This window comes from Actinomycetota bacterium, from assembly GCA_030684515.1.
Classification (GTDB): Bacteria; Actinomycetota; Actinomycetes; order S36-B12; family S36-B12; genus UBA11398.
On sequence record JAUXVJ010000024.1, the window covers coordinates 171,567 to 226,884 of the forward strand.

61 protein-coding genes and 1 pseudogene (2 of these 62 only partly in view) are annotated in these 55,318 nt (G+C 60.1%); 31 read left to right on the plus strand and 31 right to left on the minus strand.

Annotated elements, in window-relative coordinates; translation table 11 throughout:
- Positions 1 to 1,135, minus strand: the 5' portion of a protein-coding gene (locus tag Q8M73_09610) for a thiolase family protein (GenBank protein MDP2288803.1). The gene continues 2 nt to the left of window position 1, outside the view; only the first 1,135 of its 1,137 coding nucleotides appear in the window; its start codon is at positions 1,133 to 1,135; its stop codon straddles the left edge of the window (only 1 of its three bases is visible, at position 1).
- A complete protein-coding gene (locus Q8M73_09615; GenBank protein ID MDP2288804.1) occupies positions 1,132 to 1,560 on the minus strand; it encodes a Zn-ribbon domain-containing OB-fold protein in 429 nt (142 codons plus the stop codon). The genes Q8M73_09610 and Q8M73_09615 overlap by 4 nt, the downstream gene beginning before the upstream one ends.
- Positions 1,561 to 1,698: 138 nt before the next feature.
- On the opposite strand from Q8M73_09615, the gene Q8M73_09620 reads away from it, so the two are divergent.
- Positions 1,699 to 2,412, plus strand: coding sequence for a lysophospholipid acyltransferase family protein (locus tag Q8M73_09620; protein MDP2288805.1), 714 nt, complete (start codon positions 1,699 to 1,701; stop codon positions 2,410 to 2,412).
- A gap of 362 nt (positions 2,413 to 2,774) precedes the next feature.
- Here the strand turns inward: Q8M73_09620 and Q8M73_09625 are convergent, their stop codons facing one another.
- Both Q8M73_09625 and ilvA read right to left on the minus strand, forming a co-directional pair.
- Positions 2,775 to 3,368, minus strand: a complete 594-nt coding sequence (locus Q8M73_09625; GenBank protein MDP2288806.1) for a copper resistance protein CopC — start codon at positions 3,366 to 3,368, stop codon at positions 2,775 to 2,777.
- A gap of 206 nt (positions 3,369 to 3,574) precedes the next feature.
- Positions 3,575 to 4,867 carry a threonine ammonia-lyase IlvA gene (ilvA, locus tag Q8M73_09630; GenBank protein ID MDP2288807.1) on the minus strand — a complete coding sequence of 431 codons (1,293 nt, stop codon included), beginning with the start codon at positions 4,865 to 4,867 and terminating at the stop codon, positions 3,575 to 3,577.
- Between the two features lie 123 nt (positions 4,868 to 4,990).
- Between ilvA and Q8M73_09635 the strand changes: the two genes are divergently transcribed.
- Positions 4,991 to 5,425: a hypothetical protein gene (locus Q8M73_09635; GenBank protein MDP2288808.1), complete on the plus strand. Its 435-nt coding sequence runs from the start codon at positions 4,991 to 4,993 to the stop codon at positions 5,423 to 5,425.
- 55 nt (positions 5,426 to 5,480) lie between these two features.
- On the opposite strand, the gene Q8M73_09640 is transcribed toward Q8M73_09635, so the two are convergent.
- The 4 genes from Q8M73_09640 to Q8M73_09655 form a co-directional block, all read right to left on the minus strand.
- The gene (locus Q8M73_09640) at positions 5,481 to 6,947 is read right to left on the minus strand and encodes an Ig-like domain-containing protein (protein ID MDP2288809.1); all 1,467 of its coding nucleotides are present in this window, start codon (positions 6,945 to 6,947) and stop codon (positions 5,481 to 5,483) included.
- Between the two features lie 278 nt (positions 6,948 to 7,225).
- The gene (locus Q8M73_09645) at positions 7,226 to 8,470 is read right to left on the minus strand and encodes an acyl-CoA dehydrogenase family protein (protein ID MDP2288810.1); all 1,245 of its coding nucleotides are present in this window, start codon (positions 8,468 to 8,470) and stop codon (positions 7,226 to 7,228) included.
- Between the two features lie 98 nt (positions 8,471 to 8,568).
- Positions 8,569 to 9,168: an HD domain-containing protein gene (locus Q8M73_09650; GenBank protein MDP2288811.1), complete on the minus strand. Its 600-nt coding sequence runs from the start codon at positions 9,166 to 9,168 to the stop codon at positions 8,569 to 8,571.
- Positions 9,169 to 9,261: 93 nt separating this feature from the next.
- Entirely contained in the window at positions 9,262 to 9,573 is a 312-nt protein-coding gene (locus Q8M73_09655) for an antibiotic biosynthesis monooxygenase (protein MDP2288812.1), read from the minus strand.
- 40 nt (positions 9,574 to 9,613) lie between these two features.
- Between Q8M73_09655 and Q8M73_09660 the strand changes: the two genes are divergently transcribed.
- The 5 genes from Q8M73_09660 to Q8M73_09680 all read left to right on the plus strand — a co-directional run bounded on the left by Q8M73_09660 (position 9,614) and on the right by Q8M73_09680 (position 13,669).
- Positions 9,614 to 10,396 carry a thioesterase family protein gene (locus Q8M73_09660; protein ID MDP2288813.1) on the plus strand — a complete coding sequence of 261 codons (783 nt, stop codon included), beginning with the start codon at positions 9,614 to 9,616 and terminating at the stop codon, positions 10,394 to 10,396.
- 134 nt (positions 10,397 to 10,530) lie between these two features.
- A complete protein-coding gene (locus Q8M73_09665; GenBank protein MDP2288814.1) occupies positions 10,531 to 11,358 on the plus strand; it encodes an enoyl-CoA hydratase/isomerase family protein in 828 nt (275 codons plus the stop codon).
- A 74-nt stretch (positions 11,359 to 11,432) separates the two neighbouring features.
- Positions 11,433 to 12,086 (plus strand): NAD(P)H-binding protein, encoded by a 654-nt coding sequence (locus Q8M73_09670; GenBank protein ID MDP2288815.1) that lies wholly within the window; start codon positions 11,433 to 11,435, stop codon positions 12,084 to 12,086.
- A 119-nt stretch (positions 12,087 to 12,205) separates the two neighbouring features.
- Positions 12,206 to 13,249 carry a M15 family metallopeptidase gene (locus Q8M73_09675; GenBank protein MDP2288816.1) on the plus strand — a complete coding sequence of 348 codons (1,044 nt, stop codon included), beginning with the start codon at positions 12,206 to 12,208 and terminating at the stop codon, positions 13,247 to 13,249.
- 9 nt (positions 13,250 to 13,258) lie between these two features.
- On the plus strand, positions 13,259 to 13,669 hold the full coding sequence (locus Q8M73_09680) for a hypothetical protein (GenBank protein MDP2288817.1): 411 nt from the start codon (positions 13,259 to 13,261) through the stop codon (positions 13,667 to 13,669).
- Here Q8M73_09680 and Q8M73_09685 read toward each other — a convergent pair.
- Genes Q8M73_09685 through Q8M73_09695 form a run of 3 tightly spaced genes read right to left on the minus strand, consistent with a single transcriptional unit; the run spans position 13,666 to position 15,758 of the window.
- Positions 13,666 to 14,631 carry a CoA ester lyase gene (locus Q8M73_09685; protein MDP2288818.1) on the minus strand — a complete coding sequence of 322 codons (966 nt, stop codon included), beginning with the start codon at positions 14,629 to 14,631 and terminating at the stop codon, positions 13,666 to 13,668. The genes Q8M73_09680 and Q8M73_09685 overlap by 4 nt on opposite strands.
- Before the next feature lie 27 nt (positions 14,632 to 14,658).
- A complete protein-coding gene (locus tag Q8M73_09690; protein MDP2288819.1) occupies positions 14,659 to 14,994 on the minus strand; it encodes a YbjQ family protein in 336 nt (111 codons plus the stop codon).
- A 50-nt stretch (positions 14,995 to 15,044) separates the two neighbouring features.
- Positions 15,045 to 15,758 (minus strand): SDR family NAD(P)-dependent oxidoreductase, encoded by a 714-nt coding sequence (locus Q8M73_09695; GenBank protein MDP2288820.1) that lies wholly within the window; start codon positions 15,756 to 15,758, stop codon positions 15,045 to 15,047.
- 67 nt (positions 15,759 to 15,825) lie between these two features.
- Between Q8M73_09695 and Q8M73_09700 the strand changes: the two genes are divergently transcribed.
- A complete protein-coding gene (locus Q8M73_09700; protein MDP2288821.1) occupies positions 15,826 to 16,908 on the plus strand; it encodes an ABC transporter substrate-binding protein in 1,083 nt (360 codons plus the stop codon).
- A gap of 192 nt (positions 16,909 to 17,100) precedes the next feature.
- On the opposite strand, the pseudogene Q8M73_09705 reads toward Q8M73_09700, so the two are convergent.
- From Q8M73_09705 to Q8M73_09720, 4 genes and pseudogenes are all read right to left on the minus strand, one after another.
- Positions 17,101 to 18,192, minus strand: a pseudogene (locus Q8M73_09705) (DEAD/DEAH box helicase).
- A 379-nt stretch (positions 18,193 to 18,571) separates the two neighbouring features.
- The gene (locus Q8M73_09710; protein ID MDP2288822.1) at positions 18,572 to 18,787 is read right to left on the minus strand and encodes a PLD nuclease N-terminal domain-containing protein; all 216 of its coding nucleotides are present in this window, start codon (positions 18,785 to 18,787) and stop codon (positions 18,572 to 18,574) included.
- The gene (locus Q8M73_09715) at positions 18,787 to 21,030 is read right to left on the minus strand and encodes a heavy metal translocating P-type ATPase (protein MDP2288823.1); all 2,244 of its coding nucleotides are present in this window, start codon (positions 21,028 to 21,030) and stop codon (positions 18,787 to 18,789) included. The genes Q8M73_09710 and Q8M73_09715 overlap by 1 nt, the downstream gene beginning before the upstream one ends.
- A complete protein-coding gene (locus tag Q8M73_09720) occupies positions 21,027 to 21,452 on the minus strand; it encodes a metalloregulator ArsR/SmtB family transcription factor (GenBank protein ID MDP2288824.1) in 426 nt (141 codons plus the stop codon). Before Q8M73_09720 ends, Q8M73_09715 begins: the two co-directional genes overlap by 4 nt.
- A gap of 295 nt (positions 21,453 to 21,747) precedes the next feature.
- On the opposite strand from Q8M73_09720, the gene Q8M73_09725 reads away from it, so the two are divergent.
- Positions 21,748 to 22,476 carry a gamma-glutamyl-gamma-aminobutyrate hydrolase family protein gene (locus Q8M73_09725; protein MDP2288825.1) on the plus strand — a complete coding sequence of 243 codons (729 nt, stop codon included), beginning with the start codon at positions 21,748 to 21,750 and terminating at the stop codon, positions 22,474 to 22,476.
- A gap of 8 nt (positions 22,477 to 22,484) precedes the next feature.
- Here the strand turns inward: Q8M73_09725 and Q8M73_09730 are convergent, their stop codons facing one another.
- The 4 genes from Q8M73_09730 to Q8M73_09745 form a co-directional block, all read right to left on the minus strand.
- The gene (locus Q8M73_09730) at positions 22,485 to 22,769 is read right to left on the minus strand and encodes a DUF1905 domain-containing protein (protein MDP2288826.1); all 285 of its coding nucleotides are present in this window, start codon (positions 22,767 to 22,769) and stop codon (positions 22,485 to 22,487) included.
- Positions 22,770 to 22,878: 109 nt separating this feature from the next.
- Positions 22,879 to 23,235, minus strand: a complete 357-nt coding sequence (locus Q8M73_09735; protein MDP2288827.1) for a YciI family protein — start codon at positions 23,233 to 23,235, stop codon at positions 22,879 to 22,881.
- A gap of 119 nt (positions 23,236 to 23,354) precedes the next feature.
- Positions 23,355 to 23,714 carry a YciI family protein gene (locus Q8M73_09740; GenBank protein ID MDP2288828.1) on the minus strand — a complete coding sequence of 120 codons (360 nt, stop codon included), beginning with the start codon at positions 23,712 to 23,714 and terminating at the stop codon, positions 23,355 to 23,357.
- A 79-nt stretch (positions 23,715 to 23,793) separates the two neighbouring features.
- Positions 23,794 to 24,210 (minus strand): VOC family protein, encoded by a 417-nt coding sequence (locus Q8M73_09745; protein ID MDP2288829.1) that lies wholly within the window; start codon positions 24,208 to 24,210, stop codon positions 23,794 to 23,796.
- A 169-nt stretch (positions 24,211 to 24,379) separates the two neighbouring features.
- On the opposite strand from Q8M73_09745, the gene Q8M73_09750 reads away from it, so the two are divergent.
- The 5 genes from Q8M73_09750 (at position 24,380) to Q8M73_09770 (ending at position 29,117) form a co-directional block, all read left to right on the plus strand.
- Complete coding sequence (locus tag Q8M73_09750) at positions 24,380 to 25,087, plus strand: PadR family transcriptional regulator (GenBank protein ID MDP2288830.1); 708 nt, start codon at positions 24,380 to 24,382, stop codon at positions 25,085 to 25,087.
- Between the two features lie 41 nt (positions 25,088 to 25,128).
- Complete coding sequence (locus Q8M73_09755; GenBank protein MDP2288831.1) at positions 25,129 to 25,866, plus strand: hypothetical protein; 738 nt, start codon at positions 25,129 to 25,131, stop codon at positions 25,864 to 25,866.
- A 36-nt stretch (positions 25,867 to 25,902) separates the two neighbouring features.
- The gene (locus Q8M73_09760; protein MDP2288832.1) at positions 25,903 to 26,154 is read left to right on the plus strand and encodes a DUF4031 domain-containing protein; all 252 of its coding nucleotides are present in this window, start codon (positions 25,903 to 25,905) and stop codon (positions 26,152 to 26,154) included.
- Positions 26,155 to 26,174: 20 nt separating this feature from the next.
- Entirely contained in the window at positions 26,175 to 26,939 is a 765-nt protein-coding gene (locus Q8M73_09765; GenBank protein MDP2288833.1) for a hypothetical protein, read from the plus strand.
- Between the two features lie 102 nt (positions 26,940 to 27,041).
- The gene (locus Q8M73_09770) at positions 27,042 to 29,117 is read left to right on the plus strand and encodes a hypothetical protein (GenBank protein ID MDP2288834.1); all 2,076 of its coding nucleotides are present in this window, start codon (positions 27,042 to 27,044) and stop codon (positions 29,115 to 29,117) included.
- A gap of 77 nt (positions 29,118 to 29,194) precedes the next feature.
- Here Q8M73_09770 and Q8M73_09775 read toward each other — a convergent pair whose 3' ends face one another.
- Positions 29,195 to 29,956: a crotonase/enoyl-CoA hydratase family protein gene (locus Q8M73_09775; GenBank protein ID MDP2288835.1), complete on the minus strand. Its 762-nt coding sequence runs from the start codon at positions 29,954 to 29,956 to the stop codon at positions 29,195 to 29,197.
- Between the two features lie 90 nt (positions 29,957 to 30,046).
- The gene (locus Q8M73_09780; GenBank protein MDP2288836.1) at positions 30,047 to 30,256 is read right to left on the minus strand and encodes a hypothetical protein; all 210 of its coding nucleotides are present in this window, start codon (positions 30,254 to 30,256) and stop codon (positions 30,047 to 30,049) included.
- A gap of 238 nt (positions 30,257 to 30,494) precedes the next feature.
- Between Q8M73_09780 and Q8M73_09785 the strand changes: the two genes are divergently transcribed.
- The 3 genes from Q8M73_09785 (at position 30,495) to Q8M73_09795 (ending at position 34,851) form a co-directional block, all read left to right on the plus strand.
- The gene (locus tag Q8M73_09785) at positions 30,495 to 32,669 is read left to right on the plus strand and encodes a glutamine synthetase III (GenBank protein ID MDP2288837.1); all 2,175 of its coding nucleotides are present in this window, start codon (positions 30,495 to 30,497) and stop codon (positions 32,667 to 32,669) included.
- Positions 32,670 to 32,854: 185 nt separating this feature from the next.
- Complete coding sequence (locus Q8M73_09790) at positions 32,855 to 33,487, plus strand: maleylpyruvate isomerase N-terminal domain-containing protein (GenBank protein ID MDP2288838.1); 633 nt, start codon at positions 32,855 to 32,857, stop codon at positions 33,485 to 33,487.
- Positions 33,488 to 33,645: 158 nt separating this feature from the next.
- Positions 33,646 to 34,851, plus strand: a complete 1,206-nt coding sequence (locus Q8M73_09795; GenBank protein MDP2288839.1) for an MFS transporter — start codon at positions 33,646 to 33,648, stop codon at positions 34,849 to 34,851.
- 105 nt (positions 34,852 to 34,956) lie between these two features.
- Here Q8M73_09795 and Q8M73_09800 read toward each other — a convergent pair whose 3' ends face one another.
- Together Q8M73_09800 and Q8M73_09805 are read right to left on the minus strand one after the other, a co-directional pair.
- On the minus strand, positions 34,957 to 35,883 hold the full coding sequence (locus Q8M73_09800; protein ID MDP2288840.1) for an alpha/beta hydrolase: 927 nt from the start codon (positions 35,881 to 35,883) through the stop codon (positions 34,957 to 34,959).
- Positions 35,884 to 35,961: 78 nt separating this feature from the next.
- Positions 35,962 to 36,849 (minus strand): hypothetical protein, encoded by an 888-nt coding sequence (locus Q8M73_09805; GenBank protein MDP2288841.1) that lies wholly within the window; start codon positions 36,847 to 36,849, stop codon positions 35,962 to 35,964.
- A gap of 107 nt (positions 36,850 to 36,956) precedes the next feature.
- On the opposite strand from Q8M73_09805, the gene Q8M73_09810 reads away from it, so the two are divergent.
- Positions 36,957 to 37,937, plus strand: coding sequence for an aldo/keto reductase (locus Q8M73_09810; GenBank protein ID MDP2288842.1), 981 nt, complete (start codon positions 36,957 to 36,959; stop codon positions 37,935 to 37,937).
- 80 nt (positions 37,938 to 38,017) lie between these two features.
- On the opposite strand, the gene Q8M73_09815 is transcribed toward Q8M73_09810, so the two are convergent.
- A complete protein-coding gene (locus Q8M73_09815; GenBank protein ID MDP2288843.1) occupies positions 38,018 to 38,494 on the minus strand; it encodes a polyketide cyclase in 477 nt (158 codons plus the stop codon).
- Positions 38,495 to 38,894: 400 nt separating this feature from the next.
- A complete protein-coding gene (locus Q8M73_09820; GenBank protein MDP2288844.1) occupies positions 38,895 to 39,491 on the minus strand; it encodes a TetR/AcrR family transcriptional regulator in 597 nt (198 codons plus the stop codon).
- Between the two features lie 109 nt (positions 39,492 to 39,600).
- On the opposite strand from Q8M73_09820, the gene Q8M73_09825 reads away from it, so the two are divergent.
- Genes Q8M73_09825 through Q8M73_09835 form a run of 3 tightly spaced genes read left to right on the plus strand, consistent with a single transcriptional unit; the run spans position 39,601 to position 42,670 of the window.
- A complete protein-coding gene (locus Q8M73_09825; GenBank protein MDP2288845.1) occupies positions 39,601 to 40,572 on the plus strand; it encodes an aldo/keto reductase in 972 nt (323 codons plus the stop codon).
- 57 nt (positions 40,573 to 40,629) lie between these two features.
- Positions 40,630 to 41,664: an aldo/keto reductase gene (locus tag Q8M73_09830; GenBank protein MDP2288846.1), complete on the plus strand. Its 1,035-nt coding sequence runs from the start codon at positions 40,630 to 40,632 to the stop codon at positions 41,662 to 41,664.
- A 22-nt stretch (positions 41,665 to 41,686) separates the two neighbouring features.
- A complete protein-coding gene (locus Q8M73_09835; GenBank protein MDP2288847.1) occupies positions 41,687 to 42,670 on the plus strand; it encodes an aldo/keto reductase in 984 nt (327 codons plus the stop codon).
- Between the two features lie 2 nt (positions 42,671 to 42,672).
- Here Q8M73_09835 and Q8M73_09840 read toward each other — a convergent pair whose 3' ends face one another.
- On the minus strand, positions 42,673 to 43,935 hold the full coding sequence (locus Q8M73_09840; protein MDP2288848.1) for an MFS transporter: 1,263 nt from the start codon (positions 43,933 to 43,935) through the stop codon (positions 42,673 to 42,675).
- Between the two features lie 207 nt (positions 43,936 to 44,142).
- On the opposite strand from Q8M73_09840, the gene Q8M73_09845 reads away from it, so the two are divergent.
- The 5 genes from Q8M73_09845 (at position 44,143) to Q8M73_09865 (ending at position 47,709) form a co-directional block, all read left to right on the plus strand.
- Positions 44,143 to 45,360: a CoA transferase gene (locus Q8M73_09845; protein ID MDP2288849.1), complete on the plus strand. Its 1,218-nt coding sequence runs from the start codon at positions 44,143 to 44,145 to the stop codon at positions 45,358 to 45,360.
- 75 nt (positions 45,361 to 45,435) lie between these two features.
- Complete coding sequence (locus Q8M73_09850; protein ID MDP2288850.1) at positions 45,436 to 46,638, plus strand: Fic family protein; 1,203 nt, start codon at positions 45,436 to 45,438, stop codon at positions 46,636 to 46,638.
- Between the two features lie 9 nt (positions 46,639 to 46,647).
- Positions 46,648 to 46,854 carry a DUF2277 domain-containing protein gene (locus Q8M73_09855; protein MDP2288851.1) on the plus strand — a complete coding sequence of 69 codons (207 nt, stop codon included), beginning with the start codon at positions 46,648 to 46,650 and terminating at the stop codon, positions 46,852 to 46,854.
- Positions 46,855 to 46,910: 56 nt separating this feature from the next.
- Entirely contained in the window at positions 46,911 to 47,204 is a 294-nt protein-coding gene (locus Q8M73_09860; protein ID MDP2288852.1) for a hypothetical protein, read from the plus strand.
- A gap of 85 nt (positions 47,205 to 47,289) precedes the next feature.
- A complete protein-coding gene (locus tag Q8M73_09865) occupies positions 47,290 to 47,709 on the plus strand; it encodes a hypothetical protein (GenBank protein ID MDP2288853.1) in 420 nt (139 codons plus the stop codon).
- A 62-nt stretch (positions 47,710 to 47,771) separates the two neighbouring features.
- Here the strand turns inward: Q8M73_09865 and Q8M73_09870 are convergent, their stop codons facing one another.
- The 5 genes from Q8M73_09870 to Q8M73_09890 form a co-directional block, all read right to left on the minus strand.
- Positions 47,772 to 48,722: a fatty acid desaturase gene (locus Q8M73_09870; protein MDP2288854.1), complete on the minus strand. Its 951-nt coding sequence runs from the start codon at positions 48,720 to 48,722 to the stop codon at positions 47,772 to 47,774.
- Between the two features lie 277 nt (positions 48,723 to 48,999).
- Positions 49,000 to 50,301 carry an acyl-CoA dehydrogenase family protein gene (locus Q8M73_09875; GenBank protein ID MDP2288855.1) on the minus strand — a complete coding sequence of 434 codons (1,302 nt, stop codon included), beginning with the start codon at positions 50,299 to 50,301 and terminating at the stop codon, positions 49,000 to 49,002.
- Between the two features lie 48 nt (positions 50,302 to 50,349).
- Positions 50,350 to 51,114, minus strand: a complete 765-nt coding sequence (locus Q8M73_09880; GenBank protein MDP2288856.1) for an SDR family NAD(P)-dependent oxidoreductase — start codon at positions 51,112 to 51,114, stop codon at positions 50,350 to 50,352.
- Positions 51,111 to 51,260: a hypothetical protein gene (locus Q8M73_09885; protein MDP2288857.1), complete on the minus strand. Its 150-nt coding sequence runs from the start codon at positions 51,258 to 51,260 to the stop codon at positions 51,111 to 51,113. The genes Q8M73_09880 and Q8M73_09885 overlap by 4 nt, the downstream gene beginning before the upstream one ends.
- A 143-nt stretch (positions 51,261 to 51,403) precedes the next feature.
- Positions 51,404 to 52,045 carry a DUF4190 domain-containing protein gene (locus Q8M73_09890; protein ID MDP2288858.1) on the minus strand — a complete coding sequence of 214 codons (642 nt, stop codon included), beginning with the start codon at positions 52,043 to 52,045 and terminating at the stop codon, positions 51,404 to 51,406.
- 120 nt (positions 52,046 to 52,165) lie between these two features.
- On the opposite strand from Q8M73_09890, the gene Q8M73_09895 reads away from it, so the two are divergent.
- From Q8M73_09895 to Q8M73_09915, 5 genes are all read left to right on the plus strand, one after another.
- Complete coding sequence (locus Q8M73_09895) at positions 52,166 to 52,495, plus strand: hypothetical protein (GenBank protein MDP2288859.1); 330 nt, start codon at positions 52,166 to 52,168, stop codon at positions 52,493 to 52,495.
- A gap of 23 nt (positions 52,496 to 52,518) precedes the next feature.
- Positions 52,519 to 53,157, plus strand: coding sequence for a hypothetical protein (locus tag Q8M73_09900; GenBank protein ID MDP2288860.1), 639 nt, complete (start codon positions 52,519 to 52,521; stop codon positions 53,155 to 53,157).
- A 174-nt stretch (positions 53,158 to 53,331) separates the two neighbouring features.
- On the plus strand, positions 53,332 to 54,117 hold the full coding sequence (locus Q8M73_09905; protein MDP2288861.1) for a trypsin-like peptidase domain-containing protein: 786 nt from the start codon (positions 53,332 to 53,334) through the stop codon (positions 54,115 to 54,117).
- Positions 54,114 to 55,106, plus strand: a complete 993-nt coding sequence (locus tag Q8M73_09910) for a MoxR family ATPase (protein MDP2288862.1) — start codon at positions 54,114 to 54,116, stop codon at positions 55,104 to 55,106. Before Q8M73_09905 ends, Q8M73_09910 begins: the two co-directional genes overlap by 4 nt.
- A gap of 6 nt (positions 55,107 to 55,112) precedes the next feature.
- On the plus strand, positions 55,113 to 55,318 hold the start of the coding sequence (locus Q8M73_09915) for a DUF58 domain-containing protein (GenBank protein MDP2288863.1). The gene runs 703 nt beyond the window's last position; 206 of the gene's 909 nt are visible here — the first part of the coding sequence; the start codon lies at positions 55,113 to 55,115; its stop codon lies off the right edge, out of view.

A 55,318-nucleotide genomic window follows, 5' to 3' on the forward strand; every position in this document is an offset into this window, starting at 1 on the left:
AGTCGTGGAGCACGAGTGCAGACGAGTTCACTATGCCCCCGCCTCCGATCATGGAGGTGTGTACGTCCGGCAACTGCCGGGCGCCACTTCTGCCCTGCAATTGCAGGATCGCCTCGCACACATGGCCAAAGCCCCAACTGCGTCCCTCGCTGTTGTTGCCGCCATGCGGGTTCAGCGGAAGTGACCCAGATGCAAGGTGCTCCCCCGCTCCCAGAAACTCCCCCGCAGATCCTTTCGGCACGAAGCCGAAATCCTGAAGGCAGTACAGCACCAGCGGAGAGAAGCCGTCGTAGAGCATTGCAAAGTCCATGTCCTGTGGGCCAAAGCCAGCGTTAGCCCATAGTCGCTTCGCCGCCCACTTGTAGGGCATTTCGTCATAGTCGTGCCAGAAGATGGCGTTGGGCCGAGGGCGTTGGCCGGTGGTCGCCGCACTCACGTAGACAGGCTTCTGCTTCAGATCCTTGGCCCGTTCCGGTGTCGTGACAATCACTGCTCCGCAGACATCAACGGGCATGTCGCAGTCGAGCAGCCGCAATGGCTCGGCGACGTAGCGCGAGGCAAGGTAGTCATCCATTGTGATGGCTTCCTGCCATACGGCATTGGGATTTCGAGTGGCGTTATCCCGCATCCCTACTACGTAGGCACCCATCTGCTCATCGGTGACTCCATCAAGCAGGCGACGTCTATGGTACCAAGGTGCGAAGTGCTGCATGAAGATGCCATCGCCGTAAGGCAAGGTGAACGAATCATCGCCTCGAGCGCCACTGCCGCCCATGTAGTTGTAGACGACACCTGGCTTGGGCGCTTCCATGGTGACAAAGGCCAACGCTACTTCGCACAGTCCAGAGGCCACAGCCATCGCCGCGTTTGCAGCAACGCCACCGCCGACACCGCCGCCAAGTGGCCCGGCGTGGTAGGTCACGCCTTCAAGCCCCAGGTGCTGCAGCACTTCGAGTTCGTTGAGGGTGCCCACGGTCACGATTCCGTCGACTTCACTTCGCTCGATGCCAGCATCCTCGATGGCCTGCGTGCATGCATCAAGGGTGAACCTCATCGGCGACATACCCATGTTTCTCGAGCTCGGAGTGTGGCCCACACCGACAAAGACCGCACGGTCGCGCAGAGGATTGCTCACTTGACGTCTCCTTCAGCTCCGGCGATGCGCCACTGCGGCAGTGTTACCTCGTCGTTGATCTTTTCGTACACCACCTGCATGGGCGTCCCGATCGCCAGTTCAGTGGGCTGCGACCCAACTAGGTTTCCCACAATTCGCAGGTTCACCTGCTCAGCAAGTTCGACAATCAGCACGGCGTAGGGAAGTCGGTCCTCAAATCCAGGATTGCCACGCGAGTGCATGACTGACCAGCTATAGATCGAGCCTTTGCCGCTGACCTCGGTGGGCACGAGCTGCTCATTCCAGCAGTTGGTGCACATGGCTCGAGGTGGATGAATATAGGTCTGACAGTCGGGGCAGCGCTGGATGACCAACTTGCCCTGCTGGGCGCCATCCCAATACGCGCGATTGAGGTCATCTCGAATCGGCAGTGGCAGATCAGACATCAGCACCCCTCACTCTTTGCAGCAAATAGCACGCAATCGACAATGACCGTAGCGAGATGGAGAGCACTTCGGTCACGGAACGACGAATGATGCGATGACTTTCTCACCTTCATCTGGACCGCGTGCCACCATTCGACTGTGAATCTTCGATCGGTTCCGACATTCGCATTGGGTCTCGCAGCAACAGGCGCTGTCATGGCTGCCAGCGTGCGCACGCGAGCAGGCACACCAAGTGCGCGCCGAATTGAACCTCTCGTTCGCACCTGGGCCCGCGCATGGTTGATTCCCGCCGGAGTGCGCCTTGAGGTGGAGGGTCGGCACCATGTCACGCCTGGTCAGAGGTACGTGGTCGTGTCCAATCACCTCTCCAACCTCGACTCCATGGTGCTGCTTGCCGGTCTGGGGCTCCCCCTCAGATTCCTAGCAATGCGGGAGCTCTTCGATGTACCGCTGCTGGGCTCCGCGCTTCGCAGGCTCGGCATGATCGAGGTCGACCGCGACAATCCGCACAGCGCGATGATTGCGCAGGGAGTCAGTCAAGCGATGGCTGATGGCGCCAGCGTCATGGTGTTTCCGGAGGGGCAGACCTCGCACGACGGCAGTCTCAATCGCTTTCGCATCGGTGCCTTTTCCATTGCGATCGAGCAAGAAGTCCCCATCTTGCCCGTCACACTCATTGGTACGCGAGAGGTGTGGGCACCTGGTGACAACGCAATTCACCGCGGCGTTGTCCGATTCGTCATTCACAAAGCCATCGAGACTCAAGGTCTCACCCAGCAGGACGCTCCTGCTTTGCGAGAGCAGTCGCGTGCCTCCATCGCTTCAGCCCAATGCTCACCATTTCGAGGCTGAAGCCGGATCGGCGGACACCACACAGGCCCACGCATGTAGACGTATGGCGCTGTCTGTTCAGAATGTAAGCGCAAGTGAGAATGAGACTGAGGTACGACGTGCTTCTTGCGATAGGCGCCGGATTGCGACTTACGATTGAACAATTCCTCGCCCTGGACCCGGCGCTTTGTCCGTGATCAGAAATGCGCAGGGCTATGAAAGCAAATCGATTGATCCCACTTCTCGCTTCACTGTTGTGTGTGGCGGCACTGGCAGCATGCAGTTCCTCTGTCGGCTACGACGGTTTTGGAACAACTGGAAGAAATGGGTCAACAATCGAGATCTCAGACAGCACGCACTAATCCTGCCTTCCATACGGATCTTCATACTCCCTTTTCACGCCGAACGCGCGACAGACCCCCAGCCATGGCTGCCAGGATCAGAAATCCCAAGGACATGAGCACTGCTGTGAATACGCTGGCCGTTGAGCTCTGTGCCGCCATTGCCGAAACTCCAGCAGCAACCAAGGCGCCCTGCTCCGGCGCAATCACCATCGATGGCGACACCTTGGCACTTGCTGAGCCCTCGATCGTGAAGTTGATGGCACCGGCAACAGGGTGGCCATCGCCCGAGACTCCTCGATACCGGACTTGATATGCGCCAGTGTGCAGTTCAGCCGGCCACGCCATGGAGATCGTTTCGCCGTCTGGAGTCACTTTCTGCGACTCCAGGAGATTGTTGTGCGAGCCAAGGATGGCAATTGTTGCAGTGCCTTGCAGGAGCGGACTGTCAAAGGCAAAGGACACTTTTGCGGGTGGGCGATCCAGTCGAGCACTGTTTGAGGGCAAAGTCGAGATGAGATCAGAGTGGGCAAAGGCGCTGACGGTCATCGGACCAGCCGCAATCACGGTCATCCCTACGAGGGCAACTGCAACACTGGCCAATCTTCGCGCGCGTGGTCGGGGAGGTCGCGCCATGATCGTTCTCCTTGACTATCGAGACTGCAGGCACACTCAAGTTGAGTCGACGCGTGCATTTTCGAAAGCCAAAGCCCCGATCCTTTGCGCATCAACTGTGCACAACCGGGTCCGGGGCTACCTGTTCAAGGTAATCAATTGCTCACTGCAAAGCAACTGAGCAATGAAAGATGAACGCCTTGGTAGATCCTTCAATGCCTTGCAGATCACAGAAGGAAGCGGAAGAGCGGACTCGCTGCGTCGATCTTCTCAATGCGCGGCGGAGCTGCCTCCATGCGCGCAAGTAGACCTGGCAGGTCGCTTGCGCTTGCAAGTTCGATACCAACCAACGCAGGGCCAGTCTCACGGTTGCTGCGTTTGACGTACTCAAAGAGCGTGATGTCTTCATTGGGGCCGAGCACCTCATCCAGGAATCGGCGCAGCGCTCCCGGCTCCTGAGGGAAGTCGACCAGGAAGTAGTGCTTGCGCTCCTCGAAGATCAACGCACGCTCGACAATCTCGGCATATCTACTCACGTCATTGTTTCCGCCCGAGAGCACGCAGACGACCTTTGCGGACTTGGGAATGTTCACTGCCGCCATACCCAGGGCTGAACTTGCCAGTGCGCCCGCAGGCTCCGCGATGATGCCGTCCGTTTGATAGAGCGCAAGCATTTCGCTGCACACTCGCCCCTCGGGAACGGCAACCAGCTGCACCTTGGAGCGCGCGATGATCGGAAAGGTCACGTCGCCCACTCGGCGCACTGCTGCACCATCAACAAAAGTGTCGATCTGGCTCAAGGTCACAGGCGCTCCCGCGGCGATGGCTGCTGCGACACTGGCAGCGCCCGCAGGCTCCACACCGATGATGCGCGTATTCGGGTGGCGTTCAACAAGCCAAGCGATGGATCCAGCGAGCAGCCCGCCTCCCCCGACGGGAACGATGACAAAGTCTGGGGATACTCCCAATTGCTCCACGGCCTCACGGATCACCGTTCCTTGGCCCGCGATGGTTCGCACATCGTCAAAGGCCGGCACGATAGTGGCGCCCGTGGCAATGGCATCAGCTGCTGCTGAGGAGGCCACCTCGTCATAGTTGTCACCCCCCACGATGATCTCGATCATGCTGCCGCCCAATGCGGCTATTCGATCCTGCTTCTGGCGGGGAGTCGTTCGTGGAAGGTAGACCCTTCCTCGCACGCCAAGTGCAAGACAGGCGTAGGCAACTCCCTGCGCATGATTTCCGGCACTTGCCGCCACCACTCCGGCTGAACGTGCGGTCTTGTCCAGTTGGGCGATCAAGTTGTAGGCACCTCGCGCCTTGTAGGACCGCACCGTCTGCAGATCCTCGCGCTTGAGCCATACGTCTGCATCGGTCAGATCTGACAGTCGAGCGTTGCGCTCAAGTGGAGTTGTCGAGACGACGCCTACCAATCGCCCAGCAGCTTCATCAATAGCGGCTGCGTCGACCTGATCTCGACTCAATGGCAGGGCGGGCTCAGTTCCACGTTGTCCGATCATGGTCCAAGTAATAGCCGATCGCGTCGAAGGAGCCAACTCTTCGTCTGGCGTTCAACGGTTTTGCACCTGCTGACGGCTAACCTGAAGCAGTCCTCACGAATGTTTCTCACAAAGGAAGAACCCATGCGCTTCACCAGAACCGCAGTTCCAGCCATCGCACTTGGCCTGGCACTCACCGCATCACTTGCTGCTTGCTCATCAAATGAGCCCTCTGAGGCTACAAGCTCTGCATCGGCAACACCTTCGATGAGTGAGTCAGCAGAAGTGCTTGTCGGTGGCGACCCGAGCACATGGTCTCCCGTTCGCGTCACACCTGACGATGATGGATCCACGCAGGCTTTGGTCATTGGCCAGGCCGTGATCTTTGAGGGCTTCCAAGAGGGCGCAACATTCGAGTCAAGTGATCCCATGGTGTTCACCGCGTCTGATGCCCAAGGCGATGGCGAATCCACCACTGTTGCTGGCGGTCAGGCACTTGCAGCCGGCACGAGTGAAGTGATCGCCAGGGACGGCACGATGCAACTGGCAACGATCACCTTTGTGGTGACAGCCCAGTAACGAAACGAAGAAGCGGGGCGAAAGGAATTCCTTTCGCCCCGCTTCTTCGTTCAACTTATCTGACGCGGTAATTGCGCTTAGTCAGGAACGATGACCACTGTCCGGGAACTCCGGGAGCAAATGCCTGCACCCAGCACGATCCGCGGCTAGCAAGACGCAACTTCACCTGGCCGGCACTCTTCACGAGCTTGCACTTGGAAGCACCTGAAGTCACCCTCCAGACAATCGGCTTGTTCAGGTTTGTCACGGTGCCAATCTTGGCCAAGGTCAAGTAGCGGCCCCTCTTGTAGGTGCCCGACTTCGGAGCAGCGACCGTTGCGGTCTGCTTGCCAACTGCTGTAGAGATCGAGAAGGACAGGGTCGTTGGCGAATAGCCGTTGCCACCTGAGGTCGTGGTCACAACTGAGCAGTTGCCGCCAACACCTTGAACGGTGAAGGTCGTACCGTTCCAAGCGCACGGCCCAGTAACTGCAACCTTGACAGGCAAGCCTGACGCCGCCGTCACTGTTGCTGCGATTGAAGAACCATTCGGCAGAACGAATACCGCGTTGTGCAGAATGGGTCCTGGATCGCCAACTGGGTCAACGATGATCGCATCAGCCTTCAGGGCCTGAGTCACGGCAACGACCTTGCTGTCTGAGGAGGCGGCAACACCGTTGCCACCCGTGTAGGCAGCTTTGACTGTGGGATTGCCGAGTGCCGTTGGCACCCAGGTAACTCCAGCGGCTCCGTTGGAGACCGATGCTGTGCCAATAGTCCTGCCGTCAACGGTGAAGGTCACCGAACCGGTGCCTGATGAAGGAGTGATCTTGGCGGTCAGCGGGACCGAGGTGTTCTGGTAGTTGGTCTGAGGCACGCTGAGCGCAACCGTGGAGCCAACCGCTGACACCTTGATATTCGCCGCCGAACTGCGTCCCGATGAATTGGCATTGGAATCTCCACCGTAGGCCGCATATACATTCACTGAATTCACACCAGTGGGAATCGTGTAGTTGATCGTGGCCAGACCCTGGGCGTTCAAGCTGGCGGCACCAATGGTTGACGATGACGAGCTGAACGTCACTGTTCCGGTTGGCACGTAAGAACCCTGCCTGGCACGCACCTGCGCCTGCAGTGTCACCTGCGAACCCCCGGCAGCATTGCCAGGAGCAGTGACAGAGGAAGTCGTATCGACTGAATTCACCGACACGTTCTCAGTATCGGAGCCTCCACCGCTGAAGGAAGCCATGATCGATTCGGGACCCGAATTCTTCGGCGTCCAGATCATCTGTGCATTGGAACCCTGATTGCCACCGACTGTGTCAGTGCCGATCACGGCGCCATTGGCATAGAACGTGACTGTTCCAGCAGGAGTGCCAACCCCAGTCGATTCGGAAACCGAAGCGTCAATGGTCTGTGCAACACCTACGACGCCGTTCCTGACTGAGAGATTGACCGATGTTGCTGCAGACGCTGATGCAGCGAATCCGATTCCGGACCCGACTACAGCAAGTGCTGCGACAGTGCTGAGTAAGCGTTTCATAGGGGTTGCCTCGTTTCATGTGCGCGAGATTCTCGGGCTACTCCTTGAGGCTAAGCGCATTTCTGACGCGTGGAACAGCACAAAGGCAAGCCACATTCAATTCATGACTGATTCACAGACAACTGACACAATTCCGCGACCCAGTAAATATTGAGAGCGAATGCACCGACTGCAAGACCGAAGGGGCTGCGACGAGCAGGTGAAGCCCAACCCTTCGATGCATACCTGCACTGTGCTCCCTGCACATCGATGAGCTGATGACTGTTGACGCCGCGAATTCAGCGCCCTCGACGCACTTCCCTGAACGGCACATCGCGGTCGGCTGCGTATTCACGCGGCATCATCAACACGCGCTCGGAGATCATGTTGCGACTCATCTCCGTGGAACCGCCAGCGATGCTTGCTGACTGGCGCATCAGAGCCGCGACACCTACCTCCTTCAGCAAGCTGCGGTCTCCGACCTGACCAACGACAGACAGCTCGCCGGCCAGTTCGAACATCACGTCGGTTCTCAATTGATTGGTCTCTGCAGAGCCAAGACGCATCATCGAACTCGAGTGGGCCGGATAGTCATAGGAAGCCATCCCCTTGGTGACTCGTCGGATGAGCTGAGCATTGGCAACCTCTTGCGCGTGCGCCCAGCCCACGAGTTCACGCACAGCTGGGTCCTTGTCTTTACCCACCTTGCGCGCCAGGCCAATCGGCGTCAGGGAGTCATGGCTGGTGCCCCGAGCGCGAGCCATGCCGCTGGCGTAGGGCGAGCCCCCACCGACTGCCTGGCGTTCATAGAACAACTGACGCTGCCCCACGGTCCAGCCATCGTTCTCGGTTCCGACCAGATTCTCCGCTGGCACAACAAGATCGGTGAAGAACTCCTCACAGAACTCATTGGATCCATTGACCATCTGCACGCGATTCATGTGAGTGGCCGGATCATGGACCGGGACGATGATCATGGAAAGGCCACGGTGCTTGGGTGCGTCCCAGTCTGTTCGCACCAGACATGTCGCATAGTCCGCGGCGAATGCATACGTACTCCAACATTTTTGTCCATTGATGATGTAGGTGTCACCATCGCGCTGTGCGCGAGTCAGCAGCCCAGCGAGGTCTGAACCGCCACTGGGCTCGGACAGGAACTGACACAAGACCAGTTCTCCTGAGATCGCACCCCGCACGTACTTCTGCTTCTGCTCTTCAGTGCCCATATCCAGCAACATCGCCGAACAGATGCCTAGGGACGGCACGTTGAGCGCAACTGGCATCTCATACGGCGCCGACTCCTGATTGAAGGCAGCTTGATAGTCGCGAGTCAGGCCCTGACCTCCGTACTCGGTCGGAAAGCAGATGCCGGCGAACCCTCCAGAGAACAGCAACTTCTGCAGATCTCGTGCGTCCAGCCAGTTCTGCTCTTCGGGATCAATCCCCGCCCGCTTGGGCATGGTGCCGGCTTTTGGCATGTTGTCTGCGAGCCAGACTCTTGCTCTCTGGCGGAAGTCCTCGACTGTTTCTGAGTGCGGGGCCATGGCATTCCTCACATCGCTGAATTGGCAGTGCGACCGATACTAGGTATCGAGCTGCTTTCGCGCAGGAGATTTCGGGGTCAACAAGGCCGCGAAGGCGCCTAGCCGTAAACGAGGAATTCGATGTCGCGGATGGCGGTGGCCAGCGGGACAGTCAGCACGTGGCTCACGCCAGCATTGACGCCAATCCGGAAGCACTCGCGGTAGTAATGAATGATTTCACGCGGCGATCCGTGGAATTTATTGAAGACCTCAATGCCATAAGCCTGCAGATCCGTGACGAGGGCTCGCGAGTTGTGCACCTTGTCGGCAATGGAGACCATCACAAGATCCACTGATTCGGTCTCCAGACGATCCAGGTAACGCTGCTTGCGCTCCCAGTAGATGGGCCAATAGCCGTCGTCATCATCATCGAGTGAATCGCTGCAACCCAGCACGATGTCTGCAACTCGATCACCAAACACAGTGCGCACTTCGGCCAGCCGCCAGAGCCCACCTTGATCTTCTGCAACATCGTGCAGCAAGCCGGCAATGGCCTGGTCCTCATCACCGCCAGCTTCGATGATCAGACTCGAAACGCCAAGGAGGTGGGACATGTAGGCGATGTTGCCGCCCTTGCGCGTCTGGTGGGCGTGGGCGAGCGCGGTATATCGAACCGCCTCGAAATAGCGGTCCGACAGAACGAGGTGCGGGCGTGCCATCAAACTCCTTTGTTGCCTACACAATGTCACATTCAGGACAGTTGCAATTCAAATCCTCCGCCATCGACCCGTAAAGGGCCCGGGAAGCCGTGCCTACGACAGCACCCCGGACTCCACAGATTCCAAGTACAGAAACCTCGGAGGCTGCACGCCGGCCGATCTTCGCAGCTCGACCAACTCAGCTGATTCAAAGAAGGCTCGAGCGACATCAAGTGACGTCCACCGCGACAGATGCACGAGATTGCGGTCAGCGGAATGCTCGCGCAGAAGTTGATAACTGATCTCACCTGCGGCCTTGCGCAACTCCGCAGCCTGATCGAAGACCTGCTTCCAGACGTCATAGTCATCCACTTCATGAATGATCAATACATACGGCTCCACGCCTGCTCCTCCAGTATCTTTCATTGGCTATCCCACAAACCCGACTTGAAGGAACGTGCCTGCCGTGAGTTTGACCCTGACCGACCTTGCCCCACTTCGCGACATCCGCAAGACCGATGAAGGCTATGACGTCAACACCCTGGTGACTCCGCACGGCGGCATCTATGGCGCCTACCTCATGTTCCAGCAGGTGCTGATCGCTGAGTTGGCCGCTCCAGGCAAGCGCGTCATCTCCTTGCAGACCGCCTTTGCAAACGGCGGAGTGAGTGGGCAGCCGTGTCAGGTCACCGTGGACACCTTGCAAAGTGGCCGATCCTTTGCCTTCCTGAGTCTGACCTTCCGCCAAGGCGAGCTCATCGTCACCCGCGCCGAGGTCATGCTGACCATCGATGAGGACGACTACCTGAGGCACGACAACCCCTGGTCGCCCATCGCCACAGCAGCAGGCTGGCCTGAGACCACCTCGGGCATCTTCCCCGGCAGCGCCACTCGTTGGCCCGGTTCCAGCCCTACCGAGCTCGCCGTCCGGTACGCCACCGACGAAGCTCAACTCGATGACTCCACCACGCGCGCGCTCACTGCGCTCGTGACTGAGCCGACCGTGATGGCAGCACTCATGAGCTTCAATGAAGTGCCAGCGCAGGCCGGAAGGGTGGCAGGCAATGTACTCACCCAGAACGTGACCTTGCTTCGACCCGTGGATCTGTCCAAGGGGCTGCTTGTCCGATCCAGGGCTCGATACGCGGGCGCCGGGCGGGTGCACGGGGAAGGAAATCTGGAGGATGAGTCAGGCACCCTGATTGGCACCTTTACCACCACTGGTGTCCTGCGCGGACCTCGAAGTTGAACGAGCAATCGCCAGATTCCGTCGGCGCGGTGCAATACAGTCCCCTGTGAATCCACAGTCAGTTGCCTCCGAACGTGAGCTCAATGCGCGGTCGGTGCAATGGCCTGTGACTGGAGCTCATCGAAAGGGCCGACATGGTTGCCAAGGTTGAAGAGTGGGACGCAGCAGGACTTCAGTACGAGGTCGTGGACGAAGTCGCATGGCTGCGATTGAACCGCCCCCAGAAGCGCAATGCCATTGACCTGCCCCTGCGCCGAGCCCTGCTCGCGGCAATTCACGAGGCCAGTGAAGACAACGGTGCCAAGTGCGCCGTGATCACTGGCAATGGTTCGGTCTTCTCGGCCGGTGCAGACCTCACGCAGCCGGGTGGACCAACGGAGGTTCCCGCTGATCGCCGCCGCCCTGCTCCCCTGACCGCCCGCGATGACGGAATCCTGTACGGCTGGGCTCGACTGTTCGAAGCCATCTGGCGCAGCGAGACTCCATTCATCAGCGCAGTCAACGGTGTTGCTGCCGGTGGTGGCTGTCAGCTGGCTCTGGGCTGCGATCTCATCATCGCCTCTGAAGAAGCTGCCTTCTGGGAGGTCTTTGTGCGACGCGGTCTGCCAATTGAAGGTGGTGGCGCCTGGCTGCTGCCTCGCATGGTGGGATTGCCCCGAGCCAAACAGATTGCCTTGTTCGGCGACCCGATCCCTGCCAAGCAGGCAGAGGAATGGGGCCTGATTAACCTGTGTGTTCCTGCCGATGAGCTCATCAGCACGGCTGCTGACTGGGCTGGGCGTTTAGCAAAGATGAGCGCTCCCAACAGTGGCCCTTCAATGGGGAATGAGGGCATGGACCTCAGCTTCCGCGTTGGCCACATCAAGAGCCAGATCAACATGGGCATGGAAACCTCGATGCTCGCGTCCTTCCGCGAAGAGGCAACCTTGTTGGCTATGAACCCAGGTGCGATGGGTCACTGACACCCATATTCGAGTATCCATGTGGCCGTACGCGGTTGTCAGGGTGAACAGCGTTCGGCGACAAGGAGACAGGCATGAGCAAGCTCGTAATTTATGGCGCAACGGGATATGCGGGAAGCCGCATTGTGGCTGAAGCAGCAGGCCGGGGACACGAAGTCACTGCTGTTGCACGCAACGTCGCTGATGCACCCGCAATTCACGGAGTCACCTATGTCGCCGGGGACTTCTACGACGCTGAGCTGATGCGTGACCTCACCAAAGACGCTGACGTCATGGTCAGCGCCATCCACGCGCATTCAGCTGACGGCTCCTCGATCCTGACTGCTTTGCCGACGCTTATCGAGGTCGCACAGCGCAATGGAGCCCGTATTGGGATCGTCGCCGGCGCCGGAAGCCTGTACGTCGCCGAAGGCGGCGAGCAGGTCCGCGTCGCATATGCGTCTGCTCTGCCGGCGGAGGCAATGCCTGAGATCAACACTCACGCAGAATTCCTGGAGACGCTGCGGGAGACTCCAGAGGATGTCGATTGGTTCTTCGTGAGCCCAGCTCTTTCCTTTGGCTCGCATGTTCCCGGCGAACGCACCGGCAACTACCGCGTGGGCGGCGACGTCCTTCTCACCGATGCTGACGGTCTGTCGGCAATCAGCGGCGACGACTATGCGATCGCCTTTGTCGATGAGATCGAAAAGCCTGTGCACCATCGCAAGCGCTTCACAGTCGCGTACTGAACCTGTCGCAATCTGTTCGCTGCGTCCAGCAGCACTGTGTGCCGCGCCTATGCTCAAGAGACCGGGTCACACTTGTGCTCTAGTTCTGCGATCCCTTGATCTGATCTTGGGAGGCGCACATGCGATTCACTCACCTGCGAGTCGCCGCCGTCCTGACGCTGTGCTCAAGTGCTGTACTTGGCCTCGGAGGCACTTCGCAAGCAGAGGATGCGACTGCCCCGCCGATGCCAACCATCAACGTGCGGCTCATTGGACTGGCAACGTCAGAGCAGCTCTTCCAGATCGAAGTCTTTGCTGACGAGATCACACCCTTGCCAACCGGGCAGCCGGTAACGGCAAGTTGGACTGATGCAGCCACGGGAATTGTGTCAACGTCGAGCGCAGTTGTTGAGGCGGACAACATCGCTCGCTTTCAGATTCAGTCCTGGCGCAGCACCGCGGTCACCGTGGTCTACGGAGCCTCCACTGCGATGGTCGAGGTGTCCGTTGCTCCCGCTCGGGCTCGCATCACAGCTCCCGCAAAGGCCCCGCCTCAGCAGTTGGCCTACCGCATCAATCTTGATCCTGCCGCAATTGGCCTTGGAGCCAACTCCTCGGTGGCAATGCTGAGTTCTGAAAGGCAGGCATCCATGACAGGCAAGTCCTGGCACCAAGGCTGCATTGCCTTCTCGTCTCTACGAGAGGTGCAGATCAATTACTGGGGCGTGGACGGTTACCGACACCGAGGAATCCTGATTGCCAATGCTGCAGTGGTGCCTTCGATCCGCAAGGCCTTCACAGCTCTGTACAACCATGGCTATCGCCTGCGATCGATGCACCCTGTCGACGTTTACGGCAAGAATCGAGCGAGCATCGGCGCCAATGACTACGCGTCCATGGCAGCCGGCAACACGTCAATGTTCAACTGCCGCTATCAAGTTGGCAAGGAGCACCGGCGCGTCTGGAGTCCGCATGCCAATGGTCGAGCTCTGGACATCAACCCGTGGGAGAACCCTTACCTCGCGCGAGGCGGTGTGGTGCCAAATCGCTGGTGGTTTGACACTCGCGCAAGTTCGCCGTTGGTCATTCGAGGCAACTCCCCTGTCACCACGATCCTGCGCGCCAATAACTGGAGATGGGGCGCATGGTTCAAGGACTATCAGCATTTTGACTACCGCGGCTAGGGTCCCTGCATGCACAGTGACGCCATGCGCGCAGCCGTAGTGACCGCGACCTTCGGGCTGATTGCATCAGTGTTCTTCAGCCTTCCGGCGTCGGCCATCACACCCAAGGAGTGCGGCAAGCCAGTAGCAGCAGCCAATGGCACGCATGGCCCTGTGCTGTGTCCCACTGGCGCTCCCAACCTGCAGATGCGCTCGTGGCTGAAGAAATCCGCCCCGCACACGATGGCCTTGAAGGCCAAGGTCACGGATGCTCAGATTCGCAAGGCGGCCTGCAAGGACGTCGCGCTGGAGATGGCAACGGGTCCCATGGTTACCGACGCCTACACCTACCAATTCGCCTTGAATAACTGGCGCGGCAAGCACATCAAGCCTTCTGTGTTCGATCTACGACTGGGCGTTGAATTCAACTGTGGCGGCTAAGCAGGCACTTCGAAAGCCGTAGTGCGTTCCAGCCCAGCAGCACGTCCCTTGGCGGAGATCACCAGCGCCATCTTGCGGGAGGCCTCGTCGATCATCTCGCTTCCGAGCATCACGGCACCTCGCGAGCCGCCTGCAGCTGATGTGTAGTAGTCGTAGGCATCAAGAATCAGCTCAGCATGGTCATAGTCACTCTGCAACGGAGAGAAGATCTCGTTCACCACATCGACCTGGTCGGGGTGCAGCACCCACTTGCCGTCCAGTCCAAGGGCAGCAGAGCGCGAGGCTACGCGGCGAAGACCTTCGGGATCCTTGATTGCCAGGTAGGGGCCATCGATGGCAAGTTTCCCGTTCGCGCGAGCGGCCATCAGGATGCTCATCAGAATGTGGTGGTAGGCGTCACCTACGTCATAGCCAGGTGGCTGCTCCCCCACAACCAGCGACTTCATGTTGATGCTGGCCATGAAATCTGCAGGCCCAAAGATGATGGTTTCCAAGCGCGGACTCGATGCGGCAATGGCATTGACGTTCACCAGCCCAAGCGCGTTCTCAATCTGCACTTCAATGCCGATGGCACCAGGCGTGAGCCCATTTGCCAATTCAAGCTGGGTGATGAGCAGGTCCAGGGCGATCACTTGCTCAGCGGTCTGCGCCTTGGGCAGCATGATGCAGTCCAGTTGTGCGCCAGCTCCGTCGATGACTGCGATGACATCCGCGTAAGTCCACTGACTGGTCCAGTCATTGACACGAACGCTGAGGATCTTGTCTCCGTAGCCCCCACCAGTGAGTGCGGCCACGATGTTCTCGCGAGCCTCCTGCTTGGCAAGCGGCGCGACCGCATCCTCAAGATCCATGAAAAGGGCGTCAACAGCAAGCCCCTTTGCCTTCTCCAGCATCTTGGTGCTGGAGCCCGGCACCGCAAGAACAGAGCGGCGGCTTCGCGCGATGCGATCGCTGGCTGACATGGTGCGAAAGTCTAGTTGCGCATGCGATCAGTTGCGCTTTGAAACCTTCACGGCAGTTCCGTAGGCGAGGATCTCGCTCAGGCCATTGCCGACATCCGACGAGTCAAAGCGAACGCCGAGCACGGCATCTGCGCCGAGCTCCTTTGCATGTGCCATCAATCGTTCAACTGCCTGCTCGCGCGCAGCGTTGACCACATTGGTGTACTGCGGCACCTCACCTGCCTGGAGAGCCTTGAAACCTCCGGTGAATCCCTTGGCAAAGCCCACACTTCGCACCAGGACTCCCCAACACATGCCCAGGTGTTCGTCTACCTGGTAGCCAGGAAGGTCGAAGGTTGTGGACATCATCGCTTCATCAGTCATGACTGAAGCCCATCACATTGATGTCATCTTGTCCAAGCGGTAGTGACGACTCAGCGAGCGGTGAATCCACCATCCATGATCAATTCAGTTCCGGTGGAGAAGGTCGCATCGGCAACGAGGTACAGCATGCCGCGCGCCATCTCATCGGCTTGGCCCCATCGCTGAATGATCTGACCGCCAGCCTTGCGGTCACCTGCGGGATTCATCGGCGTATCGATTGCACCGGGGTGAATGGAGAAGACTCGGATGTTGTCTGGGCCAAGATCGATGGCAGCCGACTTGGTCAGACCACGCACCCCCCACTTGCTGGCCGCGTAGGCACTAATCCCACCGGTTCCGACAAGCCCCGCGACAGAAGAGGTGTTGACGATGGCCCCACCGCCGGCTGCCTTCATCGAAGCCGCCACAGCCCGCATCCCGAAGAAGGTTCCGGTCAGATTGACTGCGATCACTCGATCCCAATCAGCCGTGGACGCAGTTGCGATCGGAGTGGAGGCGCCAATGCCAGCGTTGTTGACCAAGATGTCGATATTGCCAAGGGTGTTGGTCACTTCATCGACCACCTGCGTCCAGTTCTCCTCGCTGGAGACATCAAGGTGCAAGTAGGTGGCACCGATCTCATCGGCAAGCGCGTTGCCGGCCTCATCGGCAATATCGCAAATCACCACCTTTGCACCTTCTGTGGCCAGTAGTCGGCAATGTGCCTCGCCGATGCCCATTGCTCCACCAGTAACTATTGCGATAAGTCCTTGAACCCCAGCCATGGCTGTGACCATACTGGCCAACAGCCCAAGCGGCGCGGCTTTCTTGACCCAAGACGAGAGGCGATCCATGGCACACGGACCAGTAGAACCCTTCAAGATCGGGTATCTGAATGAAGGACTCATGGAAGGCGATGCATTCGATGCAAGCCTTGGCAGAGCAATTCGACTTCGCTTTGAAGAGGCCTATGAAAGCGGCCTGATTGATCGGCCAGTTGAACTCGTCGTTTCGACCGGCTACGGACTTCCATCTGGCACAGCGAAGGCTGTTGAAGACGCGTGGATGGAACTCAAGGATGCTGGAGTGCTTGGCATCTTGGGACCCGGCATCACTGACAACTGCATCGCAGTGAAGCCACTGTTTGAGAAGTACAAGGTGGCCACGATCAACTTTCCTGGCACGGTCTTGTCACGTGGTGAGTACGGATTCCACTATCAGCTGGGCGCGCTCTATGAAGATGGACCGATCTGTGCTCGAGCCATCGCTCGCAAGGGACTGACAGACGTTGCTGTCATCCGCGACCGTGGTCCAATCGGCGGAGAGTACTTCGAATACTTCGTCGACCAATGCGAGATGAGCGGTCTGTCTGTCATCAGCGACCAGGTGGTCTCACCCATCGCCACAGATCTCACCGCGCAGGTAGCCAAGGCCAAGGCCGCCAATCCGCAGGCATTGGTGTACCTCGGCTTCGGCGGCATTCTCAGTGAGCTGTCACAAGCCATTGCAGATGCCAATTTCACAGTGCCGCGCTACACCTGCACCGCGGGATTGCATTGGTACAGCAAGACACCCGAAGAACGAGTGGTGCTGAAGGGGTGGACCTACGTCGACATGGTCGATGAGGAGAACCCAGTGATGCAGCACATGATGCGCGAGTTCAAGTCACGCTGGGACATGGATGGCCTCAACCCGATCTTCGGAGTCGGCTATGACATGGCAACCCTTGCAGCGCTTGGACTGCACTACGCGCCGGTCTACACCACGGAGGGCTTCAAGGAGGGTCTGGAGAAGATCCATCACGTGCCATCAGTGCTCGGCGGCAAGGGCACAGTGATGGGCTTTGGTCCGCACGAGCGCACCGCTCTCAAAGGTCCTGACTACCTGCTGCTGCGAGAGATGGATCTGGAGAGCACGCATCGTCATCTGGGCTAGGCGCATCAGTAAACGACCTAAGTAGAAAGTGCCCCGCCGAATTTTCGGCGGGGCACTTTCTCCTGCTTGGTGTGACTAGCGGTTGCGTGAGCCCTGCGGGCGTCGGCTGCCGTAGTTGCCGCTGCGATTGGACGATGCAGTGCGCGGCATCGCTGAGTTCGCGGGCACCTTGATGCCGGTCCACGTTGCCGTGACTCCGGCCTTCTTCAGCAGCATGCGCACTTCAGCCACCTGATCAGGTGTTGCCACCGTGATGACTTCACCGGCTGCACCGGCTCGCGCCGTACGCCCTGAACGGTGGGTGTAGGCCTTGTGCTCAATTGGCGGATCAGCGTGCACAACCAAGGGCACGTCGTCGACGTGAATGCCACGTGCGGCAATGTCCGTGGCAACGAGAACCTTTGCAGTGCCCGAGCTGAATGCAAACAGGTTTCTCTCTCGCGCATTCTGCGAAAGGTTGCCATGCATCTCAACGGCATTGATGCCGCCAGTCTCCAGCTTGCGAGTGAGCTGCTTGGCACGACTCTTCGTGCGCGTGAACATCACGACGCGACCGCGAGTTGCCAGTTCATGGATGGCGCCAGGTCGATCGGCGTCAGACACCACGAGCACGTGATGGTCCAACAGCACTGGGGCTTCCACCTCAGCTGCGTGCGAGACCGGGTTGTCCAGGTAGCGCTTGACCAAGGTGTCGACGCCACCAGCCAGTGTTGCGCTGAAGAGCATGCGCTGCCCATTGGAGGCCGTCGCATCGAGAATCTTGCGAACGATCGGAAGGAAGCCCTGATCGGCCATGTGATCGGCTTCGTCAAGCACCGTGATCTCAACGCGATCAAGAGTGACGTCCTTGGCCTGCATGTGATCAAGCAATCGACCAGGGCAGGCAACGACGATCTCGACCCCTTGAGAGAAGGCAGAGCGCTGCGGGCCGTGGCCCACTCCGCCGAACACCGTGGTCACGCGCATGTTGACGGCAGCCGCGAGCGGCTCAATCACTGCGGCGACCTGCGTTGCAAGCTCGCGGGTTGGCACCAGCACCAATGCACGCGGTCGACCCGGTGCACTCGGTTTGGGATTGGCGGCCAGTGTTGCCACCAGTGGCAGAGCAAAGGCCAGGGTCTTGCCCGAGCCGGTGCGACCCTGACCGAGCACATCGCGATTGGCGAGGGCATCGACCATGGTGGCCTGCTGAATCGGGAATGGCGCGAGGATGCCTTGACCGGCCAGAACCTGCGCCAGGATCTCGGGAACCCCCAGCGATACGAAGGGATTGTCAGCGTCGATCTCGCCAAGCAGGGGCTTGGTGATGACCAGCGGCTTGCCGGGGCCGTTGCCGTCACGCGATGCACCATTGGTGCGCGTGGCCGGGCGACGGCGTGGGTTATTGCGACTGTTTGTGGGTCGCTGGGACGTAGTACGTGAAGCTTGCGGGGACATCGTTGAAACTCCTCTAGCGGGCAATTGCGCCGCTGGATCAAGCATGCAGATCATGGGCTGCCGCGAAATTCTGAGAATCTCGATGTGTCTGTTTCGGCCTGTTGCCGAAGTGCACCCATCTGTCTGTTGCGTGCTCATCGTGACATGCGGTGTGCGAAAGGTCCAATTGACTCGCCGCTGGAGAGTGTGTTCCACGACACCTTGCCCTGAGCGCGGCGGGCTCGTACTACTTGCGACGCCCCATACTCAGGTAGGCGATTGGCCCTACCGGTTGCACAAAGATTCCCAAGAACCACAATGCTTTTGGACCCCGCACTTGTGCTGATTCCCGCTTGGCGAGATCGATCAGCGCTACCGACGTCAACACCACTTCGACGGCACCGGCCGCGATGATGACTCGCTTTTGCATCGGGGTCATATCGGCCCACTTCTTCTTTGCCATCAGGCAAGCCTTCCCTTGAAGTTGCGCAAACGCAAACTATTGCTCACGACAAACACACTTGAGAATGCCATTGCGGCTGCAGCGACAATCGGATTCAACAGGCCGGCCATTGCCAGCGGAATTGCTGCCACGTTGTAGGCAAAGGCCCAGAACAGATTGCCCTTGATGATGCGCAGGGTTCTCCGTGAGAGCGAGATGGCGTCAACTGCCGCCCGCAGATCGCCTGTGACCAGTGTGAGTTCACTTGCCTCGATTGCCACGTCGGTGCCAGTGCCCATCGCGATGCCAAGGTCGGCCTGCGCCAAGGCAGCGGCGTCGTTGACCCCGTCACCGACCATTGCCACCACAAAGCCTTGCTCTTGCAACGTGCGCACAGCTTCGACCTTGTCCCATGGCAGCACCTCGGCCACGACTTCAGTAATTCCCACGGCGTCCGCAACAGTGTGTGCAACAGCCGAGCTGTCGCCGGTCAGCAATATGGGAGTCACCCCCAGCCCCCGCAATTCGGCAACTGCCTGCGCACTTGTCGGCTTGATTGCGTCTGCCACGGCGATGACCGCGTGAATAGCGCCATCCCACGCAACGCTGACCACGCTCTGGCCGGCACTATCTGCACGCTGCTCGGCTTCAGCAAGTTCGGGGGAAAGCTGAAGACTGAATTCGTCGGCAAGCCAACTCGCCTTTCCCACGACAACGGCGTGCGAGTCCACCAGACCGCGCGCCCCAAAGCCCACCGATGCTGTGAACTCTTCAACCTTCGGCAGCTGTCCCAGCTGCTCAACGCCGTAGCGGGCGATTGCTCGACCGATCGGATGCTCAGATGCATCCTCAACGGCGCCCGCCAGACGAATCACGTCAGCGGGGTTCACCCCTTCGCGTGTGGAGATCTCGACAACCTCCATCCGACCAGTCGTGATCGTGCCTGTCTTGTCCAGCAGGATCCGATCGATCCTTCGCGTGGATTCAAGAGCCTGCGGGCCCTTTACGAGTATCCCCAGCTGTGCTGCTCTTCCGGTGCCCACCAGAAGAGCAGTGGGCGTTGCAAGGCCAAGGGCGCAGGGGCAGGCAATGATCAACACCGCCACTGCAGCTGTGAATGCGAATTGGGTGTCTTCGCCAAGGAGCAACCACGCGACAAGCGTTGCGGCTGCGAGCACCAGGACAATCGGGACGAATACTGCGGCGACGCGATCAGCGAGCCTTTGCACCGGCGCCTTGCCAGATTGCGCATCGCTGACCAGACGGGCCATCTGTGCCAACTGGGTGTCTGACCCAATGCGCGTGGCTTCAACAACCAAACGACCGCCGGTATTCGTCGTTGCGCCCACGACGAGGTCTCCGGGGCCAACCTCCACTGGTACGGATTCGCCCGTGAGCATGCTCGAGTCAATGGCTGACGAGCCTTCAATGATCACGCCATCGCTTGCAATCGCCTCTCCGGGGCGAACGACGAACTGGTCGCCCACATGAAGTTCAGCGATAGGAAGCCGAGCTTCGCGCCCTTCGCGAAGAATGGAGACGTCCTTGGCTCCCATGGTCAACAGCGCGCGCAGTGCAGCACCAGAGCTGACCTTGGCTCGAGCTTCCAGGTACTTGCCGAGAAGGATGAAGACCGTGACCAGTGTCGCGACTTCGAAGTAGATGTGTGACGTGCTTGCTTCGCGGCTCGGCAACATCGAGAAGTCCATCTTCATGTCCGAATGGCCAGCTTCACCGAGGAACAAGGCATAGGTCGACCACAGAAATGCTGCCAGCACCCCGATACTGATCAAGGTGTCCATCGTCACTGCGCGATGGCGGGCGTTGATCCAGGCTGCGCGATGAAATGGCCAAGCCCCCCAAAGGACCACTGGTGCCGCCAGAGTCAACGAGAGCCACTGCCAGTTGCGAAATTGGAGTATCGGAATCATCGCCATCAGGACCACTGGCATCGAGAGCACAGCGGAGATCACGAGGCGCTGCTGCCATGGGTTCACGGCCACTTCAGCCACCGCAGATGGCTCTGATGCTGACGAAGGCAGGGTCGCGGTGTATCCCGCGGATTCAACTGCGCCAACCAAGGCCTCGTCAGCAACATTGCCATCAGCATGAACGCGCGCGGTCTCGGTGGCGAGGTTGACCTCGGCCGTGACTCCATCAATGCCGTTGAGCTTCTTCTCAACGCGCGAAGCACACGACGCACAGGTCATGCCGCCGATCTGGAGGTCAATCACGCGCTCGCGCAGTTCAGATGTCGAACTCACAATTCCTCCTTGGTCGTGCTCGATAGTTGCACCAGTTGCAGCCAGCAGTGGTTCAGCAATGGCTCTGGAAAGTCGGGAGCGAGTCGGTAGAACACCGTGCGCCCCTCCTTGCGGGCCTTGACCAGTCCAGCGGTGCGCAGCAGTCGAAGCGCGTACGAGGCCGAGTCTTCACCCACGTCCAGTGCGACGGCGAGATCGCCAACGCACAGTTCACCCACTTGGTCCAAGGCATACAAGATGCGCAGCCGAGTGGGTTCAGAAAGCAGGCTCAAGGTCCCGCTGAGTGCGGTGGCGTGATCAGGAGTCAGCCCTTGCTCGCGAATCTGCTCTACACGTGCCGAATCCAGCACGCTCACCTCACGAATGCTCGTCATATCCGTATGAACGCACGGATATGCGGATTCATTCCCAGCCTCAGCCATTGCCTCGCAGCATCCTCAGGAGGAAGTGTCATTGACACTGATCGCCAGCTTGGAGCGGGTCCGGGCATGGGCGCGGGGATCGAGCGCGGCAACGTAGGGCACTGGCGGACAGCTTGCACACATCGAGATCACTGCCTGGATCGGCAATCAGCCAGGTGTGGACATTTCTGCCATCACCCCGCTGTATTGGCAGCCCTGCACCGATCACTCCGCCAGCGAACTGGTGTTCTCTCCGGTCGCGTGAACGACCTCAGCGCGACAAGATCCTGTAACGCGCGCATGACAAACTTCCGGCATGCCTGGACCCGTCATCGGACTGACGTGCTACCTCGTTGATGCGCAGTGGGGCGATGGCGTTGTCACCTCTTCACTGATTCACCAGTGGTATGTCGATGTCCTGCACGCAGCCGGCGCGGAAGTACTCGTACTACCAGCCGAGAACAGCACCGACGTGCTTGATCGACTCGATGGCCTGCTGCTCGCTGGCGGAGAGGACGTGGATGCTCGGCTGTTCGGAGCTGAAGCCGACCCGACTGCAGATGCCCCCCAACTCCTGCGGGATGCAAGTGAATTCGCCCTCTATCACCGGGCCAAGGAGTTGGGGATGCCCGTGCTCGGCATCTGTCGAGGCGTGCAACTGATGGCAGTGGCTCACGGTGGAACGCTCATTCAGCATCTGCCTGCCGTGACGACGCAACTCGTGCACAGCAATGGTCCAGGCACTTACGTCGATCACACCACGAGTTTTCTTGAAGGCTCGCTAATCGCCTCGCTGTTTGGGACCGGACCATTTGTCGTGAACTCGGCCCATCACCAAGCCGTGGATTCGCCCGGCGACCTGCGCATCACCGGATGGGCACAGGACGGAACGGTGGAAGTCTGCGAGGACACGAATGCCGAGTTCTGTGTCGGCGTGCAATGGCATCCAGAGCGACCCGATCGCCGCAATCCTGACGCTCCCCTGCTCAGCGCCTTTGTTCAAGCAGCACAGTCGTATCTCACGCGAGGGCGCGAGCTTCCTTGAACTGAGAATCAGCGCGTCAGCGGTCGATCCGGGTCTTCGCGCAGCTCGACCCGATACCGGTGATCGGCACTCTTGTTCTTTCGTCGAGCCTTGGGGATCGGCAGCAGCCAGCCGTGGCGAGAATCCCTCCACACGCTCGTTGCCCAAGTGTGCCCATCGACAGTCGCCAGAATCGGAGTGCGCCCCCATGCTCCGGCTTCGTCAGGGGCACAGTTGTCCGGAACGCGCACAAACACCCATGTGCCCAAGTCCAGATCAGCAGCGGGTGCCTGGAAGGCATCGAATTCCTGCACGCTCAAAATCTAATGCGTGATGCCAAACGCGGCATTCAAGGATTCCAAGCGCTCGCGCAGGAGTCGCTGCTCCTGCACATTGCTTGGCAGCGCATCAGCAGCCAAGGGCTCAGGCTTCGGGCTCAGGCTGAAAAGGCCGAACTTCAACAGGGTTCATGCAGGCAACTGAGCACTGCTCGGCCAGCCGCAATGCCGTTGCCTCATCGGCAACTTCGATGACCCAGAAGCCGCCGATGTGCTCCTTGGAGTCAAGGTAGGGCCCATCGGTGCGCTGCAGGACCCCATCCTTGGAGTTCACCACCTGCGCGGTACTTGCCGGCATCAATCCGCCCGCAAACACCCAGGCACCCGAGGACATCAACTCAGTATTGAGCGCATCCACCGCAGCGAAGGCTTTCTGCATCTGCTCGTCGTCCATATAGGGCGACTCCTCGGAGCCGTGCACTGCTAACAAGTACTGAGGCATGAGCCTGTCCTTTCATTCTGAGAACTCCGGACTGTCCGTGCTCTCAAGCTGTTGACGAAGAGCTGGTTTCGCGATCGACAGTGTGTGCATGCATGTCTTGTCGCCTTGACTGCAGTACCTCAGTAACGGGCATTGCCGTACATGAAAGGCCGCACTTCAACAGGAACACCGGCAGCTGCTGATTGCTGCTGTGCCCAGTTGATCGCTTCATCCAGATCTGCCACATCAATGACGGTGATCCCGCCGATGCGCTCCTTGGACTCGATGAACGGTCCATCGGTGAGCACCAGTACACCGGCCTGATCCATCACTGTTGTGGCAGCGGACGGATCCTGCAGTCCGCCGCTGAAGACCCACACTCCCTGCTCAGTCATGGCGGCGCCGACCTTGTTCATCTCTACCATGATCAGATCGAGCTCGGCTGGTGTCGGCGGCCGCCCATCAGCCGGATAGCAGATGGACAACTGGTACATCGTCATGGCGCTACTCCTGACTCAACGGAAACCGACGACCGGCGCCAGCTGTCTTACGAACAGGCAAAGCCAGAATCGACTGCGATCAGGCCTTTGCGGCGAGAATGTTGACCATCCAGTTGATGCCGAATTGATCAACGAGCATGCCAAAGGTGTCCCCCCAAGGCGCAGTTGTCAGTGGCTGCTCGATCGTGGCACCAACCGACAGCCCATCCCAATAGCCGCGCAGTACTGCTTCATCGGTACCGCTGAGCGATACCGAATAGGCACTGCCTTCAGTGCCGTCGATATGCATTGGCGCATCCGAGCCCATCAGCGTGAGCCCGTTTTCGGTGTTCAGCTGGGAGTGCATGACCTGGTCGACCTCTGACGGATCAACTGGCATACCGGCCTCGCCGAAGGTGCTGATCTCCAGCACACCACCCAATACCGATTGGTAGAACTCCATGGCCTGTCGAGCATTTCCACGCCAATTCAGGTAGGGATTCAAAACGACGGACATCAGGGCCTCCAACGCCGAGGGAAATGGTGATTGTGCGGGCACATCTTTGCCCAAACTCCCTATGCGCACGAGCAGATCAGGGTCAAGTTGTCCCCGGGGTTGACATCGATGTAGTCGCGATATATCGTTACTACATCGCGAACTGTCGCGAGAGAGAAAGTTGGAACATATGACTGAGGCATACCCCCTCGAATTTGGCCCTTGGAACTCCCGTCGTGGATCCGGCCATCACAGCCGCAAGGCACGCGCCATGTGGGCGCTTATAAATGCACAAGCTGACGACCATTCGTCGGCAACGACCCCTCCTGCCGAACAAGGCCAGGAGCGAGGTGGGCCGCAACGCGGCCATCGCCATGGCGGCCACCGTCGCGGCTCAGATCAGCAGGACCCCTGGGGCGGCCGAGGCCGCAGCCCTTGGGGACCCCAGCGCGGACGCCGCCGCGAGCGCGGTGATGTCCTGCACGCGATTCTTCTGCTGCTTGCCGAACAGCCCCGTCATGGTTACGAGATCCTCACCGAACTCGCCGACCGCAGTGATGGACAGTGGCAACCCTCCCCCGGCTCGATCTACCCGGTGCTCAAGCGCCTGGCGCACGATGGCCTGGTTGCCCCGTCCAATCAGGAAGGCAAGCGAGTATTCGCCCTCACCGATGCCGGTCGAGATCTTGTCGCCGCGGAGGGTGAGTCCTGGGGTCAGCCCTGGACAAACACAGGTGCAGGCAATGGAGATGCCAGCGAAGCGCTGTGGACGGAAGGTCGCCAGCTTGGCGGCGCCGTGCAGCAAGTGGGTCAGCTCAATGACCCGGCCCAGATCGCGGCAACCGTGGAGATTCTGGTTGAGGCGCGCAAGAAGATCTATCGCTTGCTGGCTGACTGAATAACTGAACACGATCAAGGACTGACAGCTAGCCTGCTGAGGTGCTGACCGAAACCTTGATCCAGGAAGCCTCGCCGATCATCAATCGCATCGGCGGGGCTTTCTATTTCACCCCCGAGACCCTTGGCCGCGGACGCGAACTGGGCCTGAACGGCCTGCAGTTCTACTTCATCGGACGTGGTGGCGCACTCGGCGACGCCGACTGGCCGGTTGTGGTCAGCGCCTTCGGCTACTTCTCACCGAAGATGGTCAAGAAGTTCTGGAATTCCGCGCAAGAGGTCATGACACCACGCGAGGGAGGACGCGCATTCATGGAATGCTCCCGCGAATTCGGACGTCTGCACTTGAGCGAAGTCGAAGGCCTGGAAGCTTTCTGCGCTGCCGCCGAACAGGTCACCAAAGCGATCGACCCCATCGGCTTGCCGTTGTTCGCGGCAGTGAGCTTCGAGCCCTACGCCGAAGACCTGCCAGCAAGAGCAATGCAGTACCTCACCGTGCTGCGCGAGCACCGCGGCTCGGCCCATCTCCTGGCCCTGGTCGCAGCGGGCCTTGATCCCCGAGTCGCTGACGTCATCAATAGCCCAGATAGCTACCGGATTCATGGTTGGGACCAAGAGGAGCGACCGGTGCCAACTGAGAAGGATCTGGACCTGATGTTCCAGGCCCACCAACTCACCAACCAACTCGTGAGCAAGCCCTTTGCAACCCTGGACGACGAAAGTCAGCGTTCGTTTCTCGTCGCCTTGCGCGCAATCGACGCAGCAGTGCCCAAGACCTGAGCCTTCTCCTGCGACAACGCCGTATTCTCAATGGCTATGGCCCTACTGGTTGATCAAGCGCATTGGCCTTGGCGCGATCGCCTGTGGTGTCACCTCGTCAGCGACACCTCTTTGGACGAATTGCACTCCTTCGCAGCCCGGCTCGGCATTCCTGAGCGGGGCTTTCAAGGCGATCACTATGACCTGCCCCATGATCTGCGCGTGCAGGCAATCGAGCATGGCGCTCAAGAGGTCAGCAGCCGCGAAATCATTCTCGCTCTTCGGGCAGCAGGCCTGCGTCGACGCTGATCGACCACTAGCCTGCTTCGATGCAAACTGAAGCTCTGGTCAATGCCGCCTCGCCGATCATCGGTCAGCTCGGAGGCACCTATTTCTTCACGCAGAGCACTCTTGCTCGCGGCAAGGAACTCGGCCTGGATGGCATGCGCTTCTACTTCCTTGGCCGAGGTGCGCCCCTGGGTGACGTGGAATGGCCTGTGGTCGTCAGCGCATTTGGATTCTTCACACCACAACTGGTCGACAAGTTCTGGAACTCAGCCCGCCTCACCTTGTCCGCCAAGGACGCAGCACCGATCTATCGCGAATGCTCAGCAGTGTTCGGCCGGGAGAACTTCAGCTCAGTCGAGGGACTTGCAGAATTCTGTGCTGCAGCAGAGCTGATCGTGAACTCCGCAGAACCCGCCGGCCTGCCGCTGTTTGCCGGCCAGCTCTCACTGCCGCTTGCCGAGGATCTGCCGGGCCGCGCCTCGCAACTGGTGACCATCCTGCGTGAGCACCGCGGCTCCGCCCATGTGGCATCGGTGATCGCCGTGGGACTTGAGCCCCGCATCTCAGCAGCCCTTGGCCCCGAGGCGAGCTGGAAGTTTCATGGCTGGACCCTTGATGACGGGCCAGAGCCAACTGATGTCGATCGCCATCGCAGAATTGAGGCCGAGGGACTCACGGATCGCATCGTGAACAAGGCCTTTGCGGTGCTCACCGAAGAAGAGGGCCAGCACCTGATCCATGGCCTGCGGGGACTGAAGGCGGCCATGCCCGCGCAGGCCTGGGCGATGAAGGATGCGCCGAACTAGTCACCTGATGTCATCTCGCTCGAATCCCTAGCGATATGTGACCTGCGCCACTACGGTCAGCGCCAGCCCGAGAGCCGAGCATCCATGACCTGAAGGTGCGCCATGTCAGCGATCAATGTCGAGTCCTACCAAGTCACCGACCCCTTCTTCGGTGCGCCAGTCATCGATGTTGATGATGAGCGAGAACTGCCGACGCCGCATCGCTTCGTGCACGGCTACTTCGAGGGCACCAGCACTCGCTTTGCAATCGCCTTTCCGCCGGCTGACGTCTATCAAGGGCGGCTCTACCAACCCCTCGAGGGAGCCAATGCCGGTCACGAGAACGTGAACACCGGCCCCTTGGGCCAGGTCACCGGCGGACTGCAGATGATCTTCCGCTTGGGCGGCTACGCCCTGGAGAGCAACATGGGTCACATCGGTGATGTGATGGATCCCAAGGCCGGAGTTGACCCAACTCTGTACGGCTGGCGGGCAGCCGCCGAGTCGGCACGGTTCTCAAAGTTCGTGGCGGCCCAGATCTACGGTTCGGCGCCCGAGTACTCGTATGTGTACGGCGGCAGCGGGGGCGCTCGCCGATCCCCCCTTTGCCTGGCCTATGCGCCTGACGTATGGGATGCGGCACTGCCTTTCATGGGTGACGCGCAAGATGGCGACTACGGCGACTACCGCCTGCTGCGTGGCGCAACGCCGAATTTCTCGTGCATGTTCAATGTGCAGCGGATGCTCGGCGACAAGCTCTTTGGCGTCATCGATGCGATGTGGCCAGGCGGCAGCGGGGATCCGTTTGCTGGGCTGACCGTTGACGAGAAGGAAGAACTCGCCAACCTCTACCGCATCGGCTTCCCCCGCGGGGATGAGTCCTTCATCCTGCAGCCGATGGGCCAGATCTGGCTGTGGTGCTCGATGGCCAATCGTCTGCAGCAGGACTACCCCGCCTATTGGGAGAACTTCTGGACCAAGCCCGGACACGTGGGATTTGATCGACCGGAGCTGGTGAACGAGGACCTCATCGTCTTGGAGACCACGGTCAAGCGCGTGCTGTACGCCAAGGACCTTGCCGAGGATCCCACGCTTGATATCCCAGAGTTGGCCCAACTTCGTTCACTGGCTGCACTGTTCGCCAGCATGAACAACATGCAGCACATTCCCATGGCATTGCAGTTGGACGAGGCCCCTGATGGCTACCTCATGGGTGCCGGCATTGAACTCCTGAGCGGCGCTGCAGCAGGCCGGCGGCTTTACGTCATGAACGGCGCAGGTGACGTGCTGCTGGCTGACAGCGACGGCGAGGCCAGCAACAAGAGATTCCGCGGAGTCGAGCCGGGTGATCGAGTACGGGTGGACAACCGCGCATTTCTTGCCTACTGCTACTACTACCGTCATCACGTGCCAACTGAGGCGGAGTACCAGTTCCTCACCATTGACGGAACACCGATCTACGACCAGTACGAACTGCCGACGATGTCGCCATTCATGGGCGTCAAGCACACCGGTCGAATCGAAGGCAAGCTGCTGTGGGTGCATCACACGCACGACTCATCGCTGTGGCCACCGCAAGGCATCGGTTTCAAGGCCAATATCGAACGCGAGTATGGCAATGAGATCGCCGACACCAAGTTCAAACTTCGCTGGTCAGAGAACGCTGAACATGTGCCGCCCGCCATGACTGCGCCCGGCCCGGGCCGCGCGAACAACACCTGGCTGATCGACTACCACCCGATCATCGAGCAGTCCTTGTTCGACTTGAGGGACTGGGTTGAAGAGGGCATCGTGCCTTCAGATACCGCATTTGAATATCGCGATGGGGCGATCATCCTGCCCACGGATGCAAAGGATCGTGGCGGTATTCAGCCCGTTGCCAACGTCACCGTGAACGGTGGGGACGTCACGCATGTTCGCGTCGGCGAGGCTGTGACGTGCACCGTCCAAGCGGACACTCCCCCCAATGCCGGAACGATCATCGGGATCCAGTGGGACTTCGACGGCACCGGATCATTCCCGCAGAGCGAGGAACTCGATGGCACCCAAGCATCAGTGCAGCTGTCGACTTCGCATGCATTCGACAAGCCAGGCACCTACTTCGTCAGCGCACTTGTGGAGTCGCATCGTGAAGGTGACGTCAACGCGACCTCACGTCGCATCCCCAACCTCGCTGCCGCCCGCGTAGTGGTCAGCTAAGGCAGCAGCAGCACACGAACATGGAACTGGGGACCGGGCCTAAGCCCAGTCCCCAGTTCTCGTCTGGCACGGCTCGATCAGGTGGAAGTCCACTTGGGAGCGCGCTTCTCGCCGAATGCGGTTGCCCCCTCTTTGGCGTCATTGGATGCAAAGACCGGACCAGTCACCGTCTGCTGCCACTTCATGAACTCCGGATCGGTCCAGCTTGCGGCCTTGGCGAGAATGGCCTTGGTGGCCTTCAGCGCCAAGGGGCCGTTCTGGGCAATGCGATCAGCGATCTCGATCGCGGCGTCCAAGGCCTTGCCCGGCTCGGCCAGCACCGAGACCAGACCCCATGCATTGGCCTGCTCGGCGTCGATGATGTCGCCGGTCAGCGCCAGCAGCGAGGCGGCGGGGTAGCTCATCACGCGAGGCAGGCGGTAGAGCCCACCACCTGCGGCGACCAGTCCGCGCTTGACCTCCGGGATGCCGAATTTCGCCTCTCGTGAGGCGACGATGATGTCGGTGCAGAGCGCCTGCTCACATCCACCCGCGAGTGCGTAACCCTCGACGGCCGCGATGATCGGCTTGGCTGGTGGCTGCTCGTTGAGACTGGGATGCTCGCTGACCTTGTCGAAGGTCGAGCCTGCGGCGAACTCGCGCAGGTCCATACCAGAGCAGAAGTTGCCGCCCGCGCCGGTGAGCACTGCGACCGACAGGTCGTTGGAGACATCAAATTCATGCAGAGCCTCAGACATCAAGTACATCAATTCGCGGCTGAGCGCATTGCGGGCCTCAGGGCGGTTCATCGTCATGACGAACACTGCGCCACGCTTCTCAGTGAGTAGTACCTCGCTCATTTGCTGCCTCCAGAAATTGATTCGATGATCGGCGAGCAAGGTACTTGGATTGCGTGACCAATGCCCGGTATTTCGCCATATTTGACGCCCCTAGAGCGGGTAGGGCCCCAAGCGTCCCCAGGCAACGACCGCCTTGATCTGGGTTGGCGAGAAGTCCTCAACCCAGCCCATCGTGGTCCCCAAGGAGGCCTTGGACTGCCTCAGCTTCATCAATCCGGTCACGACGAAGGCCACTGCCAGAGCGCTGGCCGCGAGCCACAACGCGGTGTTCATGCCAGCAGCCTTGACGCTTTGTTTCACGATTGCTATTTCTCCAGTCCCGCGTCGGCGCCGTTCACGATCGCAGCTGGGTCCCACTGACTCTCACTTCCTCACAGAATCGACCACTTCCGTCTCTCATTTGTGCCGAATCATGATTGTCACCAGCACGTAACAAAGGCAGCGATTTCGTTGCCTACCCTCGCTGCAATCCAGTTCCACGACCTCAAATACCTGAGCCCGCCACCCCAGCGGAGCGCCGTCCTGAAAGGGAACCTTCATGAGTGGTAATGCCGTTCGTCTGCAAGCAATCAAGGACGTCGAGGCCTATGTGCCTCCAGCAGTCAGCTACAACGAACTTGAGGCTCCAGGCGAGATCTACGGGATGAACGTCTTCAGCAAGTCGGTGATGCAGAAGCGACTTCCGAAGTCTGTGTTCAAGTCGGTGACCGACACCATTGAAAACGGCGCAACACTTGATCCCACCGTTGCTGACGCTGTCGCCTCGGCTATGAAGGACTGGGCTCTGGAGAAGGGCGCTACCCACTACGCCCACGTGTTCTACCCGCTGACTGGTTTCACTGCCGAGAAGCACGACAGCTTCTTTGAGCCTGTTGGCGATGGCACGGCCCTGGCTGAGTTCGCCGGCAAGACCCTGGTTCAGGGCGAGCCTGATGCATCCAGCTTCCCCAACGGTGGCCTGCGCAACACCTTCGAGGCTCGCGGCTACACCGGTTGGGATGTCACCAGCCCGGCATACATCCTGGAGAATCCCAACGGCAACACTTTGTGCATCCCCACCGTCTTCGTCTCCATGACCGGTGAGGCCCTCGACCACAAGACCCCGCTGCTTCGCGCCCAGCAGGCGATGTCCGAGCAGGCCGAGCGAGTGCTCAAGCTCTTTGGGCATGATCCCGACCGGGTCGTGTCCTACTGCGGCGCCGAGCAGGAGTACTTCCTGGTTGACCGGCACTTCTTCCTGGCTCGTCCCGATCTGCTCAACGCCGGTCGCACCCTCTTCGGCTCCAAGCCCCCCAAGGGCCAGGAGTTCGACGATCACTACTTCGGCGCCATCCCCGAGCGCGTGCTCGGCTTCATGATGGACACCGAGCGTGAGCTCTTCAAGCTCGGCATCCCTGCCAAGACCCGTCACAACGAGGTTGCTCCCGGCCAGTTTGAGATCGCTCCCATGTTCGAGCGCTCCAACCTTGCTGCTGACCACCAGCAGTTGCTGATGACGACCTTCAAGTCAGTTGCCGAGAAGCACGGCATGGCCTGCCTGTTCCATGAGAAGCCATTCGCCGGAGTCAACGGCTCGGGCAAGCACGTCAACTTCTCACTGGGCAACGGCCGTCAGGGCAACCTGCTGCTTCCTGGCGACACGCCACACGACAACGCGCAGTTCCTGGTGTTCTGTGGCGCCGTCATCCGCGCAGTCCACAAGTTCGGCGGCCTGCTGCGCGCATCAGTGGCATCGGCAAGCAACGACCACCGACTCGGTGCAAACGAAGCCCCTCCGGCAATCATCTCGATCTTCCTCGGCGATCAGCTTGCTGACGTCTTCGCACAGATCGCTGACGGTGGCGCAACCTCTTCCAAGAGCAAGGGCACGATTCGCATCGGTGTCGACACCTTGCCAGTGCTGCCAACAGACCCGGGTGATCGCAACCGCACCAGCCCATTTGCCTTCACCGGCAATCGTTTCGAGTTCCGCGCTCCTGGCTCATTGCAGTCCGTTGCCGGTCCGATGACGACCATCAACACCATCCTCGCCGAGGCACTGGACTTCATCGCCACCGACATCGACGCTTCATTGGCCAACGGTGTTGAGTTCAACGATGCCATTCAGATCGTGCTGCAGAAGATCATGAACGAGCATGGCTCAGTTGTCTTCAACGGCAACGGCTACGCCGAGGCCTGGCAGATCGAGGCAGCCGAGCGTGGCCTGCCGAACCTGCGCACCACTTTGGATGCCGTCCCCGAGCTCGTCACGCCTGCTGCCATCCAGCTCTTCGAGCACTACAAGGTGTTCAACGAACGCGAGATGCACAGCCGCTTTGAGATCGCACTCGAGCAGTACATCCTGAGCATCAGTGTCGAGGCCAAGCTGACACTTGAAATGGGCAACACGATGGTGCTGCCAGCAGCCGTGCGCTACCAGACAGAGTTGGCATTGAACGTTGGCGCTCTGCTCGCTGCTGGCGTGGAGACTGACACCTCGACTCTGGAGCCGATCTCCGGCTTGATCACCAACTTGCGCACCTCGCTCCTTGAGCTGTCTGATGCATTGAAGAGTGCGCACAGCGAAGAGATTGTGGACGAGGCCAAGTACGCGCAGGAAGCGCTGCTGCCAGCTCTGACAGCAGTGCGGACAGCTGCAGACGCGCTCGAGGGCTTGGTTGCCGACGATCTGTGGCCGCTGCCGACCTACCAGGAGATGCTGCACATCCTGTAAGTCGACTGAACATCAGCACACTCAGGCGCTCGGTGTCTGTGTGACGGCACAGCGGCAACGCCCAGCCTCACACGGACACCGAGTGTTCTGCATTCACCGTAGATTCACGGCACCGATAGATTCCAAGAGCGCAGTACAGGTCAAGAGTTCTCGCGCGTGTGTCCAGCCCAAGTACGGAGGATCCCGTGACCGTGGTCAGTGAGTACCTTGCAGTTGCCGGTGCCGTCAGGTCGCTGCTTGCCAACGGCGACGTCGCCAAGTACTGGGAGTACCCCAGCGCCCTTGAGGAATGGACCGTGGCCGGACTTGCCGGCCATCTCGCGCGTCCAGTGCTGAATCTTTCCACGATCCTGCGCGCTGAAGTGCCAGCCGAGAAAGAGCTCACGTCCGCTGTCAACTACTACGCCGAAATGCCAGTCGCCGATCTGCAGTTGGCCTCCACGATGGCAACGGAGATTCGCCAGCGCGGGATCGACGCCGCCGGCTCGGGCATCGCTGACTTGCTCCAGCGCTATGACTCTGCCTTGACCGAGCTGCATCAGACCCTGCCATCCCTTGATGCCCAGCAGGAGGTTGTGGCTCTGGGCGTGCGAATGCTGCTCACCGAGTATCTGGTGACGCGGATGGTGGAGATGCTGGTCCATGCCGATGACCTGGCCACCAGCATCGGCACCGAATCCCCGAAGTTCCCGATCGACGCGGTCGACGCGGTTGTGGCAACCCTGGCCTGTATTTCTGCGCGCCGAAACAATCCGACCGACATCCTGCGCGCCCTGGCAAGAGCCGAGCGCCCTATTCAGCAGATCACCGCGTTCTGACTGAAGCCATGCCACTCAGTCCAGGAAGGTCTGGCCTGACTCTGGTGAGGCCAACTGGTGGGCGCACATCGTGGTTGCGCCGGACCCACGCGCACGTAGGCCCCTTTCAGGGCTGACCTCGGGCGGCCGTGCCGCCCCGGGCCCGCTAGCGTGGCCGGGTGCCCGTAGTCCTCCTGCAGGTAGCCAACTTCACCTCAGGGGTCGGCAACGCAATCGTGATGATCGCCTTGCCCTGGCTGGTGCTCGTCCGCACCGACTCCCCCTCCGCCGCGGGCCTGGTGGCCGCCCTCAGCGCTCTTCCAGGCCTGGTGATGGCACCGGTGGCGGGGTGGCTGGTCGACCATCTGGGCCGCCGGCTGGTCAGTGTCGGTTCGGACATCCTGTCGGCGATGTCCGTGGCTGCCATCCCGATCGTGGCGTCGATCACGGACCTGACCTTCACGTGGATCGTGGTCCTGGCGGTGATAGGTGCGACGTTCGATCCGGCGGGCTACACCGCACGCAGGTCGCTGCTGCCAGATGTGTCTGCCGCAAGCGGCATGCCCATCGAGCGGTTGAACGGCATCCACGAGGGCGTGTTCGCAGTGGGGTGGACGCTGGGGCCCCTGCTCGGCACAGCGCTGATCGCCACCGGTGGCCCCGAGACGGTGTTCTGGGCGCCCTTCGTGCTCTTCCTGGCCGCAGCTGTGTGCGTCGCGGCCATGCGCGTGGCGGACGCGGGCCAGCAGGCGCGGGCTGAGCGGATCGCCGCAGGCACGGAGGTGACCGGCTGGGCCGGAATGGTGCGCGGCTTCAGCGTCCTGTGGCAGGACCGTCTCCTGCGCACCCTCACGATCGCCGTCCTCGTGCTGGCCGCCATCTACCTGCCCACCGAGGCGGTGGTGCTCCCGACGTACTTCGAGGCACTAGGAGATCCCGCATCCCTTGGCATCGTCATCGCGGCCTTGGCTGGCGGATCGGCCATCGGCGCGTTCAGCTACGGCTGGCTCACCGTCCGCATGTCGCGCATGGCCATCACCCGCGTGGTCCTCATTGGCACGGCAGCGAGCATCATCCCGATGGCGCTGCTGCCCGCGCTCCCCCTCATGGTGGTCGCCGCGTTCTTCCTCGGCCTGTGCTGGGGGCCGTTCAACCCACTGATGAGCACGCTCGTACAGCGTCGGGTTCCCGCCGACGAACAGGGCCGCGTGTATGGCGTGCAGCTCTCCGTCTTCTACGCGGCACCCCCGCTGGCCATGCTCGCGGTCGGCTTCTGCGTGGAGCGCTTCGGCGTCTCGGCCACCTACCTCGGCCTCGCCGGGATCCTCGCTGCCACCGCCCTGCTTGTCCTGCTGGCCCCGGGACTCAAGGAGATCGACGACTGACGAGCCCTCGGTGAGCCCCAGGCGGCAGTCGCTGCGCGGCAACAAGACGCGGAGACCGGTCCCCAACGGCTCGTCGTCGTCGAGGCCGGCCCGGATCCCGCGCGACTAGTAGACGTACTCCGTCAGCAGTGCGGCAAGCTGCGCCGGTCGATCGCTCTGCACTGAATGTCCGGCGCCGTCGACGATTTCGAATCGGAAGTCCTGTGCGCGCGAACTGAACTCTGCAACGTGTTCATCAGTGACAAATGCTGAGGCCCCACCGCGCACAAGCATGATCGGCACTTGGATGGTGTCGACGTCATCCCAGAGTGCGAGAAAATCGTCGTTCAGGAACTCACTGGGATCCTCGCCATCGGGGCGCTTCATCGAGTCATAGCGCCAGCCCCACTGACCGTCCTGGAACTGCTGAGAGTTGTGCATCACTCCTCGTTCGATAAGCAGCGCCGGACGAGTGGGGGCCAAGGCTGTCGTGGCGTCGATCATTGCCTGAAGTGAGTCATAGCGGTCAGGACCCTGCGTCAATGCAGTGGTGCCGCGCTCCTCAAGGGTCATCTTCTTCATCTGCTCCATCTGGCTTGGAGTGACATCAACGATCACCACGCGCGAGAACATCGCCGGGCGAATCGAAGCCAAGTGGATTGCGGTCAGGCCTCCCAAGGACATGCCGACCAGTGCCACATTGCTCAGCCCCATGCGGTCCAGAACAGTGGCGATGCTCTTGGCTCCGGTGAAGGGCCAGTACTCCTTGTCCGCACGCCAGGACGAGTGCCCATGCCCGGGCAGATCAATGGCAACAAACGGGCGTCCCATCAGCAGCCCCACGGCGTCCCAGGTGTGAGCGTTCTGTCCGCCGCCGTGCAGCATGACAATCTCCGGCGGCTTGGTCCCCCACCGCAACGAGGCAATAGACGAACCGTCCTCCAATTCCCAGTGCTCGCGAGTCAGCGTCGGATCCGTCCATGGCGCTCCGAGCAGTTCTGCGGTTTCCTGCAGCAGATGCTTCTCGTTGTACGTCTCATTGCTGATAGTCATCGGAGTCTCCATGCATGCGTCACGGGATTGGGTCGACGCGTGGAGGCTATCCAGATTCTCTTGGCCGTGCCCGAGCTTTCACGAGGCAGGCAGCGCAGGCGGTGGCCAGGGAGCAGAAACGGCGCTGCGCACTTGCTCTCGTTGATCACCCAGCACGGTTGAACTCAACGAGGTCAGCAGTGCGTGCAGCTCTGACAGCTGCTCAGGTGTGAGTTGATCCCAGATGCGCATCGACGCTTGGTCAGTCTCCAGTTCAATCTGCGCCCGCAATTGGGAGCCTGCTGGCGTCAATGCGTGACCGCCATCGAGCAAGCCTCGCGCGCTGAGCGAATCAATAGCACTCGCCCATGCCTGTTCGCTGATCCCGCGCGAGCGCTGCAGCATTGGCAGGTCATAGCCCGCTGGCTTCCATGCTGTGGACAGCGCTTGGCTCTCAGCAGAACTCAGATCATGGGCAACCAAGGAGCCCACATGGTTGTCACCGCGGAACTCACGAGCAACTGTTGCGCAACGCCATAGCCGTGCCCATGGATCATCGGGCAAAGGCACTGCCTGATTACCAGCCGCGAGTGGATGACCAGCGACATCGAGTTCGGCAATTGCGCCTGCGAGCGCATCAGTTGGCGAAGCAAGCTTCTCCACTGGGTAGTCATCGCCAAAGGTGCGCCGAGCAAACCCAGCAAAGCTGTCATGAGCGATGCTGATCATCGCTTTGGGCGTGACCAGCTCCCACAGCTCATTGACTGCATCGAAGACGAGCTTGGGAGCAAAGCCGTGGAAGGCCGCAATCACCACTGCTGGAGCGGCAGCGCCCATCGGTGCACTGCGCACGGCGAAGAAGGACTGCATTCCGCCGACGCCCAAGGGCTTCACGATCGCGCGCACCTCGGGGTTCAGCAGGCCTGCTCCAGCAAAGGGTTCCATCGCTGCCCACATCGTTCTTGCGACTGAAATGTCGTAGCCCACAGCTCTCCTTCAATACCAGCGCCTGCAGACGCACATGTTGATAGCGTCAACATAACCAAGTCTGCAGCCACCTCACGACGATTGACTTCGCGACATCAAGGAGCCCCATGAAGTACACCCATCTCGGACACACTGGTCTTACCGTCAGCAAGCTCTGCCTGGGCACCATGAACTTCGGTCCGGAGACCAATGAGGCTGATTCCTTTGCGATCATGGATCACGCGCACTCCGTGGGCATCAACTTCTTTGATACCGCCAATGGCTATGGCGGCCCGGGCCACATGGGTCGCACCGAGACCATTCTGGGCAATTGGTTTGCCTCTGGTGGCGGGCGCCGCGAAAAGACCGTGATCGCCACCAAGCTCTACGCCTCATTCAGTGACTGGCCAAATGACGGCAAGCTGTCGGCGCTGAACATTCGTCGCGCCTGCGACGCGTCCTTGAAGCGCATGCAGACCGACTACATCGACATCTACCAGATGCACCACGTTGATCGCCGCACGCCTTGGGATGAGATCTGGGAAGCCATGGAGGTCCTGCGCAATCAAGGCAAGATCATCTACGTCGGCTCTTCCAACTTCGCCGGCTGGCACATCGCCCAGGCGCAGGAGGCTGCCCGTCGCCGCAACTTCCTTGGGCTGGCAAGTGAGCAGTCGATCTACAACCTGCTCGAACGCACCGTTGAACTTGAGGTGCTACCGGCATCGCAGTTCTACGGCCTTGGCGTCATCCCGTGGTCACCTCTGCAGGGCGGATTGCTGGGCGGCATCATCAAGAAGCTCGAATCTGGCGACGTGGGCCGCAGCAAGGTGCAGCGCACCAACGATCGCCTCGAAGCACTGCGTCCGCAGATTCAGGCGTGGGAGGACTTCTGTGCCAAGCGCGACGAGGACCCAGCGGACACCGCTCTTGCCTGGTTGCTGCACAACCCGGCAGTCACCGCACCGATCATTGGGCCGCGCACTCTTGCGCAACTCGACGGTTCACTGCGCGCACTGGACATCACACTCGATAGCGACGCCATGAAGGAACTCGACGTGCTGTTCCCAGGCCCAGGCGGCACTGCGCCTGAGGCCTACGCCTGGTAGTCATGCAGTTGCGGTGACGGCCTGCACCAGGAGATCGTCGACGACGAAGGCGCCCTTCCACGAAGCAAGCTAGCCAGCAATTACTTCGTCACGATTGCCTCGAGGTTATCCAGGGACTTGACCATCATGCTCAACGGCACGATCGGAAAAGCGATGCGCGCCTTGCGCTTCTCTGACAATCCACTCCAGTCGCAGTACGAAGTGACTTCAGTTGAGTTGCCGCCGACAGCCTTGAGTGCGTAGCCATAGACATAGCCGAAGGGCTTTCCGTCATTGGCCAGAATTCCCCATTCAACGAGTTGGTCCTCTGCAATGTTGGTGATGATCACCGTGACGTCGTACTTGCCCATGTCAGGGAAGTCGCCAAGTGGCGCACGGTCCATGTGCATCAAGAAGGTGTCACCCACGGCAGTGACCTGTTTGCTGTCAGGCGCGGCCACGAGCATGCCGGATCCATCAATCTGCACGTGACCTTCGGGACTGGAGACCAGCGCGTAGATGGCCGAGGCTGGGGCGGCAATGACTCGAGTGGATGAAATGCGCTCTTCAGTGGACATGTGATTCCTTGGAGTATGACGTGGGGGCGCCAGAGGAATGGCGGGCGTGAAGCCCCCGCAATCAACTTTGTAGGCCATTTGCGGGGGCTCTCACTTGGAAAAGCGATACCGATATCTGTGGTTCAGTTCGCCCTTCACATTCTAGATGCCGGACTCAAGGAGAACTTGCGGCAACTTTGCAGATGCAAATTCTATTGTGCACAATTCAATTCCCACACTGCAGCCCCCGAATCTGCACTTGAATGGAGGCCATCCGCCGGTGGCCGCGCTCCCACCGGCTATTGGCGGTGATACGACGTTCGCGCAATCGATGAGCACTCGTGTGAAGTCGGGCTGAACTACAACTGGTCAGCTATGACGCATCCAAGGATGCACGCGCTTTGATCATTCACATCATTTCTCAGGCAAGAGCAGAAGAGGTATTCACCATGAGCTGCTCAATGCCGGCAGCCACCGCTGCATCCAGATCGACATCAGGGATGAACCCACCAATGGCCAAGGCGGCGATGCCTTGCAGTTGCGCCCACACTGATCGAGCCAACTGGCCCGACGACACCGCGAGCTCTCCCCTGCGTCGCGCATCCACAAGCAGATCGATCGAACTCGGTCCGATCATGCCCTCAGGTGGCGGCGGGCGACGGCCTGAAGTCTTGTACGCAAACATCAATTCGATGAGTGCCGGATTTGAGATCGCAAAGCGCACGTAGCGGATACCGCGGGCGATGAGGTGTGCCTCAAGATCCTGGCTGGCCACTGATTCATCGGCGAGGCGCATCTGCTCATCGACCCGGCTCCAGCCCAATTCAGCGACGGCATCCAGCAATTCCTGCTTGTCGGCAAAGTGACGACGAGGGGCTGCATGACTGACGCCGAGCTGACGAGCCAGACCTCGAAGGGAGATGTCTGCGGCCCCGCCTTCACGCAGGGACTGTTCTGCTGCATCCAGCAGGGCGCTGCGCAGATCACCGTGGTGATAGGGCGTAGGGGCGCTGGACACCCGCTCACTGTACCGGCGTGCGAACGCGGTTGACTGTGATGTTGACACCGACTACTTTCCAGTCACCACACTGCTTTCCCGTCGCCACGATCGAAGGGTGCTGCCCACCGTGCATTTCGCCAAGCTTGGTCGCTCAGGTCTGTCCGTGTCCCGCATCTGCCTTGGCGCCATGAGTTTCGGTGTCCCCGAGCGCGGACCGCATCCGTGGAGTCTGAACGAAGAGGCCAGCCGGCCACTCATCAAGGCGGCCATTGAACTTGGCATCAATTTCTTTGATACCGCCAATGTCTATTCCGATGGCACCAGTGAGGAGATCCTGGGACGAGCTCTCGCTGACTACATCCCGCGTGCAGAAGTGGTCATCGCCACAAAGGTCAACGGACCAATGCGCAAGGACGTCAATGCGCAGGGACTGTCGCGCAAATCGATCATGACTGAGATCGACGCAAGCCTGAAGCGCCTTGGCACTGACTACGTCGACCTTTATCAGATCCATCGCTTCGATCGCCGCACCCCGATCGAGGAGACGATGGAGGCTCTGCACGATGTGGTGAAAGCCGGCAAGGCGCGGTATATCGGCGCTTCATCGATGTGGGCCTGGCAGTTCTCCAAGGCCCAGTACACCGCTGACGCCAAGCACCTGACTCGCTTCATCTCGATGCAGAATCACTACAACCTGCTGCAGCGCGAAGAAGAGCGAGAGATGAATCCGCTGTGCGTGGACCAGGGCGTCGGTTTGATCCCGTGGAGTCCACTTGCCCGTGGCCGACTGACTCGTGATTGGTCAATGACGAGCGCACGCAGTGAAACCGATGAATTCGGCAAGAACCTGTATCTGGATGAGGATCAAGTGATCGTCGAGCGGGTTGCTGAAGTAGCTGAGAAGCATGGCGTCCCTCGCGCTCAGGTGGCACTGGCGTGGGTGCTCAGCAAGCCTGGCGTGGTCGCACCAATCGTCGGCGTCACCAAGGAGCATCACCTCACCGATGCAGTCGAAGCACTCCAGGTGAAGTTGAGTCCCGAGGACATCGCCAGCCTTGAAGCGCCCTACAAGCCGCACCCGGTCGTTGGCTTCCAATAGCCAAGGGCACTCGAGTCTTCTTTCGCAATTTCCAACACAATTGAAAGGCAACTCCTCATGACAACTCGTGCACTTGGCTCCACTGGCGTCTACGTCTCCCAGCTCTGCCTGGGCGCAATGATGTTCGGGCGTTGGGGTGAGCCCGACCACGACAGCTGCATCTCGATCATCCACAAGGCCCTGGACAGCGGCATCAACTTCATCGACACCGCCGACATGTACTCCTTCGGTGAATCCGAGACCATCGTTGGCAAGGCACTGATCGGCAGGCGCGATGACGTGGTGCTGGCAACCAAGTTCCACAACCCCATGCACCGCACCGATCTACTGAAGCGCGGCAACTCCCGCCGCTGGATCATCAAGGAGGTCGAGGATTCACTGAAGCGCCTGCAGACCGACTGGATCGACCTCTACCAGGTGCACCGTCCCGAGCCCGGCACGGATTTCGAAGAGACACTGCGGGCACTTGATGACCTCGTACATCAGGGCAAGATCCGTTACATCGGCACGTCGACCTACCCCGCGACGGAGATCGTGGAAGGCCAGTGGCTGGCCGATCGCAAGAATCTCAATCGGGTGGTCGCCGAGCAGCCGCCGTACTCGATCTTCGTGCGCGGCATCGAGCGCGACGTCCTGCCTACGGCCCAGAAGTACGGCATGGGCACCCTCACATGGAGTCCGCTGGCAAGTGGCTGGCTCAGTGGCCGCTACAAGCTGGAGGGCTCAACCGACTCCACCAGCGCCGGCATCCGCAAATCAACCGGTGCTCTTGATCCCTCGCTACCAGAGAACCGGGCCAAGTTGGTGGCAGCCGACGCACTCGGCAAGCTCGCCGCTGATGCTGGCCTCACCTTGCCGCAAATGGCCATCGCATTCGTGCTCGAGCACCCCGGTGTCACCTCCGCCATCATCGGCCCTCGCACGATGGACCAGCTCGTGACCCAGATCGGCGCTGATGAAATCCAGTTGAGCCAGGAAGTGCTCGATCAGATCGACCAGATCGTGGCTCCAGGTGAAATCCTGGATGGCATGGATTCGGGTTGGGCCCTGCCCGCCATGACTCCGGCCGGTCGTCGACGCAGCCTGGCCTGACCACCACATCAAAGGAGCAGCAATGCAACAGCGCATTCTTGGCAATCAGGGGCTAAAGGCCAATGCCATCGGCCTGGGCACCATGGGCATGACCATGGCCTACGGCCCAGCCGATGATGCCGAGAGCATCGCCACCATTCATCGAGCCTTCGAGCTTGGAGTCGACTTCTATGACACCGCCGAGCTCTATGGCCGTGGCACTGGATCCAACGAGATCCTGCTCGGCAAGGCGGTAGCCGGATTCCGTGATCAGGTGGTGCTGTGCACCAAGTTCGGCTTCAAGTTCGTCGATGGCCGCCCCGGCGGCGTCGACAGCCGACCAGAGAACATCCGTCAGGTGGCCGAGAACAGCCTGCGCTACCTCAACACCGACTACATCGATGTGCTGTATCAGCACCGCGTTGATCCCGAGGTGCCGATCGAAGATGTTGCCGGCGCGGTGAAGGAACTCATCGACGCCGGCAAGGTTCGGTACTTCGGCTTGAGCGAAGCCGGGCCGCAGACCATCAAGCGCGCGCATGCCGTGCAGCCGGTCTCGGTGCTCCAGACCGAGTACTCGGTGTTCGAGCGCGATGTCCAGGACGCCGTGCTGCCGATGACGCGTGAGTTGGGCATCGGCTTCGTGTCGTACTCACCGCTGGGTCGTGGCTTCCTGACGGCCGATGTTCGCAGGCCAGATGAGTACGCGGCAGATGACATGCGTCGCCACGATCCACGTTGGCAGGGTGAGAACTTTGACGCCAACATGAACGCCGTTGCCCAGCTCAAGGAACTGGCCGCGAGCAAGGGCGGCACCGTTGCCCAGCTCGCAATCGCGTGGTTGCTGGCTCAAGGCGATGACATCGTGCCGATCCCAGGCACCAAGAGCCCCAAGCGTCTTGAAGAGAACGTCGGCGCCGCCAAGCTGCAACTCAGCGCAGCGGACTTGGCCACAATCCTTGAGATCCTGCCCAATGGTTCATTCGGCGAGCGCTATGCCGGGGGGCGCACACCCGTCTGGGAGTGATCTCAGTTGGCCTGCACTGGCCTTTCAAGGATTGCCGGGTCATCGCCGTGTGTGCGCACGACCTTCTTGAAGTAGTAGTACATCGGCAGGCCAAGCAGCAGCAAGGTCGCCGCCGCAATTGCGAATACCGCGGGGTACCCAAATCGTGCCGCGATGATGCCGCCAATAGCCGGGGCCATCTGCCCCGATAGCGCCTGCACGCTTTGATACAGGCCGAAGATTGCGCTGAGCGCAGCAGCCGAGACCAGAGTCGGCAGCAGCGATGCACTTCCGGTTGCCAGCATTCCAGCGAACAGCGACATCCCGATGAGCAGCACTGAGAAGACAAGCATGTTCTGCACGAAGATCATCGGAACCAGGAAGACCGCAATCCCGATCGTGGACCACAGCAGTACCCGCGTGTGCGCGATGCGCGACAGGATCCGCCCGGAGTAGACCGCACCAATGGCCATGCTCACCGCGATGGCAAAGAACATCCAGCCAATGATCGCCGTGCTGTTCGCGTCAGGGGGAAGCATCGACACCACGAAGGTGGGAAGGATCGGTTGGATCATCGGCGCAGCCAGGCCAAGCAGCAGTACCAGGATCAAAGCCGAACGAGCAATCGGCGACGCCATGATCGACTTGAAGCCTGAGGCCTTGGGCACGCCGTTGACTGACGCAACAACGGGAGGTCGCGCGGGCTCCTTGATCATGAGCATCGCCACGATGGTCCCGGAGAACATCAGGATGCCACCGATGATGAAGGTGGTCTTGTAGCTCCAGATGGCAATGAGCACCGAGGCGATAACTGGGCCGGCACCGGTGCCCACCATGACCCCGCCTTGGAAGCGTCCCAGATAGCGCGACATCTGATCCGGCGGCGTGGATGCCGAGACCAAGGCCATGCCGGCCGGACCGGCGCCGGCCATGAAGCCAATGAAGGCGCGGATCGCCACGATCTGCCAGACCGAAGTCGCCAGCCCAATGAGCAGCAAGCCGAGAGCACCACCAAAGCACGCACGCACGAGCATCGCCTTGCGCCCGTACCTGTCACCCAGCGCTCCCCAGATCGGGCCCGAGACAAACATGAAGAAGCCGCCAAGGCCGGTGGCAATGCCCGCCCACATCGCTGCCTCGGGTCCGGAGAGATCCGACATCTCCTCCAGATACAGGGGCAGGAATGGAGCGGTGAAGGAGAAGGTGGTGGCTACCAATGCCACGGCAAGGGTCGCGGCGTAGTTGTTGCGCTTCCAGCCGTGCACAGTGCGAACTGCAGTCGTCACGAAGTGCGCCTACTCCCGGGCCGATGGCTCGCGGGCTGATGGGCTCCGCGGCGTTGGAGCAGTATGACCGATTTGCGATGCGCATTCCTGAGAACAGCGGCAGTTTGGCCATTTCCGTTGACGATGACCCTGAGCCTGCCTAAGTTGTCGAACCATTCACGGTGACGCCCCAACCACCACCTCGCGGGCAACTGAAACGGAGTATCGATGAGCGGCATGCTTGATGGCTTTCGCGTTCTTGACCTGACCATGTGGGCCTTTTGCCCATCCGCCGCACGCGTACTCGCCGAGTGGGGCGCCGATGTCATCCACATTGAGAATCCCAACTCCCCAGACCCGATGCGCCTGTTCGCGGGCGGATCACTTGAGCCAGGCGGCGCGGCATGGATGTTCAAGCACTACAACCGCGGCAAGCGCTCACTGGCGCTGAACCTGGCCACCGATGAAGGTCGCGAGACTCTCTACGCGTTGGTCAAGGAGTCCGATGTCTTCCTGACCAGCTTCCTGCCAAAGACCCGCACCAAGCTCGGCTTCGACGTTGATGACCTCAGGAAGATCAACCCCAGGCTGATCTATGCCAAGGGCACCGGCGCTGGCCCACTTGGACCAGAGAACATGCGTGGCGGTTATGACGCTGCCAGCTGGTGGTCACGTGGCTCACTCAGCGTGGCTGCCATGCAGGTCACCAACACCCAGAACCCGCCAAGCATGGTCGGTCATGGCGACGGCATGTCAGGGCTCGTGCTCGCTGGCGGCATCTGCGCCGCTCTGCTCAAGCGCGAGCGCACGGGGGAAGCACCGGTTGTGGACTCATCACTGATGGGCACCGCCGCCTGGTTCAACGCACCGGCGATCATCAGCGCTGGCTTTGGCCCTGGCGGGCCAGCAATGTTCGGCCAGTTCGTTGACCGCACCCTCAGCCAATGGTCGGGCACCAACTACAAGACCGGTGATGGTCGCTTCATCTATATGTCATTCCTGGGTGATCACCAGGATGAGTTTGAGGACCTGGCTCGCCTGCTCAAGCACGACGAGCTCATCACGGATCCGCGCTTTGACTCAACAGCAAACAGGATGGCCAATTCGCCAGCCCTCATGGCGATCATGGACGAGATCTTCGCGACCAAGACCTTGGCTGAATGGAAGGTCATCCTGCTGCCATCCAAGGGCGTGTGGGCTCCAGTGCAGAACGCGCAGGAGATGTACGAGGACCCACAGGCTCAGGCCAACGGCATGGTTCGCGTGCCAACTGACGAGCCTGGCACGCCAGCAGTGGTCATGCCGCCAGTGATGTTCGATCAGGACGCAGGACCGGGCCGCCCAGCACCGGACTTCGGCGCTGACACCGACGACATCCTGCGAGACATCGTTGGCCTGGATGCGGCTCGCATTGCAGAGCTGCGCGCATCGCGCATCGTCGCTTGAGAGCCATAAACTGGAATATCCACCAAGTTATTGTAGTTTATGGTGTCTAAACTAGAATAACTATAGAATTGCTCCATGTTGCCATGGCCTGAAGCACGCAAAGAAACCAGGCCATGGCAGCAGAGCGTTCGGGCTGGCCTGCGTGAAGACCGACTTCTCAAGGAAGTCACCACAACGATTCCCGAATTCCTTGGCGACCGAACTCTTGGGCTGCCCGCAGAGCTTGCAATGCTCCTTGAGGACAACACGCGGGCAATCTCCGCTCTTGACGCCTCCCATGGCCAGTCATTGACAGCACTTGGCGGGCTGTTGCTGCGAACCGAATCAGTTGCCTCCTCAAAGATCGAGCAGATCGTTGCCTCAATCGATGACTATGCCCGAGCGATGTATGGCAACAAGGGCAATAGCTCGGCAGTAGCAATGGTTGATGCAACAAGGGCAACGCGCGAGTTGATGGACAGCATCTCTGTTAGCAAAGTGATCACCGGCTCAGATCTCTTGCGAGCGCAGGCAGCACTGATGGCAGCAGATGCATCGGAACTCCCGTATGCCGGGCATCTTCGCACGATGCAAAACTGGGTGGGCGGCAGCGACTACTCCCCCCGAGATGCACTACTCGCACCTCCCCCACCCGAACTAGTCCCAGCACTCTTTGACGACATCGTGCAATTCTCAAATCGCACACACATGCCAAGCCTTCTACTGGCAGCAATTGCACACGCGCAGTTCGAAACAGTTCACCCATTCACCGACGGCAACGGACGTATCGGCAGAGCGCTGGTCAATGCAATTCTTCGAGTGCGAGGAACGACAACACAAATCGTCATTCCTCTTGCATCAGCGCTTGTCGCGCGAAAAGACGAATATTTCGCCGCGCTTGAAAGCTTCCGCGCGGGTGATGCTGAGCCAATCGTGATGAGCTTCGTGACAGCATCGCAAATTGCCACAGATGAATCCGCCGCGACAGCCGTTCGACTGAAGGACATCCCAACTCAGTGGCGAGACGAACTGGGTCCTACTCGCAGCGACAGTGCAGCCTTGCGCATCCTGGAGTTGCTTCTGACACATCCGGCAATAGCCGTCGCAGATATCCAGAGCCAGCTGAGCGTCACTACGGCCGCTGTCTATACCGCGGTGAATCGATTGCACGCTGCGGGCATCATTCGCCCCCTCAGCCATCGCACCCGCAATCAGATATGGGGTGCCTCAGCGCTGATCGACGAGTTGGAGGATCTCGGTCGGCGAATTGAGGCCAGAGCAGGCAAGGTTCGGGCTTAGCCTTCTTCCATGTGCCGAAGCATCAAGACCCTTCGCCCACCGTTCACTGAAGATGTCGGTCCGACCGACGTCGAGGCAGCCGCGCTGCAATACGTGCGCAAGATCAGCGGCTTCCGAGCACCCGCCGCGCATAACAAGGAGGCGTTCGACCAGGCCGTCACAGCCGTAGCGCAGGCCACCGCACGATTGCTCGACCAACTTGTGGTCAAGGGGTAGTCACAGCGTTCATCAATGTTCATTCACTGGCAATGTAGCTGCGCAATCGTGTGGCCATGGCGACCCAAGTAACCATGCATGGCACAGATCTCGAGCGAATCCTTGAGGTCTACTCCTCTCGATTGCAGCGGCACATCCTCACAGCGCAATCTCCAGTAGAAGTTGCTGCCGTCCACAGTGAATGCTGGAACTTCACGTTGAAGCATCCCGACACCACGGTCATCTTCCTGAGCTTGCCTACCAATGAGGTGACTTGGCTGCGCGACACCTGTCTGGCTGGCATCGCCGCCAACCACTACGGCTATTCAGCTGATGCCGTCTTGCCATACGTACCCGGGAGGGTTGCCTGACTTCCATGAGGCGCACAGTCCGATTCTTGGACAATTGCCCATGGGTGGTTACGCAGCCATAGGCCTTGCCGTTACATTCGCAGGTATGGACCCAATCGCCACGAATGGCACTTGTCAGATCTGCACCATGAATCCCAAGCTCACCCACACAGCAAATGAGCATGAATTGGCACTGCAGTTGAAGGGGCCATTTCTGGATTACGTGAAGACTGATGCCTTCTCAGGTGGCGACCGTCCAATGACCTACGCCCAGGTGATCAAGCGCTTTGAGGTCGACACCACTGTTCGCCGCCTGGGACGCATCCTTGATGGGATGGAGCAGATTCTTGCCAATGACGGCTGGCCAAAAACAGCTGAGGCCGGCATCGCTGCCTACGTCGTCAATGCCACCGGTCAGCCGGGCGGCGACTGGGCCACGACCTGGAAGATGCGTCCAGAAGATGCCCGTCGGCACGCACGCGGCTACATGCGCCATCTGACTTTGGATCTCGACGTCGACAAGTAGGGCCGCAGCAAGCAAATGAGCCTGGTCAGGGACCAGGCTCATTGCACATTTGTGCCAGCTTCTTAGGCCGGCTTCTTCACGCGTAGTTTGTTGATGCGCGCCTGGCTTGGCCACTTCACATCGGTCACCAGTCCAACACCCTCGAGCATCCGGATGATGCGCGCACTGCTGTCGAGCTGACCGCGTAGCACGCCGTGACGAGCGCTGCTGGGATCCGCGTGGTGGTAGTTGTGATAGTTCTCGCCGCAGCCCACAACCGCGATCCAGCCGATGTTGCCTGACTTGTCGCGACTGGTGAATGGCTTCTTGCCGAAGATGTGCGTGATGGAGTTGATCGACCACGTCATGTGGTGGACAAGGGCAACGCGAACCAGCCCGGCCCAGAAGAAGGCCCGCAGCGCGCCCCACCAGCCATCAAAGGCAAAGCCGATGGCAACTGGAATCACAAAGGTGATCACAGCGATCAGTGGCCATAGGCGACTGATGCGCACAAGTGCCCGGTCTTCAATCAGATCTGGTGCGTACTTCTTGGCGTCCGTGCCCGAATAGGTGAACAGCCAGCCGACATGTGCGTGCAGGAAGCCGCGCAGCAGGTGGCGCAGGCCAGTGCCATAGGCCCAAGGTGAGTGCGGGTCACGTGCCTGGTCAGAGAACTGATGATGCTTGCGGTGATCGGCAACCCAGTCCACCACCCGGCCTTCAACTGCGACACTGCCGGCCACGGCAAGGAAGCCACGCATGAATGGGCCCGCGCGAAAGGCGTTGTGTGTGAAGAGACGGTGATAGCCGATCGTGACGCCATGCACGCCGATGTAATAGAGCGCGACCATCATGATGATGTCCACGACGGACACCCAGCCGATGATGATGGCCAGCGGCAGCGCGCCGAGAAGCGCGGCTAGCGGCACTGCGACGAACATGCCGAGAACGAGGTTCTTGATCCATCCAGGACTCTGCGTGGGCTCTGCCGATGAGGCTGCTGGTTCAGGTCGGGTCGCGGTATCGGTGGTCACGCGAGAGGACAAACACGAGTGCTGGAAAAAGTCATCATCTGCCTATAGATAGAAAATCGTTCGCGTTCCGCTTCACCTATTGGCAAGTCCTTATTCGAACTCTGTCAGTGTCGCACGAGGGCACAAGTCCATCGAAATGGATATCACCAAGTGTCAGGCACATCACATGTAAGCATCAGGTAAGCCCGTGAGGGGGTGCTGCTCCGCCACCCGCCCCACGGGCTCAATCCTGCAGATCTGCGACTCAATAAATACTTTGTGGGATAAATCTGGTGCGCTACTCCGGAACGCGCTCGGTCAGCTCCTTGCCGAGCAACGCCAATTCAGCATCTGCGGTGATGTTCGGGATGAGGTAGGTCGGCCACACGCTTGCGGTCGGCTTGTAGTCGCGCAGCAGCTGCTTGGCGACTGTGGCCAGGTGCACCTCGGTTGGTCCATCGACCAGTGCCATGATCTGAGCGCCGAGCAGGGCCCCGGCAAATGGCAGAGCAGTCGATGAGCCAATGGCACCGTGCAGATGCAGGGCACGTGTGGCGATGCGCTCGTACACCCGCGCGCATTGCACCTTGATTGCTGCAATGTCCTTGCGCACGCGGTAATAGTCCATGTACTCGTCGATCTGCCACGCGGTGTAGAGCACGAACAGACGCAGCTGCTGAAGATCAATGTAGGAATCCGCGAGCATCGTCTGCACCGACTCCTTCTCAGCCAGCAAAGTGCCCTTGGTCGAACGCGAAAGTGCGCGCTCGGCCATCATGTCCAGGAACTCCTGGCAGTTGCCGATGGTGCGCATGGCGTGGTGCACGCGACCTCCACCGAGTCGGGTCTGCGCAACCTTGAAGGCCTCGCCAACCCCGCCGAGCATGGCGTCGTCGCTGACGCGCACGTTCTTGTAGCTGACCAGACCCTCAGAGACATCCTCTGGTCCTTCGCCGGCAATACCGAAGTTGTGCTCGATGGTGATGCCCGGTGTATCGCGCGGCAGCAGGAACATCGAGAAGCGGGAGGTCACAGGTGCATCAGGATCAGTGACGACCATCACGATGAAGAAGGTGGCCCAACGAGCATTGGATGACCAGATCTTGCGGCCGTTGATGACCCACTCATCGCCTTCCTTGTGGGCGTTGGTGGTGAACACGCCTGGGTCGGCGCCGCCCTGAGGCTCGGTCATCGAGTAGCAGGACACGATGCCGCCTTCGAGCAATGGCTCAAGGTAGGCCTCCTTCTGCCAGTCGGTGCCGAAGTGGGCGATGATCTCGGCGTTTCCGGTGTCAGGTGCCTGGGTGCCGAACACCCGAGGCGCCCAGCGTGAGGTGCCCAGGATCTCGTTCATCAAGGCCAGCTTCAGTTGGCCGTAGCCCTGGCCGCCGAGCTCTGGCCCCAGGTGGCAGGCCCACAGCTTCTTGGCGCGCACTTCGTCCTTGAGCGGATTGATGATCGCGGCCTGCTGTGGCGTCATGTCCTTGTAGACATCGTGCGGCCAGACAAGATCGATCGGCTTGATCTTGGTCTTGACGAACTCGCGAGTCCAGTCCAGCAGCTCCTGGAACTCGGGCTCTACTCGGAAATCAATTGCCATCATGCGCTCCTATGGTTGTGAACAAATATGTGGGGTTGAGAAAGGGATCTAGTACAGCCCGCCGTCGCAGCGGATGGTGGCACTCGTGGTGAAACTTGATGCATCAGACGCCAAGTAGATCGCCAGGCCCACGACCTCCGGCGGATTGCCGATGCGTTGCAGCGCTTGCGTGTTCTGCAAGGAGGCCGTGGTCTGCGGAACGTCCCAGGCCTTGGACACATCTGAAAGGAATGGCCCAGGCATCAAGGTGTTCACACGTACGTAGGGCCCAAAGGCCTTGGAGAAGCCTTCGGTCATCGCATTCAACGCGGCCTTTGCTCCGGCGTACGGAATGATGTTGGGGCCAGGACGCAAGGAGCCGGTGGACGACACATTGATGATCGAGCCAGAGCCGGCGGCAGCCATCCGCTCCCCCATCAATGCGGTGAGTCGAAAGGGCCCCTTGAAGTTCAGGTTCACCACACTGTCGAACATCTGCTCGGTGACATCAGTGTTCTTGTCGTAGATGGGTGACATGCCCGCGTTGTTGATCAGGCAGTCGACCTTGCCGAAGCGGGAATACACCGCGTCAGTGAAGGCCTCATGCTGCTCCCAGCGACCCACGTGCAGTCCGTAGGCCATCGCCTCGCGACCAGTGAGTGCCGTGACCTCCGCGGCGACTTCAGCACAGGTATCGAAATTCCGCGATGCGATGACCACGTTGGCACCGGCCTGCGCGCAGCCGAAGGTCATCTCGCGGCCAAGTCCGCGACTGCCGCCGGTGATGACCACGACCTTGCCAGTCAGATCAAAGAGTTGTTCCAAGTAGCTCATCTACGGCTCCTGCTCCGGCCAGCAGCACCTTCGGCTGCCGGCTGCATGAGATTCAACGTGACTGGAGCCAGCGGGGAGGCCTTTTCAGCAAATCCACCTGAGCGATGCAAGCCACCAGCGGCCTTCTCCCCCACCATCTGCGCCATAGTTGAAGAATAGCATTCTTTGAATGCAGAATGGGATTCTCCGAAGGAAAGTTGCATGAGTTCCGGGAGCCAACCCGAGCACACCCAACAAAGACGACTGGGGTGGCCGGGCCAATGGCCCGACCACCCCAGTGCTGCCAGTGCTACTGAACCTGGATGATCCTTGCCACGCCGCCTTCGACATCAAAGCGGACAACGCTGACGTCCATGGTTGCCGTGCCGCACTCAGTTGTTCCCGAGCCGGAAACCGTGACGCCCTTGGCAACGACGGTCATCGTTGCGTCATAGGGATCGCCAGTGAATCCGCAGCGGTCATTGAGTGTGTAGTTGATCGATGGATCCATCTGGTACTGACCGTCGGCCAGACCGGTCTCTGAGTTGACCTTGGCATCGGTGTTGGTGCTCAGTGTGTTCACGGCGAAAACCAGCACGAACACAGCGATGATGCCGCCGATGATCGTGAGGATCAGACCCACGATGCCCAGCCAGAAGCCTGCCTTGGCCATGCCGCCATTGCTGGCTTCTCCGCGCTTGGCCTTGTTGATGCCAATGCGACCAAGGACGATGGCCAGGATTGCGCCAATCAGTGGGATGCAGAAGAACTGCAGGATGCCGAAGATCAGTGCAGCAGTTCCCGTGCCGTTCTGCGCGCCAGTGGCGGGGACGGTTACCGGTGGTGCCGGTGTGTATGTAACAGGCTGATCGGCTGGTGGTGTGTAGACCACAGGCTCTGGAGTCGGAACCGACTCCGGCTCTTCCGATGGCGGTGGTGTCTGATCGCTCATGCGATAGGTCCTTTCGAAGTTCTGATGTCGACTGAGGGCACAGCATGGCAGGTCCAGCAAACTGTTGGGACGGACTCGCGGCACACAAGTTACTGGACGCGCATTCACTAGGGTTCGCACATGACACAGATGACTGAACCGCGCAATGCAGTAGCGCCAATCGTCATCTCCATCATCTGGGCCGTGCTCTTTGTCATGGGCGCTTGGCCCGCCATCGCAACCGTGTTCCTGTTTGATCAAGGCACTGACCTGGAGTTGTGGGCCTGGTTCGTCTTCTACGGCGTCTGGGCCTTTGAATTCATGGCTTTGCTCATGATTCCGGGCATCTGGATCGCGTGGGCACTGACCCGTCGCAAGAGCTGGGGCGGCAAGTTCCTCATCATCGTCGCCTTTGTTCCGCTCGTGGCTTTGATCCCCGTATTCGCCGCCTTCTTCATGGACAACGCCTAAGAGAAACGAACGGAACAATCCATATGCGCGCACGCTCGATCACCATGCTCATCACCGTTGTCGCGAGCAGTACCGCAATGCTTGCCACGACCAGCCACGCCGCGACGACGAGTCCGTCACCGACAGCAAGTGCCACGACAACAGCACCGATGCCAAAGACGACCGTCACCCTGGTCGTCAAGGGCTGCGAAGGCTGCACCATTGGCGTGGAACGCGGATTGAAGAACGAACCGGCCAGCACCGTGCAGCCAAGCAAGCCTGATCATTGGGATGGGCCAAGCGCCTTAGTCAAGAACGGCTTTGTCACTCTCACCGTTCCCACCGCCTACACCGCTGGCGCGTCATTCACCGTGAGTGCGCCGTGGGAAGGCGACACCGATGGCATGACCAACATCGTGCTCGGCGGCAAGACTCCCCCAGCAACATTGATCAGCGTCGCGCGCGCAACCAACCGCACCAAGGCGACAGCCTGTTGGGCTGGCACTCAGGACAACCAGGCGATCATTCGCGTCACGGTGATCCGAAGGAACCTCGGTGGGATGGGCGACAAGAAGGTCGTGTTCCCGATCGCCTGGGCGTCACCAACTGTGGCAACGGTTGGACCATTGACCAAGACTCTGGGCAAGGGCCTGCTCGGCAATCAGGACATGTTCTTCTGCTGATGGAGGACATCTACCGGGCGTGAGAGTTGCACGCAGGAATCGGCCAGATGAACGGTGGGCATCTGGAAGATTCATGAGCACTGTTTTGCTGAGCGATGCCTTGTTTGAATGCTCAATCAGATGGCAGCATGACTGCAGAAGGCAGCCCCAACTCAACTGATGGCGAGATCGCCGATGAGCATGCGCCGAACGACTCGGGTAGTGGGGGCATGCGTTCTTGCGGTTCTTGGCTTCGCTCTGGTAGCCGTCCTCGCGTTTCGCATCGGCTCCTCCAGCACGGACACCGCTTTGCCCAGGCCCTCGCCATCTGCTTCAGCGACCGGGCCCAAGTCGCTTTCCGCCGAGCAGATCTACGAAGTCATCCTGCCTTCCCTTGTCGTGGTGCGCACTGAATCGGCCGCGACTGCCGATGTGAAGGGTGAGAACAAAGGCTTGGGGACTGGAGTCGTCATCGATGCCGCGGGAACGATCCTCACCGCGTACCACGTCGTCGGCAATGCCCAGTCGATTGAAGTTGAGTTTGCTGATGGGACGAAGTCGGAAGCCTTCGTCGTGCTCGCTGATCCGGGCAATGACGTCGCAACACTCACACCGCAAGCACGACCGGAACTGGTCGTGCCGGCAGTGCTCGGCGGTGGCGTGGCCGTCGGCAATCGGGTCGTTGCCATGGGCAACCCCCTCGGTCTGATCGCCACTACGACGGAGGGCGTGGTGTCAGGACTGAACAGGGCGATCAACGGCAGCGAAATGGTCAGTCTGAGCGGGCTCATCCAGTTTGACGCTGCAGTGAATCCGGGAAGTTCAGGCGGACCGCTGTTGAACGACCGTGGACAGGTCATCGGCGTGGTGTCTTCCCTTGCCAACCCCTCTGACATCGGCTACTTCATCGGAATCGGTTTCGCGGTGCCGATCGGCACCGCACTTGGCACAACAGGAGAAGGCGGGGGTCCCGAAAGATGACCACGACAGGCGAGCCATTGAATCGGCAACTATCCCAACCGATGGAGGCAGTGCTCTATGAGGTGAAGAAGTCCATCGTTGGGCAGGATCACCTCCTGGAGCGTCTTCTCGTCGCGCTCCTGGCCCGCGGGCATGTGCTCGTTGAAGGTGTGCCGGGTCTGGCCAAGACACTGGCCATCAACGCGCTCGCCCAGTCCATCGGCGGCACCTTCCAGCGCATCCAATTCACTCCCGACCTGGTGCCCGCAGACGTTGTTGGCACCAGGATCTACCACCAGCCCAGTGGGGAGTTCCGAGTCGTGCCCGGTCCGGTGTTCGCCAATCTGCTGCTCGCCGACGAAATCAACCGGGCACCTGCCAAGGTGCAAAGCGCACTCCTTGAGGTCATGCAAGAGCGGCAGGTGACCATCGGCCGCGAGACCATGCCGGTGCCCGACCCGTTCCTGGTGATGGCCACCCAGAACCCCATCGAGTCCGAGGGCACCTATCCCCTGCCTGAGGCGCAAGTGGATCGCTTCATGATGAAGGTGCTCGTTGGCTACCCGTCCCCGACCGAGGAGTTCGTCATCGTCGAACGGATGATGCGGCCGATGGAACAGATCAATGAGGTGCTCAATCCAGATCGGCTGATCCAGGCGCAGCGCGCCGCCGCGTTGGTCTTTGTGGATCCGGGTCTCATCGAGTACGCGGTCAAAGTCGCAACGGCAACGCGGGCACCAGAGTCATTGGGACTTGGCGAGCTGAGTCGATTCATCTCCTTTGGTGCCAGTCCCCGAGCCTCGATCAACCTCATCTTGGCCGCTCGATCCCTGGCCTTCATTCGTGGTCGTGACTACGCGATCTTCCAGGACGTGCAGGATCTCGTGCACGACGTATTTCGTCATCGACTGGTGCTGTCCTATGAGGCACTGGCCGAGGGCGTGACGGCCGACGACATCATCGATCGAGTGCTGAAGGCATCCCCGGTGCCTGAGTTGGACCGACGGTAGCCAGCGATGGAGCAAGCGCAGCGGTCCGCCACATCCATCACGGCAATTCCCGAAGGACTGCTCTACCGGCTCGACTGGCGAGCGCTCAAGAGATTGTCGGGCGTTCGTGGTGGTGATTTCCGCACTCCTGCCCGCGGCTCCGGAATCGATGTCACCGATATTCGTGCCTACGAGCCATACGACGACATCCGGCACATCGATTGGAACGTGAC

Excerpts from the sequence above, each read along its gene's own strand:
- Q8M73_09680 (MDP2288817.1), top strand. The coding sequence starts at position 13,259 with ATGCACAGTGACGCCATGCGCGCAGCCGTAGTGACCGCGACCTTCGGG.
- Q8M73_09675 (MDP2288816.1), top strand. The coding sequence starts at position 12,206 with ATGCGATTCACTCACCTGCGAGTCGCCGCCGTCCTGACGCTGTGCTCA.
- Q8M73_09890 (MDP2288858.1), bottom strand. The coding sequence starts at position 52,045 with ATGAGCGATCAGACACCACCGCCATCGGAAGAGCCGGAGTCGGTTCCG.
- Q8M73_09775 (MDP2288835.1), bottom strand. The coding sequence starts at position 29,956 with ATGAGCGAGGTACTACTCACTGAGAAGCGTGGCGCAGTGTTCGTCATG.
- Q8M73_09740 (MDP2288828.1), bottom strand. The coding sequence starts at position 23,714 with ATGACGATGTACCAGTTGTCCATCTGCTATCCGGCTGATGGGCGGCCG.
- Q8M73_09810 (MDP2288842.1), top strand. The coding sequence starts at position 36,957 with ATGAAGTACACCCATCTCGGACACACTGGTCTTACCGTCAGCAAGCTC.
- Q8M73_09725 (MDP2288825.1), top strand. The coding sequence starts at position 21,748 with ATGCCTGGACCCGTCATCGGACTGACGTGCTACCTCGTTGATGCGCAG.
- Q8M73_09700 (MDP2288821.1), top strand. The coding sequence starts at position 15,826 with ATGGCACACGGACCAGTAGAACCCTTCAAGATCGGGTATCTGAATGAA.
- Q8M73_09695 (MDP2288820.1), bottom strand. The coding sequence starts at position 15,758 with ATGGCTGGGGTTCAAGGACTTATCGCAATAGTTACTGGTGGAGCAATG.
- Q8M73_09830 (MDP2288846.1), top strand. The coding sequence starts at position 40,630 with ATGACAACTCGTGCACTTGGCTCCACTGGCGTCTACGTCTCCCAGCTC.
- Q8M73_09835 (MDP2288847.1), top strand. The coding sequence starts at position 41,687 with ATGCAACAGCGCATTCTTGGCAATCAGGGGCTAAAGGCCAATGCCATC.
- Q8M73_09855 (MDP2288851.1), top strand. The coding sequence starts at position 46,648 with ATGTGCCGAAGCATCAAGACCCTTCGCCCACCGTTCACTGAAGATGTC.
- Q8M73_09895 (MDP2288859.1), top strand. The coding sequence starts at position 52,166 with ATGACACAGATGACTGAACCGCGCAATGCAGTAGCGCCAATCGTCATC.
- Q8M73_09885 (MDP2288857.1), bottom strand. The coding sequence starts at position 51,260 with ATGGCGCAGATGGTGGGGGAGAAGGCCGCTGGTGGCTTGCATCGCTCA.
- Q8M73_09745 (MDP2288829.1), bottom strand. The coding sequence starts at position 24,210 with ATGTCCGTCGTTTTGAATCCCTACCTGAATTGGCGTGGAAATGCTCGA.
- Q8M73_09845 (MDP2288849.1), top strand. The coding sequence starts at position 44,143 with ATGAGCGGCATGCTTGATGGCTTTCGCGTTCTTGACCTGACCATGTGG.
- Q8M73_09910 (MDP2288862.1), top strand. The coding sequence starts at position 54,114 with ATGACCACGACAGGCGAGCCATTGAATCGGCAACTATCCCAACCGATG.
- Q8M73_09750 (MDP2288830.1), top strand. The coding sequence starts at position 24,380 with ATGACTGAGGCATACCCCCTCGAATTTGGCCCTTGGAACTCCCGTCGT.
- Q8M73_09800 (MDP2288840.1), bottom strand. The coding sequence starts at position 35,883 with ATGACTATCAGCAATGAGACGTACAACGAGAAGCATCTGCTGCAGGAA.
- ilvA (MDP2288807.1), bottom strand. The coding sequence starts at position 4,867 with ATGATCGGACAACGTGGAACTGAGCCCGCCCTGCCATTGAGTCGAGAT.
- Q8M73_09765 (MDP2288833.1), top strand. The coding sequence starts at position 26,175 with ATGCAAACTGAAGCTCTGGTCAATGCCGCCTCGCCGATCATCGGTCAG.
- Q8M73_09655 (MDP2288812.1), bottom strand. The coding sequence starts at position 9,573 with ATGAAAGATACTGGAGGAGCAGGCGTGGAGCCGTATGTATTGATCATT.
- Q8M73_09900 (MDP2288860.1), top strand. The coding sequence starts at position 52,519 with ATGCGCGCACGCTCGATCACCATGCTCATCACCGTTGTCGCGAGCAGT.
- Q8M73_09905 (MDP2288861.1), top strand. The coding sequence starts at position 53,332 with ATGAGCATGCGCCGAACGACTCGGGTAGTGGGGGCATGCGTTCTTGCG.
- Q8M73_09670 (MDP2288815.1), top strand. The coding sequence starts at position 11,433 with ATGAGCAAGCTCGTAATTTATGGCGCAACGGGATATGCGGGAAGCCGC.
- Q8M73_09710 (MDP2288822.1), bottom strand. The coding sequence starts at position 18,787 with ATGGCAAAGAAGAAGTGGGCCGATATGACCCCGATGCAAAAGCGAGTC.
- Q8M73_09770 (MDP2288834.1), top strand. The coding sequence starts at position 27,042 with ATGTCAGCGATCAATGTCGAGTCCTACCAAGTCACCGACCCCTTCTTC.
- Q8M73_09785 (MDP2288837.1), top strand. The coding sequence starts at position 30,495 with ATGAGTGGTAATGCCGTTCGTCTGCAAGCAATCAAGGACGTCGAGGCC.
- Q8M73_09850 (MDP2288850.1), top strand. The coding sequence starts at position 45,436 with ATGTTGCCATGGCCTGAAGCACGCAAAGAAACCAGGCCATGGCAGCAG.
- Q8M73_09685 (MDP2288818.1), bottom strand. The coding sequence starts at position 14,631 with ATGTCAGCCAGCGATCGCATCGCGCGAAGCCGCCGCTCTGTTCTTGCG.
- Q8M73_09665 (MDP2288814.1), top strand. The coding sequence starts at position 10,531 with ATGGTTGCCAAGGTTGAAGAGTGGGACGCAGCAGGACTTCAGTACGAG.
- Q8M73_09880 (MDP2288856.1), bottom strand. The coding sequence starts at position 51,114 with ATGAGCTACTTGGAACAACTCTTTGATCTGACTGGCAAGGTCGTGGTC.
- Q8M73_09815 (MDP2288843.1), bottom strand. The coding sequence starts at position 38,494 with ATGTCCACTGAAGAGCGCATTTCATCCACTCGAGTCATTGCCGCCCCA.
- Q8M73_09640 (MDP2288809.1), bottom strand. The coding sequence starts at position 6,947 with ATGAAACGCTTACTCAGCACTGTCGCAGCACTTGCTGTAGTCGGGTCC.
- Q8M73_09720 (MDP2288824.1), bottom strand. The coding sequence starts at position 21,452 with ATGGCTGAGGCTGGGAATGAATCCGCATATCCGTGCGTTCATACGGAT.
- Q8M73_09645 (MDP2288810.1), bottom strand. The coding sequence starts at position 8,470 with ATGGCCCCGCACTCAGAAACAGTCGAGGACTTCCGCCAGAGAGCAAGA.
- Q8M73_09635 (MDP2288808.1), top strand. The coding sequence starts at position 4,991 with ATGCGCTTCACCAGAACCGCAGTTCCAGCCATCGCACTTGGCCTGGCA.
- Q8M73_09650 (MDP2288811.1), bottom strand. The coding sequence starts at position 9,168 with ATGGCACGCCCGCACCTCGTTCTGTCGGACCGCTATTTCGAGGCGGTT.
- Q8M73_09735 (MDP2288827.1), bottom strand. The coding sequence starts at position 23,235 with ATGCCTCAGTACTTGTTAGCAGTGCACGGCTCCGAGGAGTCGCCCTAT.
- Q8M73_09615 (MDP2288804.1), bottom strand. The coding sequence starts at position 1,560 with ATGTCTGATCTGCCACTGCCGATTCGAGATGACCTCAATCGCGCGTAT.
- Q8M73_09760 (MDP2288832.1), top strand. The coding sequence starts at position 25,903 with ATGGCCCTACTGGTTGATCAAGCGCATTGGCCTTGGCGCGATCGCCTG.
- Q8M73_09690 (MDP2288819.1), bottom strand. The coding sequence starts at position 14,994 with ATGACTGATGAAGCGATGATGTCCACAACCTTCGACCTTCCTGGCTAC.
- Q8M73_09860 (MDP2288852.1), top strand. The coding sequence starts at position 46,911 with ATGGCGACCCAAGTAACCATGCATGGCACAGATCTCGAGCGAATCCTT.
- Q8M73_09625 (MDP2288806.1), bottom strand. The coding sequence starts at position 3,368 with ATGGCGCGACCTCCCCGACCACGCGCGCGAAGATTGGCCAGTGTTGCA.
- Q8M73_09865 (MDP2288853.1), top strand. The coding sequence starts at position 47,290 with ATGGACCCAATCGCCACGAATGGCACTTGTCAGATCTGCACCATGAAT.
- Q8M73_09875 (MDP2288855.1), bottom strand. The coding sequence starts at position 50,301 with ATGGCAATTGATTTCCGAGTAGAGCCCGAGTTCCAGGAGCTGCTGGAC.